At 66.9% G+C, this 56,944-nt stretch carries 52 protein-coding genes and 2 tRNA genes (2 of these 54 running past the window's edge); 23 read left to right on the top strand and 31 right to left on the bottom strand.

Annotated features, from left to right (window positions below):
- The 7 genes from folE2 to efp all read right to left on the bottom strand — a co-directional run.
- Positions 1–933, bottom strand: partial view of a GTP cyclohydrolase FolE2 gene (gene folE2, locus IB223_RS07145; RefSeq protein ID WP_192200903.1) — the 5' portion only. 6 nt of this gene lie to the left of the window's left edge; only the first 933 of its 939 coding nucleotides appear in the window; its start codon is at positions 931–933; its stop codon lies beyond the left edge, outside the window.
- A 107-nt stretch (positions 934–1,040) separates the two neighbouring features.
- On the bottom strand, positions 1,041–1,748 hold the full coding sequence (locus IB223_RS19020) for a phytoene/squalene synthase family protein (protein ID WP_192200902.1): 708 nt from the start codon (positions 1,746–1,748) through the stop codon (positions 1,041–1,043).
- 125 nt (positions 1,749–1,873) lie between these two features.
- On the bottom strand, positions 1,874–2,569 hold the full coding sequence (locus tag IB223_RS07135; RefSeq protein WP_343227151.1) for a phosphoglycolate phosphatase: 696 nt from the start codon (positions 2,567–2,569) through the stop codon (positions 1,874–1,876).
- Complete coding sequence (gene ubiG, locus IB223_RS07130; RefSeq protein ID WP_192200900.1) at positions 2,566–3,285, bottom strand: bifunctional 2-polyprenyl-6-hydroxyphenol methylase/3-demethylubiquinol 3-O-methyltransferase UbiG; 720 nt, start codon at positions 3,283–3,285, stop codon at positions 2,566–2,568. Before ubiG ends, IB223_RS07135 begins: the two co-directional genes overlap by 4 nt.
- 149 nt (positions 3,286–3,434) lie before the next feature.
- Complete coding sequence (locus tag IB223_RS07125; protein ID WP_192200899.1) at positions 3,435–4,775, bottom strand: TRZ/ATZ family hydrolase; 1,341 nt, start codon at positions 4,773–4,775, stop codon at positions 3,435–3,437.
- A gap of 11 nt (positions 4,776–4,786) precedes the next feature.
- Positions 4,787–4,996, bottom strand: a complete 210-nt coding sequence (locus tag IB223_RS07120; protein WP_142125174.1) for a hypothetical protein — start codon at positions 4,994–4,996, stop codon at positions 4,787–4,789.
- Positions 4,996–5,562 carry an elongation factor P gene (efp, locus tag IB223_RS07115; protein WP_192200898.1) on the bottom strand — a complete coding sequence of 189 codons (567 nt, stop codon included), beginning with the start codon at positions 5,560–5,562 and terminating at the stop codon, positions 4,996–4,998. Before efp ends, IB223_RS07120 begins: the two co-directional genes overlap by 1 nt.
- 101 nt (positions 5,563–5,663) lie before the next feature.
- On the opposite strand from efp, the gene epmB reads away from it, so the two are divergent.
- Both epmB and IB223_RS07105 read left to right on the top strand, forming a co-directional pair.
- The gene (epmB, locus tag IB223_RS07110) at positions 5,664–6,683 is read left to right on the top strand and encodes an EF-P beta-lysylation protein EpmB (RefSeq protein ID WP_192200897.1); all 1,020 of its coding nucleotides are present in this window, start codon (positions 5,664–5,666) and stop codon (positions 6,681–6,683) included.
- A 97-nt stretch (positions 6,684–6,780) separates the two neighbouring features.
- Positions 6,781–8,856 carry an EAL domain-containing protein gene (locus tag IB223_RS07105; RefSeq protein WP_192200896.1) on the top strand — a complete coding sequence of 692 codons (2,076 nt, stop codon included), beginning with the start codon at positions 6,781–6,783 and terminating at the stop codon, positions 8,854–8,856.
- Positions 8,857–9,175: 319 nt separating this feature from the next.
- Here IB223_RS07105 and htpX read toward each other — a convergent pair whose 3' ends face one another.
- On the bottom strand, positions 9,176–10,057 hold the full coding sequence (gene htpX / locus IB223_RS07100) for a protease HtpX (RefSeq protein WP_192200895.1): 882 nt from the start codon (positions 10,055–10,057) through the stop codon (positions 9,176–9,178).
- Between the two features lie 121 nt (positions 10,058–10,178).
- On the opposite strand from htpX, the gene gluQRS reads away from it, so the two are divergent.
- The 6 genes from gluQRS to IB223_RS07070 all read left to right on the top strand — a co-directional run bounded on the left by gluQRS (position 10,179) and on the right by IB223_RS07070 (position 13,886).
- Positions 10,179–11,099 (top strand): tRNA glutamyl-Q(34) synthetase GluQRS, encoded by a 921-nt coding sequence (gluQRS, locus tag IB223_RS07095; protein WP_192200894.1) that lies wholly within the window; start codon positions 10,179–10,181, stop codon positions 11,097–11,099.
- A gap of 45 nt (positions 11,100–11,144) precedes the next feature.
- A complete protein-coding gene (phbB, locus tag IB223_RS07090; protein WP_192200893.1) occupies positions 11,145–11,885 on the top strand; it encodes an acetoacetyl-CoA reductase in 741 nt (246 codons plus the stop codon).
- 183 nt (positions 11,886–12,068) lie between these two features.
- A complete protein-coding gene (gene phaR, locus IB223_RS07085; RefSeq protein ID WP_142125167.1) occupies positions 12,069–12,572 on the top strand; it encodes a polyhydroxyalkanoate synthesis repressor PhaR in 504 nt (167 codons plus the stop codon).
- 75 nt (positions 12,573–12,647) lie between these two features.
- Positions 12,648–13,388, top strand: a complete 741-nt coding sequence (gene phbB, locus IB223_RS07080; protein ID WP_192200892.1) for an acetoacetyl-CoA reductase — start codon at positions 12,648–12,650, stop codon at positions 13,386–13,388.
- A gap of 68 nt (positions 13,389–13,456) precedes the next feature.
- Complete coding sequence (locus IB223_RS07075; protein ID WP_192200891.1) at positions 13,457–13,627, top strand: hypothetical protein; 171 nt, start codon at positions 13,457–13,459, stop codon at positions 13,625–13,627.
- 43 nt (positions 13,628–13,670) lie between these two features.
- On the top strand, positions 13,671–13,886 hold the full coding sequence (locus IB223_RS07070) for a hypothetical protein (protein WP_192200890.1): 216 nt from the start codon (positions 13,671–13,673) through the stop codon (positions 13,884–13,886).
- Between the two features lie 3 nt (positions 13,887–13,889).
- Here the strand turns inward: IB223_RS07070 and IB223_RS07065 are convergent, their stop codons facing one another.
- The 8 genes from IB223_RS07065 to IB223_RS07030 all read right to left on the bottom strand — a co-directional run bounded on the left by IB223_RS07065 (position 13,890) and on the right by IB223_RS07030 (position 19,729).
- Complete coding sequence (locus tag IB223_RS07065) at positions 13,890–14,333, bottom strand: phage tail protein (RefSeq protein ID WP_192200889.1); 444 nt, start codon at positions 14,331–14,333, stop codon at positions 13,890–13,892.
- A 589-nt stretch (positions 14,334–14,922) separates the two neighbouring features.
- Entirely contained in the window at positions 14,923–15,120 is a 198-nt protein-coding gene (locus IB223_RS07060) for a VOC family protein (protein ID WP_192200888.1), read from the bottom strand.
- Between the two features lie 251 nt (positions 15,121–15,371).
- Positions 15,372–15,803, bottom strand: a complete 432-nt coding sequence (locus tag IB223_RS07055) for a hypothetical protein (RefSeq protein WP_192200887.1) — start codon at positions 15,801–15,803, stop codon at positions 15,372–15,374.
- 60 nt (positions 15,804–15,863) lie between these two features.
- Positions 15,864–16,235, bottom strand: a complete 372-nt coding sequence (locus tag IB223_RS07050) for a hypothetical protein (RefSeq protein ID WP_192200886.1) — start codon at positions 16,233–16,235, stop codon at positions 15,864–15,866.
- A gap of 21 nt (positions 16,236–16,256) precedes the next feature.
- Positions 16,257–16,496, bottom strand: coding sequence for a hypothetical protein (locus IB223_RS07045; RefSeq protein WP_192200885.1), 240 nt, complete (start codon positions 16,494–16,496; stop codon positions 16,257–16,259).
- A gap of 34 nt (positions 16,497–16,530) precedes the next feature.
- Positions 16,531–17,073 carry an SRPBCC domain-containing protein gene (locus tag IB223_RS07040; RefSeq protein ID WP_192200884.1) on the bottom strand — a complete coding sequence of 181 codons (543 nt, stop codon included), beginning with the start codon at positions 17,071–17,073 and terminating at the stop codon, positions 16,531–16,533.
- Complete coding sequence (locus IB223_RS07035; RefSeq protein WP_192200883.1) at positions 17,070–17,981, bottom strand: M48 family metallopeptidase; 912 nt, start codon at positions 17,979–17,981, stop codon at positions 17,070–17,072. The genes IB223_RS07040 and IB223_RS07035 overlap by 4 nt, the downstream gene beginning before the upstream one ends.
- Before the next feature lie 17 nt (positions 17,982–17,998).
- A complete protein-coding gene (locus tag IB223_RS07030; RefSeq protein WP_192201284.1) occupies positions 17,999–19,729 on the bottom strand; it encodes a formylglycine-generating enzyme family protein in 1,731 nt (576 codons plus the stop codon).
- Between the two features lie 243 nt (positions 19,730–19,972).
- Between IB223_RS07030 and rnd the strand changes: the two genes are divergently transcribed.
- The 3 genes from rnd (at position 19,973) to mauJ (ending at position 22,909) form a co-directional block, all read left to right on the top strand.
- Entirely contained in the window at positions 19,973–21,082 is a 1,110-nt protein-coding gene (gene rnd, locus IB223_RS07025; protein WP_192200882.1) for a ribonuclease D, read from the top strand.
- Positions 21,083–21,099: 17 nt separating this feature from the next.
- A tRNA-Ala gene (locus IB223_RS07020) sits at positions 21,100–21,175 on the top strand.
- 468 nt (positions 21,176–21,643) lie between these two features.
- Positions 21,644–22,909 carry a methylamine utilization protein MauJ gene (gene mauJ, locus IB223_RS07015; RefSeq protein WP_192200881.1) on the top strand — a complete coding sequence of 422 codons (1,266 nt, stop codon included), beginning with the start codon at positions 21,644–21,646 and terminating at the stop codon, positions 22,907–22,909.
- A gap of 600 nt (positions 22,910–23,509) precedes the next feature.
- Here mauJ and IB223_RS07010 read toward each other — a convergent pair.
- From IB223_RS07010 to IB223_RS07000, 3 genes are all read right to left on the bottom strand, one after another.
- On the bottom strand, positions 23,510–26,272 hold the full coding sequence (locus IB223_RS07010; protein ID WP_192200880.1) for a TonB-dependent receptor: 2,763 nt from the start codon (positions 26,270–26,272) through the stop codon (positions 23,510–23,512).
- Positions 26,273–26,590: 318 nt separating this feature from the next.
- The gene (locus IB223_RS07005; protein WP_225590831.1) at positions 26,591–27,517 is read right to left on the bottom strand and encodes an alpha/beta hydrolase-fold protein; all 927 of its coding nucleotides are present in this window, start codon (positions 27,515–27,517) and stop codon (positions 26,591–26,593) included.
- A gap of 17 nt (positions 27,518–27,534) precedes the next feature.
- Positions 27,535–29,151, bottom strand: coding sequence for an alpha-glucosidase family protein (locus IB223_RS07000; RefSeq protein ID WP_192200879.1), 1,617 nt, complete (start codon positions 29,149–29,151; stop codon positions 27,535–27,537).
- Between the two features lie 374 nt (positions 29,152–29,525).
- Here IB223_RS07000 and IB223_RS06995 point away from each other — a divergent pair, with 374 nt between their 5' ends.
- Positions 29,526–30,911, top strand: a complete 1,386-nt coding sequence (locus IB223_RS06995) for an MFS transporter (protein ID WP_192200878.1) — start codon at positions 29,526–29,528, stop codon at positions 30,909–30,911.
- Entirely contained in the window at positions 30,911–32,587 is a 1,677-nt protein-coding gene (locus tag IB223_RS06990; RefSeq protein WP_192200877.1) for an alpha-amylase family glycosyl hydrolase, read from the top strand. The genes IB223_RS06995 and IB223_RS06990 overlap by 1 nt, the downstream gene beginning before the upstream one ends.
- 171 nt (positions 32,588–32,758) lie before the next feature.
- Here IB223_RS06990 and IB223_RS06985 read toward each other — a convergent pair whose 3' ends face one another.
- From IB223_RS06985 to IB223_RS06970, 4 genes are all read right to left on the bottom strand, one after another.
- Positions 32,759–33,796, bottom strand: coding sequence for a LacI family DNA-binding transcriptional regulator (locus IB223_RS06985; RefSeq protein ID WP_343227150.1), 1,038 nt, complete (start codon positions 33,794–33,796; stop codon positions 32,759–32,761).
- 187 nt (positions 33,797–33,983) lie between these two features.
- Positions 33,984–34,466 (bottom strand): OsmC family protein, encoded by a 483-nt coding sequence (locus IB223_RS06980; protein WP_192200876.1) that lies wholly within the window; start codon positions 34,464–34,466, stop codon positions 33,984–33,986.
- A gap of 40 nt (positions 34,467–34,506) precedes the next feature.
- Positions 34,507–35,028 (bottom strand): rhodanese family protein, encoded by a 522-nt coding sequence (locus IB223_RS06975; protein ID WP_192200875.1) that lies wholly within the window; start codon positions 35,026–35,028, stop codon positions 34,507–34,509.
- A 10-nt stretch (positions 35,029–35,038) separates the two neighbouring features.
- A complete protein-coding gene (locus tag IB223_RS06970; protein WP_192200874.1) occupies positions 35,039–35,350 on the bottom strand; it encodes a metalloregulator ArsR/SmtB family transcription factor in 312 nt (103 codons plus the stop codon).
- Between the two features lie 75 nt (positions 35,351–35,425).
- On the opposite strand from IB223_RS06970, the gene IB223_RS06965 reads away from it, so the two are divergent.
- Complete coding sequence (locus IB223_RS06965; RefSeq protein ID WP_192200873.1) at positions 35,426–36,286, top strand: MBL fold metallo-hydrolase; 861 nt, start codon at positions 35,426–35,428, stop codon at positions 36,284–36,286.
- Positions 36,287–36,292: 6 nt separating this feature from the next.
- Here IB223_RS06965 and IB223_RS06960 read toward each other — a convergent pair whose 3' ends face one another.
- From IB223_RS06960 to thrA, 5 genes are all read right to left on the bottom strand, one after another.
- Positions 36,293–37,030: a murein L,D-transpeptidase catalytic domain family protein gene (locus IB223_RS06960; RefSeq protein WP_192200872.1), complete on the bottom strand. Its 738-nt coding sequence runs from the start codon at positions 37,028–37,030 to the stop codon at positions 36,293–36,295.
- 55 nt (positions 37,031–37,085) lie between these two features.
- Entirely contained in the window at positions 37,086–38,126 is a 1,041-nt protein-coding gene (locus IB223_RS06955; protein ID WP_192200871.1) for a L,D-transpeptidase, read from the bottom strand.
- A gap of 199 nt (positions 38,127–38,325) precedes the next feature.
- Entirely contained in the window at positions 38,326–39,615 is a 1,290-nt protein-coding gene (gene thrC / locus IB223_RS06950) for a threonine synthase (RefSeq protein ID WP_192201281.1), read from the bottom strand.
- 61 nt (positions 39,616–39,676) lie between these two features.
- Positions 39,677–40,606 carry a homoserine kinase gene (locus IB223_RS06945; RefSeq protein ID WP_192200870.1) on the bottom strand — a complete coding sequence of 310 codons (930 nt, stop codon included), beginning with the start codon at positions 40,604–40,606 and terminating at the stop codon, positions 39,677–39,679.
- A gap of 37 nt (positions 40,607–40,643) precedes the next feature.
- Positions 40,644–43,136: a bifunctional aspartate kinase/homoserine dehydrogenase I gene (gene thrA / locus IB223_RS06940; RefSeq protein ID WP_192200869.1), complete on the bottom strand. Its 2,493-nt coding sequence runs from the start codon at positions 43,134–43,136 to the stop codon at positions 40,644–40,646.
- Between the two features lie 519 nt (positions 43,137–43,655).
- Between thrA and IB223_RS06935 the strand changes: the two genes are divergently transcribed.
- The 6 genes from IB223_RS06935 (at position 43,656) to IB223_RS06910 (ending at position 49,356) form a co-directional block, all read left to right on the top strand.
- A tRNA-Arg gene (locus IB223_RS06935) sits at positions 43,656–43,732 on the top strand.
- A gap of 257 nt (positions 43,733–43,989) precedes the next feature.
- Complete coding sequence (locus tag IB223_RS06930; protein WP_192200868.1) at positions 43,990–45,522, top strand: aldehyde dehydrogenase family protein; 1,533 nt, start codon at positions 43,990–43,992, stop codon at positions 45,520–45,522.
- A gap of 308 nt (positions 45,523–45,830) precedes the next feature.
- On the top strand, positions 45,831–46,109 hold the full coding sequence (locus tag IB223_RS06925; RefSeq protein WP_192200867.1) for a DUF4190 domain-containing protein: 279 nt from the start codon (positions 45,831–45,833) through the stop codon (positions 46,107–46,109).
- Positions 46,110–46,123: 14 nt separating this feature from the next.
- Positions 46,124–47,179: a quinone-dependent dihydroorotate dehydrogenase gene (locus tag IB223_RS06920; RefSeq protein ID WP_192200866.1), complete on the top strand. Its 1,056-nt coding sequence runs from the start codon at positions 46,124–46,126 to the stop codon at positions 47,177–47,179.
- Complete coding sequence (murB, locus tag IB223_RS06915; RefSeq protein ID WP_192200865.1) at positions 47,176–48,216, top strand: UDP-N-acetylmuramate dehydrogenase; 1,041 nt, start codon at positions 47,176–47,178, stop codon at positions 48,214–48,216. The genes IB223_RS06920 and murB overlap by 4 nt, the downstream gene beginning before the upstream one ends.
- Positions 48,217–48,447: 231 nt before the next feature.
- Positions 48,448–49,356, top strand: coding sequence for a DMT family transporter (locus IB223_RS06910; protein ID WP_192200864.1), 909 nt, complete (start codon positions 48,448–48,450; stop codon positions 49,354–49,356).
- A 12-nt stretch (positions 49,357–49,368) separates the two neighbouring features.
- On the opposite strand, the gene IB223_RS06905 is transcribed toward IB223_RS06910, so the two are convergent.
- On the bottom strand, positions 49,369–52,089 hold the full coding sequence (locus IB223_RS06905; protein ID WP_192200863.1) for a serine/threonine-protein kinase: 2,721 nt from the start codon (positions 52,087–52,089) through the stop codon (positions 49,369–49,371).
- A gap of 95 nt (positions 52,090–52,184) precedes the next feature.
- Between IB223_RS06905 and IB223_RS06900 the strand changes: the two genes are divergently transcribed.
- Positions 52,185–53,081, top strand: coding sequence for a GGDEF domain-containing protein (locus tag IB223_RS06900; protein WP_192200862.1), 897 nt, complete (start codon positions 52,185–52,187; stop codon positions 53,079–53,081).
- Positions 53,082–53,091: 10 nt separating this feature from the next.
- Here IB223_RS06900 and IB223_RS06895 read toward each other — a convergent pair whose 3' ends face one another.
- A complete protein-coding gene (locus IB223_RS06895) occupies positions 53,092–54,033 on the bottom strand; it encodes a DedA family protein/thiosulfate sulfurtransferase GlpE (RefSeq protein WP_192201280.1) in 942 nt (313 codons plus the stop codon).
- 379 nt (positions 54,034–54,412) lie between these two features.
- Between IB223_RS06895 and IB223_RS06890 the strand changes: the two genes are divergently transcribed.
- Both IB223_RS06890 and IB223_RS06885 read left to right on the top strand, forming a co-directional pair.
- A complete protein-coding gene (locus IB223_RS06890; RefSeq protein ID WP_192200861.1) occupies positions 54,413–55,828 on the top strand; it encodes a pectin acetylesterase-family hydrolase in 1,416 nt (471 codons plus the stop codon).
- A 55-nt stretch (positions 55,829–55,883) separates the two neighbouring features.
- Positions 55,884–56,495 (top strand): hypothetical protein, encoded by a 612-nt coding sequence (locus IB223_RS06885; RefSeq protein WP_192200860.1) that lies wholly within the window; start codon positions 55,884–55,886, stop codon positions 56,493–56,495.
- Positions 56,496–56,665: 170 nt separating this feature from the next.
- On the opposite strand, the gene IB223_RS06880 is transcribed toward IB223_RS06885, so the two are convergent.
- A protein-coding gene (locus IB223_RS06880; RefSeq protein ID WP_192201279.1) for a phosphatase PAP2 family protein crosses the window boundary here: on the bottom strand, positions 56,666–56,944 show its end. 393 nt of this gene lie beyond the right edge of the window; only the last 279 of its 672 coding nucleotides appear in the window; its start codon lies beyond the right edge, outside the window; it ends in the stop codon at positions 56,666–56,668.

Raw genomic sequence — 56,944 nt, 5'->3', positions numbered from 1 at the left:
GTTGCTGCCGCTCACGCGGGCCACCGCATCGTGCGGGTGCAGACTCTCGTAGTGCGCCACGGTGGCATCGTAGCGGGCAATGCGGGCGTCACCCGACAGCACCGACGCCACGCGACGCGCGGCGTCTTCGCAGAACATGAGGTTCTCGGCATTGAGGCGTGCAAAGGCCTGCTCGTCCACGCGCTTGACTGCGGTCTGCACCGGGGTGCCGAGCGCGGCTTCGATGGCGTCGATCAGGGCGACAAGGGGCAGCTCGTCGAACTGCGGGCGCAATTCCACCCGCATGCTGGCCCGGCTGCGCTGTGCATGCGGCGTGGCGGCCAGGCCGCGCTCGGAGGCCAGCCAGTCGTGCACCACATTGACCGACAACGGATGCGCAGCGGCGAAATCTCCCGCGAAACGCTCCGCGTTGGCCTGCCGCGACAGCGCCGCCGAAGCCGGACAGGTGCTGGAATACTCGACGGCAAACGACAACGCCAGCACCAGATGGTCGTCGGCCAGCGTGGCTTCGATTTCGACCGGGTAGCGCTTCCAGCCGGCATAGTCGCTTTCCAGCGCCTTCCGCTGCAGCAGTGCTTCGTAACGGATCTTCAGGCGGGCGCTGGTTGCCAGGCCGGCCTGCGACGCCACGCTGTCCTGCAGCAGATGCCGCAGGCCCGCAGGCGTGATCGCTTCACGCGCCAGTCCGTCCTGCAGCTGCAGGTAGAGGCGCGACATGTGGATACCGCGCGCATCCGCGTTGGCCAGGTTCACCGACAGGTCGATGCTGGCGGCCACCTGCAGCTGTCCACCCTGACCGTCCGCGATGCGGACCGGCAATGCGATGTTCTCCATGCCCACCCAGTCCAGCGGACGGCCCAGTGGCACGCGCTGGTGAGCAACATCGGGAAGGTCGGCGCGGGGCGCCTGGGGAAGCGAGGAAGACATCGTCATGCACGGGGGGAGTGGATGCCGCGCATTGTACCCCTTGCCCTGAATCCCTAGATGAAACAGTCCGTTACGACCGTTTCCTGCCCCTATCGCAACGATATGCGTGCTCTTCAGTCGCCGCGCGCGGCGCGCCAGCCTGTGAACAGGAGCGAGGCGCGCGATGGCAGCGCGCCAGGTTCGCTCCGCTGTGCAAGCCGGCGCAGGCGTCCGTGCGCGAAGGCCGATACCAGGCGGCGTTCGCGCGCGCCCTCGCGCAGGGCCCATTGCCCCAGCAGCCAGTCCGCCCAAGCGCGCGCCGCATGAGCGTCGTTTCCGCCCTGCCTGAGCTCCATGGGAATGCCCGCCGTGCCCGCCTCCGCCAATCGCATCGCGAGCGCCTGCGCGACGATGCTGCGTGAAGTGGGCGCGCGGCCCAGCACCCTGGCTTCCACGGCCGAAACCGCATCGCCGTAGCGCGACAGCGCGGCAAGACCCGCATTCCGGTCCAGCGGTTGCGCGCGCGCCTCCGCCAACGTGGGCAGCGCCTCCGCGAGCCTTGCCCAGTCGGCGCGCACGGGTTCGAGGCGCCGGCCGAGCGGATGGCGTGAGCGCCGTCCTGCCCAGCCACGCAGTTCCTCGCCCCACCACGCCAGCTTGGCATCTGCCGGCAGCGGATCGCCGGTGATGTTCAGGGCGTCCTCGAACTCCTGCAGCAGCGCGAACCATGCCACCGCGATGTCGCGTCGCGCGGGCGCGACGAACACCTCGGCCACCGACCACTCGGGCCAACGTGCACGCCATTTGTCGAGAAAGCTGTCGAGGGCGGCGGAGTCGGACATGCGATCAAACCTTGTAGAAGCGACGTAAGTCGCGACCGTCATGCCGGTACCCGCTGGCGACTGAACGCAACACGTTTCTTGTATGCCGGTGAAGTTACCGAGAACGGCAGCCGTGCGGTCGCGACTTACGTCGCTCCTGCAACAAGCCGCTCAGTGGGCCATGCCGACGGTTCGACCAGCGCCACAGGCCATTCGACCATCACGTCCGCCAGCCACAGCGCAGGCTCTTCGTGCGCCTGCCGGTAACCCCACAACGCCGCGATGGACGGCATGCCGGCGGCACGCGCCGACTGGATGTCGCGCTCGTCGTCGCCCACGTACACGCAGTCGGCGATGGCGATGCCGATGCGCTCGGTGGCTACCTGCAAAGGCAGGGGATGCGGCTTCTTTTCCGCCAGCGTGTCGCCTCCGATCAGCACGGCACACCGCGTCTCCCAGCCCAGCTGCGGCAGGATGTCGCGGGCCAGGTATTCGGGTTTGTTGGTCACGATGCCCCACACGCTGCCGGCCTGCTCCAGCGCTCCAAGCATGTCGGCGACACCATCGAAGAGGAGACTGTGGCGACCGAGCTCTTCCTGGTAGATCGCCAGGAATTCAGGCACCAGCGCCTCGCGCGGACCCTGCTCCATGGCGGGGAAGGCAGCGGCCAACATCGCGCGCGCACCCTTGGATACGTGCGGCCGCAGGGTATCCAGTGTCATCGCATCGACACCGCGCGATGCGCGCATCCGGTTCGCGGTGGCCAGCATGTCCGGCGCGCTGTCCAGCAGCGTGCCGTCCAGGTCGAACAGCGCGGCGCGCGGGAATCCCCGCGCCGTCACGGCTTCACCGCACTGGCGAGGTAGTTCACGTCGGTGCGCGAGGTCAGCCGTGCGCGCTGTCTCCATGGTTCATAGGCCAGGCCGGTGACGTCCTGCAGCTGGAAGCCCGCATCGCGCAACCAGCGTGCCAGTTCTGCCGGGCGGATGAATTCCTTGTAGTGATGCGTGCCCTTCGGCAGCAGCCGTGCGATGTACTCGGCGCCGACGATCGCCAATGCGAAGGCGGCCGGCGTGCGGTTCAGCGTGGACAGGAACAGGTGTCCGCCGGGCTTCAGCAGCGTGTTGCAGGCGCGGATGATGGAAGCCGGATCCGGCACGTGCTCCAGCATTTCCATACAGGTGATCACGTCGAAACTGCCGGGACGCTCTTCGGCCAGCGATTCGACGGAACGCAGCTGATAGTCCACCTGCACGCCCGATTCCAGCTTGTGCAGGCGTCCCACCTTCACCAGCTCGGGTGCCAGGTCGATCGCGGTGACATGCGCGCCCTCGCGCGCCAGCGCTTCGCTCAGCAATCCCCCGCCACAGCCGACATCCAGTGCGGTGGCGCCCGGCAGGCGCGCACGGTCACGCACGTACTGCAGGCGGACCGGGTTCAGGGCGTGCAGCGCCTTCTGCGGACCATCGGGGTCCCACCAGCGGTTGGCCAGCGCGCCGAACTTGTCGAGTTCGGCCTGGCTGAAATTGTCGTCGAGGGGCGAAGTCGTGGTTGTCATGCCGCCATTGTAGAGCGGGCTGACCCCGCGAGGCGCCAATTCCGTCGTCCCAGCGAACGCTGGGACCCATCTTGCTCTTGCCTGGAGCAGCATCGGGAACGGCAAACACAACGTCCACATGGATCCCAGCGTTCGCTGGGATGACGCTGTCAAGACAGCCGGATACCGGCGATCCGTTCGCGCCACTGGCGCGCATTGGCGATGACGCCGTCGATGCCCATCTCGACCAGCACGCGCTGCCGCAGCTTCGCCTTGCCGGCGATCCACACATCGCTGACCTGCTGGCGGCCGGTGGCATAGATCAGCTGCGACACCACGTGGTGCAGCGGCTGCGTCTCCAGCGCGGACAGATCCACGCAGACCAGGTCGGCCTCCTTGCCCGGTTCGATCGAGCCGATGCGGTCGTCGAACCCGATCGCCTTCGCTCCCCCCAGCGTGGCCGCGCGCAATGCACTGAACGCGTCCAGTGCCGCGGCATCCTGCGCCACCGCCTTGGCCAGCAGGGCCGCCGTGCGGGTCTCACTGAACATGTCCAGATCGTTGTTGCTGGCGCAACCGTCGGTGCCGACCGCCAAGGTCACGCCTGCACGCTCCAAGGCGCAGGCCGGGCAGAAACCGGAGGCGAGCTTGAGATTGGATTCCGGGCAGTGCACGACACTGACGCCACGCTCGGCACAGAGGTGGATCTCCGCCTCGGTGAGCTGGGTCATGTGAATGGCGATCAGGCGGTCGTTGACCAGCCCCAGCCGGTCCAGCCGCGCGATCGGGCGCTGTCCGTGCTTCTCCAGCGACTGCTCCACTTCCTGTGCGGTCTCGTGCAGGTGCAGGTGCACGGGCACGTCGAGCTGGTCGGACAGCATCCGCACGCGCTCGAAGTTGGCGTCGTTCACGGTGTACGGCGCATGCGGGGCGAACGCGGTCGCGATCAGCGCATCGTCCCGCCACTGGTCGTGCACTTCGCCGGCCTTCTCGAAGTACTCGTCGTCGGATGCCGCCCATGCCGTGGGGAAATCGATCACCGGCAATCCGACGCGGGCGCGGAAGCCATGGCGCTTGTACGTCGCGGCCTGGACATCGGGGAAGAAGTAGTTCTCGTTGACGCAGGTCGTGCCGCCGCGGAGCATCTCGGCGATCGCCAGGGTGATGCCGTCGGCAACGAAGTCCGGACCGATCACTGCAGCCTCGATGGGCCAGATGTGCTGCTGCAGCCAGACCTTCAGCGGCAGGTCGTCGGCGACGCCGCGCAACAGCGTCATCGGGTTGTGCGTGTGCGCATTGACCATGCCCGGGATCAACGCAGCGTCAGGGCGCGCTACCGTCTCGCGCGGCGCGAAGCGCGTGCGCGCTTCGGCGAGCGGGAGGATCGCGACGATGCGGCCGGCGGTGACGGCGACCGCGTGGTCTTCCAGCACGACCCCGTGCGGGACGACCGGCACCACGAAGCCGGCTTCGATCAACAGGTCGCAGGCTTCGGGGGTGCGGTCGCTCATGGGGCCTCGGCTCAGAATCCCAGCGTGTAGGTCAAGCCGATGGCGCCGGCGCCGAACAGCAGCCAGCACAGCAGCATCAACGCCAACGCGCGCCCGTAGTTCAGCCGCGGCACGCTGGGGAACAGCCGCGGCAGGGTCACATTCCAGCAGAGCATCACGCCCAGCGCGGCGATCAGCACGCCGACGGCCCAGACGCCCAGGTAAAGCGCCAGCTGTTCCATCACTTCACGCGGCTGACGTATTCACCGGTACGGGTATCGACCTTGATGATCTCTTCCTGTCCGACGAACAGCGGCACGCGCACGACGGCACCGGTTTCCAGCGTGGCCGGCTTGCCGCCCGTACCGGCGGTATCGCCCTTCACGCCCGGGTCGGTCTCGGTGATCTGCAGTTCGACGAAATTCGGCGGGGTCACCTGGATCGGGTTGCCGTTCCACAGGGTCACCACGCAGTCTTCCTCACCCTTCAGCCACTTTTCGGCGCCGCCCATGCCGGCCTTGTCGGCCTGCACCTGCTCGAAGGTTTCCTGCTGCATGAAGTGCCAGTACTCGCCGTCGGAGTACAGGTACTGCATGTCGGTATCCACCACGTCGGCCGCTTCCACCGAGTCGGTGCTCTTCATGGTGATTTCCTGCACGCGGCCGCTCTTGATCAGGCGGTACTTCACACGGGTGAACGCCTGGCCCTTGCCCGGCTTGACGTACTCCGTGTCGTTGATGATCGCCGGTTCGTTGTTGATCAGGATCTTCATCCCGTTCTTGACGTCGTTCATGCCGTAACTGGCCATGCATGTGCTCCTGGAGTAAGGCGTACCCGCCGCGCAAGGCGGCCGGCCGGATAGAATGGGAGACCCGCCGGACCCGGCGGGTGCTTGTTTTCTGACCCGACATGATAACCGCAGCCCCCGAACCCCGACAGCCCGTCCCGAGGCCCGCACCCCGCTGGCAACAGGCCTGGCGCGATGCCGTGCGCGACCCGCGCGAGCTGCTGTCGTCGCTGGGGTTGGACGCGCTGGCCGGACGCGTCTCGGACGAGGCGGCCGCGCAGTTCCCGCTGCGCGTGCCGCGCGGTTTCGTGGCCCGCATGCGCCATGGCGATCCGCACGACCCGCTGCTGCGCCAAGTGCTGCCGCTGGACGCCGAAATGCGTCCGGCCACCGGCTATGGCCTGGATGCGGTGGGCGATGGCGCGGCCAGGACGGGAACCGGCGTGATCCAGAAGTACCGCGGAAGGGCGCTGCTCGTGGCGACCGGCAGTTGTGCGATCAATTGCCGGTACTGCTTCCGCCGCCACTTCCCTTATTCGGACGAGACCGCGGCACGCGAAGGGTGGCGGGAAGCCGTGGCGCTGATCCGCGCCGACACGGGCGTGGAAGAAGTACTGCTGTCCGGCGGCGACCCGTTGTCGCTGTCGAACGCCAAGCTGGCCGAGCTCACGGACGTGCTGGCGGAGATTCCCCACCTGCGCCGCCTGCGCATCCACAGCCGTCTGCCGGTGGTGCTGCCCGAACGCATCGAAGATGGCCTGCTGGCTTGGCTGGCCGGCCTGCCGTGGCCAGTGACCCTGGTCATCCATGCCAACCATGCCAACGAGTTCGACGACAGCGTCGACGCGGCACTCGGGCGCCTGCGCGGCGCCGGTGTGCACTTGCTGAACCAGGCGGTTCTGCTGCGTGGCGTGAATGACGATGTCGAGGCGTTGGCGGACCTCAGCGAGCGCGGCTTCGCGGCGGGCGTGCTGCCCTACTACCTGCACCAGCTGGACCGGGTGGCCGGCGCGGCGCATTTCGAGGTCGACGACGCGCGGGCAAAGACGCTGCATGCGGCACTGGCCGCCCGGCTGTCCGGGTACCTGGTGCCGAGGCTGGTACGGGAAGTCGCTGGCGATACCGGCAAGCGCCCGCTGTGACCCACCGACGGCAGGCCATGTCCGCATCTGCGACGCCTGCATTGGACTCACCTGCCGCGTTCAGGTATTAAACGCGCACCCCTCGCGGACACGCTGCATGCAGATCGGCAAAGACACCACGCTACGACTGACCCTGGTGGACGACAGCGCGGAGGACGCGGAAGCCATCGTCTCCACGCTGCGCAACGGCGGCATCGCCGTGCGCCCCCTGCGACCGCTCGACGCAGCGGAACTGGGCCAGATGGTGACGGCACAACCCATGGACCTGCTGCTGGCCTCGCGCACGGCCAAGGGCATCCCGCTGGCCACCGTGCTGGGCCAGGTGGATGCCAGCGGCAAGGACATCCCGGTCATCGTGCTGGCCGACGCGATCAGCGAAGCCGAGTTGCTGGCCGACCAGGCCGCCGGCGCGCGCGCGATCGCGCTGCGCGGGCGCCCGGAACACGTGCTGACAGTGCTGCGCCGCGAATGGGCCGACCTGGACGCACGCCGTTCGCAGCGCCGGCTCGAAGGCCAGATGCGCGAGACCGAGCGCCGCTGCGACGCACTGATCTCGTCCTCGCGCGACCCGATCGCCTACATCCACGAAGGGATGCACATCCGGGCCAACGACGCCTACCTTGAAATGTTCGGCTTCGAGTCCTTCGAGGATGTCGAAGGCCTGTCGCTGCTGGACCTGGTGGCCCCGCAGTACGTCAACGACTTCAAGGCCCTGCTGAAGAAACTCAGCAAGGGCGAACCGCCGCCGGCCCGCTTCGAACTGGAGGCGCGCAGCATCGATGGCGACAGTTTCCCGGCCACGCTGGAGTTCGCCACCGCCACCTACGAGAGCGAGCCCTGCGTGCAGGTGGTGTTCCGCCGTCGCGAGGAGTTCGACCCGGAACTGGCGCGTGAAGTCGAAGACCTGCGCCAGCGCGACATGGTCACCGGCCTGATGAACCGCCCCACCTTCCTGCGCGAGCTGGAGAATGCCGTGGCCCAGGTGGCCCGCGGCGAAGACCAGTACGCGCTGCTGCTGATCGAACCGGACCATTACCAGCGCCTGCTGCAGGACATCGGCATCGATTCGGCCGACGACCTCGCAGCCGCGCTCGCGGCGCGCCTGGCGGAAAAGCTCGACGACCAGTGCACCGCCGCACGCTTCGGCGAGCGCACCTTCGCCGTGCTGCTGCGGGGCAACCACGCCCACTCCGCCGCGCTGGCCGACAAGCTGCGTGCTTCGTACGCCTCGCACGTGTTCAACGTGGGCGAGCGTTCGGCCTCGGTCACCGCCAGCATCGGCGGCGTGCAGATCGGCGAGAAGATCGCCAGCATCGGCCAGGTGCTCACGCGTGCCACCGACTGCCTGCAGACCGCCACCAACCTGGGCGGCAACCGCTTCGAGATCTTCGACCCCGGCGCCGTGGACCGTGCCGAGGAAGAGCGCGTGCAGAACTGGATCAAGCGCCTGCAGGAAGCCCTGCAAGACGGCAGTTTCCGCCTGCACTTCCAACCGGTGGTGAGCCTGCAGGGCGAACCCGGCGAAGTCTACGAGGCGCTGCTGCGCCTGGAGTCCAATGGCGAAACCGTGCTCCCGCAATCCTTCATCGGGATCGCCGAGGACAACGGCCTGCTCGATGCCATCGACCGCTGGGTGGTGCACCGTGCCATCGAGGTGCTGGCCGAGCGCAAGCGTGCCGGCCACGACACCCGCCTGGTGGTGAAGGTCAGCCCGGCCTCCTTCGCCGACAACCGCCTGCTCGACCTCATCGCCCGGGAACTAGCCGCACATGACGTGCCCGGCAGCCGGCTGTGGCTGCAGACGCCCGAGGCCAAGGTCTTCACCCACCTCCGCCAGGCGCAGGCGTTCCAGTCGGCGGCGGCCAAGCTGGGCTGCCAGGTGGGCCTGGAACATTTCGGCGCGGGCCTGGATTCGTTCCAGTTGCTGTCGCACTTCCAGCCGACCTTCCTCAAGATCGACCGCGTCTTCAGCGAAGACCTGGGCAAGAACACCGAGCACCAGCAGAAGATCCGCGAGATCGCCGAGCGCGCACAGGCGCTGGGCATCCTGACGGTGGCGGAACACGTGCAGGACGCCGCCACCATGGCCTTCCTGTTCACCGCCAGCCTGGACTACGTGGAAGGCAACTTCCTCGCAGCACCCGGCCCCGCGATGAATTACGACTTCAACTGACATGGCGACTCCCTCTCCCCGCAAGTGGGGAGAGGGGGACTGCCTCGCCGTGCGTGTGCCTTGAAGAAACCGACGCGCTTGTATCCTTCTCCCCGCCTGCGGGGAGAAGGTGCCCGAAGGGCGGATGAGGGGCGCACTTGGCGCCGATCTTTCCGAAGCGCAGCGACCGCAGGTTGATCGAATACTGGATGTCCGCGGAAAACTTCCTCCTCCTGCTGCGCCTGAATCAAGTCAGTTGCTCTCCCTACCGTGCAGGAAGAAGCAAGCAAAAAAAACCCGCCAGAAGGCGGGTTTTTTTTAAGGTTCACTCCCTGGTCGCTCAGGCCATCGTGCCCTGCTGCGCGCGCAGGGCGGCGATGCGCTGCTCCAGCGGCGGGTGGCTGAGGAACAGCTTCTTCATGCCCTGGCCGATGCCACCGGCGATGCCGAAGGCCTCCACCTGCGCCGGCAGCGTGCTGGGACTGTGCTGCCGACCCAGGCGCTCCAGCGCAGCGATCATCTTCTGGCGGCCGGCCAGCGTGGCGCCACCATGGTCCGCACGGAATTCGCGGCGGCGCGAGAACCACATCGCGATCATCGTCGCGAACAGGCCGAACACCACTTCCAGCACCATCACGATGATGTAGTAGCCGAAGCCGCGTCCACCGCCCTCGCGGTTGCCCGACAGGAAGCCATCGACGATGCCCCCCACCACGCGGGCCAGCACGATGACGAAGGTGTTCAACACGCCCTGCAGCAGCGCCATGGTCACCATGTCGCCGTTGGCGACGTGGGAGATCTCGTGGCCCAGCACCGCTTCGGCTTCGTCCTGGTTCATCGAACGCAGCAGCCCCGTGGACACCGCCACCAGCGCATTGTTGCGGTTGGCACCGGTGGCGAAGGCGTTGATTTCCGGTGCGTCATAGACCGCGACTTCCGGCATCCCGATGCCGGCGGCCTGCGCCTGGCGCTTCACGGTGGCCACCAGCCAGCGCTCCAGGTCGTTGCGCGGCTGTTCGATCACCTGCGCGCCGGTCGCGCGCTTGGCCATCCACTTCGAGGTGAGCAGCGAGATCAGCGAACCACCGAAGCCGAACACGGCCGCCATCACCAGCAGGCCGCCCATCTGGTTGGGATTGACGCCCAGCAGGGACATCACGAAGCCCGCCAGCACCAGCACGGCCAGGTTGGTGGCCAGGAACAATGCAACACGCGTGAACAAGGTTTGTATCTCCGGGGGACGTGCACAGACAGACGCTAACGTCGCAGAATTGTGGCTGCCGCCCCGCGAATTCAAGCGGCTTGCTGACTGTGCGGTTCAGTTTTCCTCCCTCTTCCGACGAATGACCACGACCGATCCCTCCCCCGTGTACCGCGGGCGCTTCGCGCCTTCGCCCACCGGCCGCCTCCACTTCGGTTCGCTGGTGGCTGCGCTGGGCAGCTGGCTGCTGGCCCGCCACCATGGCGGCGAGTGGCTGGTACGCGTGGAAGACCTCGATCCGCCGCGTGAAGTGGCCGGTGCCGCGCAGGCGCAACTGGACACGCTGGCCGCGTTCGGCATGGCATCCGATGCGCCCGTGGTCTGGCAAAGCACGCGTCACGACCTGTATGCCCAGGCCCTGTCGCGCCTGGTCGCAGAGGGCCTGGCCTTCGAATGCCACTGCAGCCGGAGCGCGCTGGCCGACGCGGGTGGCATCCATCGCGCCTGCATGGCGAACGACGCCCATCGCATGCCGGCCGTGAGGTTGCGGGTGCCCGATGGCGCCCATGTCGCGTTCGAAGACGGCTTGCAGGGCACGGTGCAGCAGGCGGTCGACCGCGAGGTCGGCGATGTCGTCCTGCGCCGCGCCGATGGCTTCTGGGCCTATCAGTTGGCCGTGGTCGTGGATGACGCCGACCAGGGCATCACCGACATCGTGCGCGGGGCGGACCTGCTGGACTCCACCCCGCGCCAGATCCTGTTGCAACGCGCGCTGGGTCTGCCCACGCCGCACTACCTGCACCTGCCGCTGATCGTCGATGCGCAGGGACAGAAGCTGTCCAAGTCGATGGCGTCGTTGCCCATCGACGATGACGACCCGCTGCCCGCGTTGCTGGCCGCCTGGCAGGCGCTGGGCCAGCCGGTGGAGACGCTGGCGGGCATCGGCAACATCACCGGCGCGATGCAGGCCGCCAGCCGCGGATTCCGCCCCGAACGCCTGCCGAAAGTGACCTGCATGACCTTCGCTGCATCGCACAACAAGCCTGTCGCGGGCGCTGTCTAGAATCGGGTGGCCGTCGGCTTGCGGCGGTACAAGGAGATTCCCCACATGACATCGCGCGTCGTCCTGGTCACCGGCGGCACCGGAGGTATCGGTACCGCCATCTGCAAGAAGCTGGCGGACATGGGCCACAAGGTCGCCACCAATTACCGCAATGAAGAAAAGGCCCTCGCCTGGCAGGCGCAGATGAAGGCCGATGGCTACGAGATGACGCTGGTCAAGGGCGACGTGACCTCGCCCGACGAAGCACAGGCGATGGTGAAGGAGCTCGAACAGACGCTCGGCCCGGTCGAAGTGCTGATCAACAACGCCGGCATCACCCGCGACGGCACCTTCCACAAGATGTCCTCGTCGCAGTGGGGCGATGTCATCAACACCAACCTCAACTCGGTGTTCAACGTCACCCGCCCGGTGATCGAGGGCATGCGCGACCGCAAGTGGGGCCGCATCATCCAGATCAGCTCGATCAACGGCCTGAAGGGCCAGTACGGCCAGGCCAATTACGCCGCCGCCAAGGCCGGCATGCACGGCTTCACCATTTCGCTGGCGCGCGAGAACGCCAAGCTCGGCATCACCGTCAACACGGTGTCGCCCGGCTACGTGGCCACCGACATGGTGATGGCCGTACCGGAGGAAGTCCGCGCGAAGATCGCCGCCGACATTCCCACCGGCCGCCTCGGTAAGCCCGAGGAAATCGCCTACGCGGTGGCCTTCCTGGTGGACGAACAGGCCAGCTGGATCACCGGCTCCAACCTGGACATCAACGGCGGCCACCACATGGGCTGGTGAGGTTTGGGCGGTGCCATCGGCGCCGCCCTGCCCGCTCCACGCGGCCTGCGCCGCGCATCCCATCCACCGCATGCTGCGCAGCATTTTTTCCTTGGCTGAACAGGGGCTCCCTGCCTTGTGGCCTGTTGCAAGGGCTGCTGCGCTGCGTCATGCTGACTCATACGCGTTTAGAGTGAATGCTCAATGGCTGCGATCCGCATCATCAAGAAGTACCCCAACCGCCGTCTGTACGACACCGAGATCTCCAGCTACATCACCATCGAGGACGTGCGCCAGCTGATCGTCGATGGCGAGGATTTCGAAGTCCGCGACGCCAAGAGCGGCGACGACCTGACCCGCACCGTGCTGCTGCAGATCATCAGCGAGCAGGAACAGGACGGCGAACCGGTACTGTCCACCCAGCTGCTCAGCCAGATCATCCGGTTCTACGGCGATTCGCTGCAGGGCTTCATGGGTAACTACCTGGAGCGCAGCATGCAGTTGTTCATGGAACAGCAGCAGCAGTTCCGAAGCCAGATGGGCAGCATGCTGGGCCAGACGCCGTGGACCATGATGAACCAGCTGACCGAGCGCAACATGGAGTTGTGGCAGGAGTTCCAGCGCAACCTCAGCGGCGGCATGGGCCGCCCGACCACGGTCAAGCCGAAGGATCCGCCGCGCGAAACGCCGAAGACGCGCGCGCGCTGAACCACTCCGTAGTGAAACCCGGCCCGCGCCCCGTTGCGCGGGCCTTTTTTTGACCTCGCGACACAGGGATTCCGCATGACGCAACGCATCGCCGTGGTAACCGGCGGCCTGGGGGGACTGGGCCTGGCGATCTGCCAGGCATTGGCGCGCACCGGCCGCAGAGTGGTCGCCGCCGACCTGCCCGCCTCCGGCGAACAGCTCGACCGTTTCCACGCGCAGACCGCCGGGCTCGATGTCGAAACCGCCACCGTCGACGTGGCCGACTTCGATGCCTGCGCCGCACTCGTGCGCGATGTCGAAGCCCGCCACGGTGCACTCGACATCCTGGTCAACAATGCCGGCATCACCCGCGACGCCACCTTGCGCAAGATGGACAAGGCGCAGTGGGACGCCGTGATCGGGGTGAACCTGGACAGCGTGTTCAACCTCTGCCGCCATGCCGTGGACGGCATGCAGGCGCGTGGGTTCGGACGCATCGTCAACATCAGTTCGGTCAGCGGCCAGACCGGCAACTTTGGCCAGGTGAACTACGCGGCGGCGAAGGCCGGCCTGCACGGCTTCTCGATGTCGCTCGCGCGCGAAGTGGCGCGCAAGGGCGTCACCGTCAACAGCGTCTCGCCCGGTTACGTGGAAACGCCGATGACCAGGGCGATGCCCGATGACGTCCGCGACCGCACCGTCGCCGCGGTGCCGGTGGGCCGCATCGGCCAGCCGGACGACATCGCGCGCGCGGTCGCCTTCCTCACCGCCGACGATGCCGGCTACATCACCGGCGCCAACCTGCCCGTCAACGGCGGCCTGTTCATGAGCTTCTGAACAGGAAGCCGCGTCCCCGTCTTCCCGCTCCCTGCGAATCAACACGCACTTTCGACAAGGAATCCCGCATGAAACTGACCCCTCCCACCTTCGGCGTCTGGCTGATCGCCCTGCTGCTGGGCACCGGCGGCATCGCCGCGAAGTTCGGCTACGTGCCGGTGCTGGCCCCGCATGCGTTCTGGCTGGTAGTCGCCGGGTTCGCGCTGCTGGTGGTCTCCACGTTGTTTGCCAAGCTCTGAGCAACCGGGCCATGCTCCCGGCGTCGCTCGTCGGGAGCCGTCCGTGGAACTGATCGCGTGGTTGCTGGGTGAGGCGTGGGCAAAGCCCCGCCTGCTGGTTCCCCTCCTGCTCGGGATCGGCGCCGGCGCGGGCCTGTACCACCTGACCGGCAAGCAGCCTTCGTCCGCCGCGATGGCCGCGGGCTGTGCGCTGCTGGGCCTGCTCATCGGCTTCGTGCTGGAATACCTGCGCGAGCCTCCACGCGATACGACGGACTGACCGCTACTCCATCTCGAAGCGGTCGAACGCGATCTCCAGCGTCTCGAACAACGTATCCGCCACGGTCGCATCCATCGGCGAGGTACGGTAGGCCGCAGGGCGCGCACGCAGGAAGCGCCAGCGCAGCACCGGGTTGCCCTGCTCGTCCAGCAGCGTCACGCTGATATCGCGCCGCGCGTCGCCGCCGTTGCGCGCTTCGTCCCACCACTGATACCACGACAACGAACCGGTCACGCCACGACGCAGCACGAGATCGTCGTAGCGCGTCAGCGTGGACAGCTTCATCGATTCGCCGGTCTTGTCGTTCCCGCTGCGGTACTCGTTGAGCTGCAGCCGCGCATCGGGGAACACCACCTCGGCCACGCCACTGCCGGGACCGTCGTCACCGGTGCCGAGGTCGACGAGGAAGTTCATTCCGGGATAGGGGCGATCACGTACGTTGGGCATGGCGGGGGTTCCCAGGGTGAGAGGAATGCCGGCCACCGGACAGGAACCGGCGCCGCTCCCTTGGGCAACGTGCGGACGTGCCGCCAGCGGTCAGCGGCAGGCCGCCGGAGACCGCTTGCCGATGCCGGTATCCGGACGTTCACCGCTCGAAGCCCACCCCAGGCCATTCCCCCACGCAGGCAGGCATCGCCCGCCGCCGCGCACGGCCCGGCGGCTTGCGCGCACGCGTGCGAACGTGACGCATGAACCCGGAACGTTCATCCGCGACACCCGGAGGCTTGCGCGCCAGGCGCCGGGACTCGGCACCCAAGCCTCGGGAGGCCGTGGACAAGGCTAAATGTGAGACCCGTGGGGCGAACGACCCCGGCGTGCGACCCGGACCGTCCCGCGCGCGAGCCTCGGCGCCTTGCGGCGGCGATCGGAAATGCGATTTCGCAAGGCATCGAGACCTGCACGCGAGGTGCGGGTGGCGTGCGCACGAACGTGGCGCGTTCATGCGTGGCATCGGCACGCCTGCGCGCAAGCCTCGAGGGGTTGCGCGCAGGTTTCGGGGCCTCGCGTGCCACCTCCGCGCGCTCGCGCTCCGGGCTCAGGCGCCGTCGGCCGCGCCCACCTGCCCGATCCACAGCCGGTTGCCGTCCGGATCGTCGATGCGGAACTCGCGCGTGCCGTAGAACGGGGTGCCCCGGTCGGGGATGTCCAAGCCGTTCGCACGCGCCTGCGCATGGAAGGCGTCGATGTCGCCGGAGTAGAGAAGCACCGCGTTGGGCGGCGTATCCGGGTTCACGTCGATATCGACTGGTCCAACATCACCCGGCAATCACCTCAGCACAGGCTCGCCCAGCCCCAGTCGTCGCGGCGGCCTTCGACGGCGAAGCTCAGCTTCTCGTAGAACGCGATCGCCTGCGGCAGATGGCGGACGGGTTGCATGGAGATGATGCGAGGCATGGAGCCCGCTCTGAGTAGGATGGGTTGAGCCGAAGGCGATACCCATCATGGTGAACCATGATTCCGCAAGCGATGGGTATCGCCTTCGGCTCAACCCATCCTACGACGCTGGTGTTCGTCGCCGTTCAGAGCATGTCCGAGGCCTTCGGCGAACAAGGCAAGACACGAGGGGTCGGTGACGATGTGGAACTTGCCCGATAGTGCGCCGATGGAAAACCCGATGCTGACCACAGGCTTGCCGCACTCGGCGATCACCTCTTGGATGGGCCCGAACCGGAAACCAAGCATCTGCCCGGGTCCCGCAAGCTCGAACGATGCGTCCAGGCATGATGAAACGAGTTCATCCAAGGAGCCACCGAGCCAGGACTCCAGATGGCGATGCAATGCCTCAAGTGCCGTTGTGATCAGGATGAAGCCGTCCACGGTCCCCGTGAAAGGGGAGCCATGGCCGCCGTTCCAATCCTCGCCCACGAACATCAGCGCACATTCCCACTCGGCGGTGCCGCGCGGGGTCAATCGCATCGTCAATTCCGATACCCCGCGATTCGACCTGAGAACTGTTTCCAAATCCCGTTCTCCTGCTCAACCCACACTGCGCGGCTTCCGCGCGATGGGTGGCCAGCATGCGATCCCGATCAATGCCGCCCCGCACACGAGTAGGAAAGCGCCCAAGCCCATGCCCACCAGCACGCCCTCGGTTTGCCGGTCAAACAGCCACTGCAACTTCCAGCGCAGCCCCTTCAGCATGGTCAGCGTCGCGTCATCGCGAGGGAGCATCTGACGGAGGTCGTGGTACTCCTTGACCAACCCCTGCGCGAGGAACGGTGGGTCCGCAAACAGAGGCCAAGCCCACGCCAACACGAGGATGCCGACCAATATCTGAAGAGCACCGACGCAGAGCGCAATGAATACTGCAGGCCCGGCTGCGACTGGAGACTTCGTCACGGTCAGCATGTGAGCGGCCAAACGTACGCTCTATTCTTCAGCCCACACCACATCGATGCCGTCCGACTCGCCCACCGCCGTACGCAACAACGCGACGAACCCGGCGCTGGCACCGAGGCTTTCCAGTGCATCGATGGCGGTGTGTTCCACGTAGTAGTCCTGGTCCTTGGATGACTCTTCTTCCATGTGGTCGACCAGCAGCTGGAAATCTTCCTGCGAGATGCTGCCCAGCGTGCGGCCACTGTCCTTTTCCGACAAACGAATGCTCATGCGGTCTTCCCTTCCTCGAACGTTGGAGTGAATGTCAGCGTGGGGCGCCGTCGGTGCCCTTGCGCAGGAAGGTGGCCAAGCCACCCAGTTGCAGGCCCTGCACCTTGTCCACGACGGGTGCGAACTTGCTCATGTCATCCGGCGTGTAGCCGCCGACGCGATACCACAGGGTGATGCGGGTGCCGCCGTTCTCTTCGACGAAGCGCCATTCCAGTGCGCCGTGCAGGCCCATGCCCTGCAACGGACCGAGGCCGCCGGTCATGCGCAGCAGCTTGCCGGGATCGGTGAAGGTGACCGTCATGTGCCACGCCTGCTGCGCGCCGTTGATCTCGCAGAAGCAGCCGCCGGCCTTGTCGGTGATGACGAGCTTCGAGGCATCGCCCCACCACGTATGGTCGGCCGGCCACCAGCGGCCCACCTCCTTCACCAGCGCGGTGTAGGCCGCCTGCGGGGCGACAGGCACCCACTCCGAGTTTTCGAGGGTGAAGCCGTCCGGCTGCGCGTCCTTGATCGCGGCCTGCGCGGGCGCGGCAACGCACAGCACCGCCAGCAACAGCGTTGCCGGGAGCGACGTCATGGCGCGGCGCCTTCCTTGCAGAAGCGCTGGCGGTATTCCATCGCCTTGGGCATCAGCGCGGTGAGGTTCTGGATGCGCGTGCCGGGATTGGGATGGGTGGAGGAAAACTCCGGCGGTGCCTGCCCGCCGCTGGCCTCGCTCATGCGCTGCCACAGCGGCACGGCTTCCTGGGGATTGAAGCAGGCGGCGGCAGCCAGCATCAGGCCCACTTCGTCGGCCTGCGTCTCGTGCTCGCGTGCATACGGCAGCAGGTAGCCGTACCCCATCGCCGCCATCACCATCTGCTGCTGTTGCGGGTCCATGCCACTCATCGCGCCGGCCATCTGGCCGATCTGGGTGAGCTTCTGCTGAGACATGCGCTGCGCGCCGTGGCGCAGCAGCGCGTGGGCGATCTCGTGGCCCATCACCACCGCCACCGCGTCGGCGTTCTTCGCCACCGGGATCAGGCCGGTGTAGACGGCCATCTTGCCGCCCGGCAGGCAGAAGGCGTTCGCCTGGTCGGACTGGATGACGTTGACGTCCCACTCGAAGGTCTTCCAGTTGCCGCTGGCCTGGGTGCCCTTCTCCTGCGCGATGGCGGCTTCGACTTCCGGGATCTTCGCGATCAGGCGTTGCGCGATGGTGCGTACCTGTTGCGCGATCTGCGAATTCGGATCGACCGGCTGCTCCTGCGACAGGATCTCCTGGTAGGCCTGCAGGCCGAGCGCCTTCTCTTCTTCCACGCCGATGGAACCGTCGATCAGCACCTTCTCGCCGGTGTAGGGATCGACCACGCGATTGTTGAGGTAGTAGCACCCGCCATAGACCAGGAAGCCCAGCAGGATCAGCCAGCGGATGTTGCCCAGTCCGCCGCCGCGCCGCCCGCCGCCCTGCCCGTACTGCGAGCGTCCGTTTGGATCTTGCCTCATCACCCTCTCCCTGGCGGCTAGATGCCGCGAACGACGCGGAAGCCCACCCGCGCATTAGTCATATCCGAATCCGACGACGAGCGCCACGCGGCACGTGCCTGCGCCGGCGAACTGGCCCAGGACCCGCCGCGCACCACCCGTGACCGGCAGCCGGGATTGAACCACGCCGCTCCATCCGCCGGGGCGCGCCGGTAGCTGGCATGCCAGCAGTCCGCGACCCATTCGCTGGTGTTGCCATCCAGGTCCTTCAGGCCGAAGGCGTTGGTACGGAAGCGCCCGACCGGCGCCGGGCCCCAGTAACCGTCGCCGTAACCGACGAAGGCGTTGTTCCAGGTGCGCCCGCTGGGCGAGCGGTCGTTGCCCCCGGTCAGGTTGGCCACGCCGCGCGGGGGCTGTCCGTTGCCCCAGGGATAGCGGCCCTGCCGGCCGGCACGCAGGGCGTATTCGTACTCGGCCTCGCTGGGCAGCCGGTAGCCGTGCCCGGTCTGCCCGGCCAGCCATTCGGCGTAGGCCTCGGCGTCGTACACGCTGACGTGCAGCACCGGCATGTCGTCGCTGGCGGGCTGCCCGGTGTAGTCCGAGCGCCAGTCCACGCCGCTGCGGCGCACGAAATTGCCGCTGCGTTCGTCGTAGACGATGGAATGGCCACGGCGCGTGGCGCGTGGACGGTACTGGGTGGCTTCCACGAAGCGGCGGAACTCGCCCACCGTCACCGGGTGCCGCGCCATCGCGAACCCGCGGTCGAAACGCACGTAGTGGGCGGGCTTCTCGGCATCGGCGGCATCCTTTTCGTCCTCGCCCGCGCCCATGCTGAAGCCACCGTGCGGCACCACCACCATCGCCGGCCCGCGGCCACCATGGTGCAGCGCGTCGGTGAACGCCTGACCCGGACGGAACAGGCCGTAGTGCGTGGCCAGGTCGATGCGCTGGCGGAAATCGGCCGCCACGCGGTTGCCGGGCTCGGCGATGCGCAACACCTCGGCCAGCTTCACGCGTGCCTCCTTCAGCCCGAGCGGCGTCGCCATGTCGCGCACGCCGGCATCGCGCAGTTCGGCGATGCGCGCCATGCGGATGGCTTCCACGCGCACGCGCGCATCGGCCACGGTCTGCGCGTCCTCGCGGACCTTGGCGGCATGGTCCAGCCACAGGCGCGTGGTGTCGAAGTCGCTGGCCAGTGCGGCTTCTTCCGCGCGGCGGATCATGGCGCTCTCCACGGCGGCCAGCCCCTGCATGGCGCGCGGCTGGCCCGGCTTCCACTTCAGCACTTCGCGGAAACCCGCCAGTGCGCCGCCGCCGTTCTCGCCCAGCGTGCCTTCGCGCAGGGCGCGTTCGCTGGCCACGTTCAGGCGGGTGAGCTGATCGGCCTCGTCCACCCGCGCGAGATAGGCGACGACCGCCGGATCGGCCGGGGCCACGGTACGCGCCACGGCGGCGATCTGCCGTGCACGGCGGAGGGCCTCGGTGCGGTCCTCGGCATGGCGCATCACCTGCGCGCCCTGGTCCAGCAGGCGATCCAGGCTGCGGCCGAGGCCGGTCTTCGCGCGCGCATCGCCGGCATCGAGCCGTTGCAGCGCGAGGTAAAGCGGGATCGCGTCATCCGGCCCATCGAACAGGCGACCTTCGGACAACGCACGCGCCGCACGCCGGTGGGCATTGGCCACATCGCCGGGCACCAGGGCCACGGCGGGCGGACGCCAGTTCAGTTCGTCCACGCCGCTGTCATCGCCCGTCACCGTCACGCTGGGCATGCGTACGGCATCGGCGGCGGCGCTCGCTTCGTCCGGCGTCGCCGCATCGCGCGAACACGCGGCGAGCCACGGCAGCGAGATCAACAAGGCGGCAAGAATCGCGCGCAAACACCCTCCGTGATGGGAGCCAGCAGCCCCCGTGAGAGAATGCCGGCAGACACTACCGGCAGACGATACGGGCTGAGCCCGGACCTTAGGTTATTGTCCCCTGACTGAGCAAACCACGCATCACGCGGAGATTTCGTGCCCCACTGGATCGACACCCCCACCGCGCTGGACGCGCAGCTGCAACGCCGGCCCACGCGGATCGGCCTGGATACCGAGTTCGTGCGTGAACGTACCTATTGGCCGCAGCTGGCGCTGGTGCAGATCGCCATCGACGACGACGTGCTGCTCGTCGACCCCCTGGTGCCGGGCATGACCGATGCGCTGAGGCCGTGGCTGCTGGACACCACGATCACCAAGGTCATGCACAGCGCGAGTGAAGACCTGGTCGCGTTCAAGTTCGCCTGCAATGCGCTGCCCACGCCGTTGTTCGATACGCAGATCGCCGCCGCCATCGGCGGGGTGGCCGCCGGCCTGGGCTATCAGAAGCTGGTGGAACGCATCACCGGCGTCGTGCTGCCCAAGGGCGAGACCCGTTCGGACTGGCTGCGCCGCCCGTTGAGCGAGTCGCAGCTGCACTATGCCGCCGACGATGTGCGCTATCTGTTCGCGGTGCACGATGCGCTCCGGACCGGACTGGCAGCCAGTGGCCGCCTTGCGTGGCTGGAAGAAGACTGTGCCCGTTTCGTGGAGAACGCGGCGCACGACGAGGGCGAACGCTGGCCGCACCTGTCCATGCGCAGCGCGCAGTTCCTCGATGCCGACGCGCAGCAGCGGCTGGTGCGCCTGCTGCGCTGGCGCGAAACGCAGGCCCGCGCCAGCGACAAGCCGCGTAGCTGGATCCTGGACAACGAGCTCGCGGTGGGCCTCGCCCGCACGCCGCCGATGGACAAGGCGGCGCTGCTGCGCCTGTTCGACACCCAGCCCAAGGCGCCCCGCAAACTGGCCGACGCCATCTGGCAGACGCTGTCCACGCCGCTGGACGACGAAGCCGGCATGCCGCTGGCGCGCAACGCCACCGATGGCGACAAGGCGCAGGTCAAGCGCCTGCAGGATGCGGTGTCCGCCCGCAGCGCCGAACTCGGCCTGCCGGACGGCGTGCTGGCCTCGCGCCGGTATCTGGAGGCGCTGCAGGAATCGGGCCAGTGGCCCGCCGCCCTGTCGGGCTGGCGGCGCGGCGAACTGGAGCCCACGCTGGCGCCCATCCTGGCCCGCGCGGGCTTGGCACAGGAAGCGGCCGCGGGCTAGAATGGCGCCGCTCTTGTGGGGCCATAGCTCAGCTGGGAGAGCGCGTCGTTCGCAATGACGAGGTCGGGAGTTCGATCCTCCCTGGCTCCACCACTTTCAAGAAGCCCCGCTCCGGCGGGGCTTTCTGTTTCAGGCACTTGCGAAATCCAGCGCCCATACGCAGATAGCCGTCGTCGAGGCACGGATGCGTGGTCTGTTCCTGGCAGCCCGACTTATACGGAACTTACAAACGAATCACCCTCGGGACTTCTTCGCGAAACGAATCGGTCGCCTCCGCACTCGTAGTGACAGGGTCGGACGCCAAGCCAAATGCGGATGATCCTCGCCCACAGCAATGGAAGTCCTAGAACCGATGCTGGAACCACAATCCGACTGGCTCGAAGTAGACCACCTTCCGAACTAACTCCATACAGGGGCTTGATACCTCCGGGTCTGGTAGCTTCTGCATCAGGAAAACTAAGTGGACGAGGGGCGGCCATGGACCAATCGGATCCCTTGTGGCCATATTTCAGCCAGACCACACAACGTGCTCTGGATTGTTGCAGCGAAACAGGGCCTTGGATGTCGGCCCATATCAACACGCGCGCGTCTTGGCCGAATCAGTTTCAAGTGATGTGGTTTCAGGGGTCTGAATTCCTCCTGCTGCCTGCAACAGATGATCTGGCAGCGGGCATCGCCGTGAACATGCGCACGAATTCACTGTCCTCGCCCGAAGAGGCTAGAACGGCGATTTCCCGGTTCGCGTCTGTGATCGCGTGGACGGAGCAATCGTCACTGGCGATCACTGACTTCACGTACAGCCCCACTAGGCCCGTCCATAGCCGAATCAGAAGATTTACGGCCATGTCCAGCTACATGGACATTGGCCTTCAGGCGATCGAGCGTGTTTCTGATCCGCGAGCCTTGCGGGGTCTTGCTCTATTCCGTGAGGGCTTGTCATCAAGCAATGACTTCTACGCCGCACTTAGCTTCTTCAAGGTGATCGAAAACTTCGTTAATGGCGACGTGCGTGGCGCTTGGTTCAAATCTGCTGTGCCCAAACTCGTGACGCCAGAAGCCATGGCTCGTATTCACGCCATTGAGACGTCGACTAGGGAATCAATCGGCGACTACCTTCGCAAGCAAGGGCGTCACGCGGTTGCCCACGCGAAAGAGGACGATGCGGTTGATCCGGATGTAGACCAGGAGCGATATCGGTTTTCGTTAGATCGTGTCGTGTACAAGGAATTGGCGCGGCTCGCAATCGAGGAGTTCGTCGACGCTCCGCATTCTGGGACGCACCCAAAAGTTCAGCAGAATCGGATTCAAGGCTTTTGCGACGCACAGGACGGTCAAGTCCTCGCTTGGATCAGATATCAGGATCGTCCTATCCCTGCTGCCCAGCTCATGCTCCCATCGCCAGCAACGCTGGTCGTGAAACGGATGGGCGACACACTAGCCATTCGAGGAATGGAAGTGGAGGACTGGGCCGTTGGTGCTACGGCAATCGACCTAACGTTTGTCGGCAAAGAGCATGCCGGAGCAATCAAGTTCCGCTTTGACCTTGAGCGCCGTGATGTTCACCCAATCGGGCCGCCGATGTTTCGGAAGCTGGACAGCAGTCTGTCCCGCGCCCAGCTCGATGAGATCGCATCCTTCTTTCAGTTCGACAGCTTACTTTGGGGAAACGGGTGTGCATGGATCATTGATGAAGCCGACAATAAGGTCTGGGGCGTTACCGGAATGGTGATGCCAGTGAATGCACTCCATGACCCCGGGCAAGCGATTCCTTTCATAGAGCAGCTAGGGTCATTAATTCATGAAAGGACGCGATCGGACCATGCCTAGCATCAAAGAAATCTTGACTGTCCTACTGCTGAGGCTGTTGCCGGTGTTGGTTGTACTTGTATTGGCCTGCAGGTGGCTGGGGAGCCTTCTATCCGTGCCAGCAAGCTACCTGTACTGGATCAATCTACTTGGCGTCCTGCTAGTTTCGAAGGTGATTGCAGGCCCCCTTTTCCTTCGCATGTATCGTGCTGACCGAGCAGGCCGTACCCGACGCTAGTAGTGCTGAAACAAAGGTAGAAGTCCTAGAGCGGGACTGAAATCACTGCCGAGTAGGCTGCGAGCGACAGTTCCCACCGTGCCGCTGCCCCTGTTGCGCCTCAATCGCCCCGCCCGCCCTGTGGTGGCTTCCCGGCAACTTAAAGCCGGACAGGATCGCTCATCCTGATGATCCGAAAGGGCTTAACCATAGGCGACCCAATGGGCTAGGCATCGTTCGCAATGACGAGGTCAGAAGTTGGATCCTCACCGGCCCAAACACCCGAAAGGCCAGGCGCATGCCTGGCCTTTTCTGTTGTCGGTCCTGCAGCGCCGGCCTTGCCCCCAAAGAAAAAGCCCGCCGGCACGGGGCCGACGGGCTGGGAGAGCAAAGTATCGCGTGGATCAGAACTTGTAGCTGACGCCCAGCAGGTAGCTGCGGCCCCACTCGACGTATTCCAGCGGACGGTCCTTGGTGCCGGCGTAGGTCTGGTAGGCCTCGTCGGTCAGGTTGCTGGCCTGGAACAGCACACTCAGGCCACCGAGCGCATGCCCGTCCGGGAACGAGTAGCTGACCTGTGCGTCGGTGATGTTCTCGCCGACCACGTAGCGCAGCGTGCGGTTGCCGTTGAAGTTGCCGATCTCACCGATGAAGTCCGAACGCCGACGCTGGTTGATGCGCGCCTCGAAGCCGTTCTTCTCGAAGTACACCGTCAGGTTGTAGACCCGCTTGGACAGGCCCGGCAGATCGATGTCGCCTGCACCCACGCTGGACGCACTCTCCGGGTCGCGGATCTGGATGTTGCTGTCGTTGAACGTGGCACTGGCCACCGCACCGAAGCCCTCCAGCGCATCGCTGAACATGTCGAACGGCAGCGATGCCGACAGCTCCAGGCCCTGCAGCGTGCCACCCTCGCCGTTCACCGGCCGCGAGTAACTGCCCGTCGGGTTGACACCGACGCCCGGGAAATTCGGGTGCGGCGGGATGTCGGACGTATAAGCGGACAGGTCGTAGAACGGGTCGGTCTGCGTGTAGATGTAGGTCTGCAGATCCTTGTAGAAATACGCCGCGGCCACGTACGCCTTGGTGCCGAAGTACTTCTCGTACGACACGTCGAACGCATACGCCCGCCACGGATCCAGCATCGGATTGCCGCCGCTGGCGAAGCTGTTGCGCAGGCCGGTGCCGTTGTTCTGGTCCGGGCCGTCGGACGCCGTCACTTCCAGCGAGGCGCGCAGCTGGTCCACGCGCGGGCGCGCCACCTGCTTGGCCAGCGCGACACGCAGTGTCTGGTCGTTATCGAAACCGAATGCCAGGTTCATGCTCGGCAGCACGTCGGTGAAGGTCTTGCCCATGTGGATGGGCTGCGGGTTGCTGCCGCCACTGAGCCTGATCGCGTCGGAAGCCTGGTCGACGTGCTGGACCTGCACGCCGGCATTGCCGCGTACGCTGACGCCGCCCCACTCGGTGTCGATGTTGCCGCGGATGTAAGCGGAGCTGGTCTTCTCCCTGACATCCCACGACTTCGCGACGAGATACGGAGCGATCGCGTTCGGGCTGAAGATCATGTAGCGGGCAACTGCTTCCGGAACGTTCCAGGAGGGGATATAGCCGATACCGGCGAAGCCGAGGTCGACCGGACGGTACTGCAGGTCCGACGCAATGGTCGTGTCGCCCTGCGGGCCGCGGTCAATGTTGCCTTCGGGCTGACGCTTGTTCTTCTCGCGGTCGGCATAGTTCAGACCGACATCAATGTCCGTGAAGAAGGCTGGCGCGGGAAATGAGGCCGCCAGCTTCGCCGTCCGAAGCTCGTCGACCACATTGGGCGCCTTGCCGTAACCAGATCCGTAAATCGTGTTGGTCAGGTAAAGCGAATTCGGATCGGAGTAGTCGCGGCCCGGATTGATCTGCGAGAAGCCGTTGTTGCGGATCTGCAGCTGCAGCGTGTCGAACTGCGGGAACGGCAGCATCTGCGTGTTGTTCTCGAGGTTGAGCTCGTCACGCTTGGCGCGGGACCAGCCCACGTCGGCGATGATGCGCACCTGGCCGGTCGTGAACTCGTTGTTCCATCCGAAGGCGTTGATCTCGTCTTCGCGACGGTTGTACATGCCGCGCACCAGCGGATACACGTTGCCGACGGTGCCGCCGGTAAAGGTGTTGTCGCCGTTGATGACCGGATTGGTGACGTCCAGCCGGGTCGCGCCATTCGTCCCGTTGTAGTCGCCGATATGGACTTCGAACTGGTTGGCCGTATCGATCTGCTCGGCTTCCGAATGGAACAGGTCCAGCGTGCTCGTCCACGCATTCGACGGACGGAACTGCACCGTGGCCATCACGCCATCACGCTTGGTTTCGCCGGTGCGGCGCAGCGCCTTGATGCCGTCGGAATAAAACGTGCCGGCCGGGACGCCCGGGCGCCAGTTGTCGCCGATGGCCTGCCACGGCTCATACAGGCCCACCTGGTTTTCCTGGATCGGCGTGGTGGTATGCGAATAGCCAATCGAGAAGCCGAACGTGCGCGCATCATTCTGGGTGATGTAGCTGGCGTTGATGCGCTCGCCGTAGGCGGACGCATCGGCCGCCGCGCCGAGTGAATTGCGCTGGCCGCGCACGCCGACGGTGCCCACCGGCGCATCGAAGCTCAACGGGCGCACGGTCTGCATGTCGATGGTGCCCGACAGGCCCTGGCCGATGAGGCCGGCATCGGGCGTCTTGTAGACCGTCACGCCGCCGACCAGCTCGGACGGATACTGGTCGAACTCGACGCTGCGGTTGTCACCGGTGCTGACCATCTCGCGGCCGTTGAGCAGCGTGGTGGAGAAGTCGGGCGACAGGCCGCGCACGCTGATCACCTGCGCGCGACCCGCGACGCGTTGCGCGGCCAGGCCGGGCAGACGGCCGATGGATTCGCCGATGCTGACATCCGGCAGCTTGCCGATGTCTTCGGCGGATACCGCCTCGACGATGGAGGTGGAGTCACGCTTGACCGAAATCGCGCTCTCGATGCCGCGGCGGATGCCCGTCACCACCACCGTTTCCAGCTCGGTGGCATCGGTCGATTGCGTCTGTTCGTCGGCGGTTTCGGCGGTCTGGGCCTGTACGCCCGTCGCGGTGAGCGCGATGGCGGACGCCAACGCCGCGCTCAGCAGGTTGCGCTTGAGTTGCATGTTCCCCTCTCCAAGGACGTTGTATGCGATGAACCGGGTGCGTCGCACGATGCGATCGCCCGGGTCTGCCACGCCAGGGGCAAGTGCCCCGAAACGTGCGGCAATGGTAGTGGCGTGCGCAGCTGCACAATCCGCGCTGCATACGTATTCATGCATATTCCACGCCGTGATGTAACACGCGTTCCGCGCGCACGGATGACCGCGCGCATGCACGATGCAAGGCATCGCCGCGGTTGTTCAGGCAACAGGTCTCAGCATGCGCAGCGCAGTCATGCGGGCGCGCGTGAAAGGCATGAAGGGCGTGGATGTCAGCTGCCGTCAGGGCCGCAGCAGGAAACCCAGCGGCACTTCGATGCGGCCGCGCCAGGCGGCCTCGTTGTGGGTGGCGCCCAGATAACGGTGGCTCAGCAGATCCGCGCCGGGACGATATCCACGCGCCCGCATCACACTGTCGACACGCTGCTGGTAGGGCTCGTACATCGCGTCGATGGCCTCGGTGCCATAGTCGAAGTAGAAGCGGTTGCCCCCGGGCGCAGGCAGGTGCTGCGCCAGATAGCCTTCGACGATGCCGCCGGCGATCGGCCAGTGCGTGGATACGCACCCTGCCCCGCCGAACACCTGCGGATATTCCAGCACCGCGTACGCCGAAATCAGGCCGCCCATGCTGGACCCCATCACGAACGTGTCCGCCCGGCCGGTGAGCGTGCGGTACTGCGCATCGATGAACGGCTTCAGCTCGGTGACGAGGAAGGCGAGATAGTCGTCCGCGACGATCTCGGCCGTCGGAAACGGCGGATCGCCTGGCGTGGGAATGAACGTCTCGCCGTGGATGGCCTTGCGCGGCATGTATTCCTGCAGGCGCTTGGGCGTGTTCCACACAGCGACAACGATGGCCGCGCGCGCATGTCCGTTGGCGATCAGGCGCGTCATCGCCTCGTCCACGCCCCAGTCCACGCGGGTGTAGGACGTCGACGGGTCGAACACGTTCTGGCCATCGTGCATGTAGAGCACGGGATAGCGTGCGCCGTCCGCTTCCATGTAGCCCGGTGGCAACCAGACGTCCACGTTCCTCGCCGCGACGTGGCGGGAAGGGAACTGCGCGTGACGCAGCAGCGTGCCGGTGACGCCTTCGCCCGTCACCGCCTGCGCGGCGGCGATGGAGGCTGCGCGGTCTTGCGCCTGCGCGATGAACGACGCGGCCACCAGCAACAGCGCGATCCCGATCCTGCCCAGACACATGCCCATCGTCGCGTCCCGTTGCTTCAGTCGATGAGGGCGTAGTACACGCCGCGGGGCGGGAGCATCAGCCCGCCATCCTGCAGGGTGCCGGACGGCAGGCCGTGGCTGTCGACCGCGCTCGGCACGATGCCTTCCGGCAACGCCCACGAGACCTCCTGCGACGACAGGTTGAACACCACCAGCATCGCCGCGCCCCCGGTCTCGCGCACGAACGCGAGCACCGGCTCGGGGGCATCCAGGAAGCGGATGCTGCCCACGCGCAATGCAGGCTGGCTGCGTCGCCACGCGAGGAAGCGCCGCACCTGGTTGAGGATGGAGCCGGCATCGGCTTCCTGCGCGGCGACGTTGATCGCGCGGTGTTCCGCCGGGATCGGCAACCACGGATTGCCGTGGCTGAAGCCGGCCTGCTCGCCATCGTTCCACGGCATCGGCGTACGGCAACCATCGCGGCCCTTGAAGTTCGGCCAGAACGTCTTGCCGTAGGGATCCTGCAACGCTTCGTAGGGCACATCGGCTTCGGGAAGCCCGAGTTCTTCGCCCTGGTACAGGCAGACCGAGCCCCGCAGCGAACACACCAGGGCGACCAGCTGCGCCGCCAGGGCCGGCGACGCGTCACCGTTGCCCCAGCGCGTGACCGCACGCTGGACGTCGTGGTTGGAGACGGCCCAGCAGGGCCAGCCTTCGAGCATCGCGGCTTCCAGCCGCTCGACCGTGTCGCGGATGTAGCCGGCGCTGCCGTCATCGGTCAGCAGTTCGAAGCTGTAGCCCATGTGCAGGCGTTGGTCGCTGACGTACTCGGCGGTGGTGGCGAGCGAGTCCTCCGACGAGATTTCACCCAGCGCGGCCGCGTCGGGATACTTGTCCAGCAACCCACGCAGGCGCTCCAGGAACGGGATGTTCTCCCGCTGCGTGTTGTTGAAATAGTGGTACTGGTACGCGTACGGATTGTCGGGACTGAAGCCGCGCCCCACCCGCTTTTCCTTCGGCTTGGGCGGGTTGTCGCGCAACTGCGCGTCGTGGAAGCAGAAGTTGATCGCGTCCAGCCGCAGGCCGTCCACGCCCTTGTCGAGCCAGAACTGCACATTGTCCAGCGTGGCCTGCTGCACCGCCGGGTTGTGGAAGTTCAGATCGGGCTGGCTGGCGAGGAAGTTATGCAGGTAGTACTGCTCGCGGCGTGGCTCCCAGCGCCAGGCCACGCCACCGAACAGCGACATCCAGTTGTTGGGTGGTGTGCCGTCTTCCTTCGGATCGGCCCACACGTACCAGTCGGCCTTGGGGTTGGTGCGGTTCTCGCGGCTCTCCTTGAACCACGCATGGTCCACCGAACAGTGGCTCAGCACCTGGTCGATCATCACCTTGACGCCCAGCGAGTGCGCCTTGGCGAGCAGGCGATCGAAATCGGCCAGCGTGCCGAACAGCGGGTCCACGTCTCGGTAGTCGGCGATGTCGTAGCCGAAGTCCGCCATCGGCGACTTGAAGAACGGCGAGATCCAGATCGCGTCCACGCCCAGGCCGGCGATGTAGTCGAGCTTCTCGACGATGCCCGGCAGGTCGCCCACGCCATCCCCGTTGGTGTCCAGGAAGCTGCGGGGGTAGATCTGGTAGATCACCGCGCCACGCCACCAGTTGTTCTTCGTCATCGATGCACCCGTCCGCAATGCGCGGCGCACCCCTCCGGTGCGCTCGGCGGGCGCCACTATTCCACGAGCCACCCGCATGCGTGAGAGGAGGTCGTCATGGGCGTGCATGAATACGTATGCAGATGGCATGACGCGTGCGCCATGCAGTGCGCGCGCCCGATCACCGACGAAGGTTGCGTGATGCCCTGAAAGCCATGTGGCACAAGGACTTTTGCGTTGGGCACGTGCGAAGGAACGGAGCAGACGTTCGCTGTCGCGCATGCACGCGTTGTTTGCGGTGCAGCATGGAATCGTCCGCGCTTGCCTGCAAGATGCCGCCACGCCCGCCACCACGCGTGCCCACTTCCGACCGCATCGCACTGCCAGGGACCCCGATGACCGCCAAGCCCCGCCTGTCCTTCTGGCAGATATGGAACATGTCGTTCGGCTTCCTCGGCATCCAGTTCGGTTTCGCGCTGCAGGGTGGCTTCATGTCGCGGATCTTCCAGACCCTGGGCGCGGAGAAGGACGCGTTGCCGCTGCTGTGGATCGCCGCGCCGCTCACGGGCCTGCTGGTGCAGCCGGTCATCGGCTATTTCAGCGACCGCACCTGGCATCCCCGACTGGGACGGCGGCGCCCCTACTTCCTCGCGGGCGCGATCCTCAGTTCGATCGCGCTGGTCTTCATGCCGCACTCGCCCACGTTGTGGATCGCGGCCGGCCTGTTGTGGGTCCTGGACGCGAGCATCAACATCAGCATGGAACCCTTCCGTGCGCTCGTGGCCGACAAGCTACCGGAGAGCCAGCGCTCCTACGGTTTCGTGCTGCAGACCCTGATCATCGGCATCGGCACGTGGGTCGCCAGCAACCTGCCGTGGTTCATCACGCAACTCGGGGTGTCCAACGAGGCGGGCCCGGGCGTAGTGCCGCCGTCGGTGAAGATCGCCTTCGCGATCGGCGCCTTCGTCTTCATGGCCAGCATCCTGGTCACCATCCTGACCACGCGCGAGTATCCGCCGGACGATCTGGAGCGCTTCCGCGCCGACAAGCGTGCGCAGGGCAACGTGGCCAGCGAGATCGCCCGGCATGTCGCGCACATGCCGGCGCAGATGCGGCGCCTGGGCATGGTGCAGTTCTTCAGCTGGCTGGCGTTCTTCGCGATGTGGAGCATGGCCACGCCGGGCCTGACGGAACATGTCTTCAACGCGCCGGCACCGGATCCAGCGGCATTCGACATGGCGGTGCCTGCACAGGCGGCGGCCTTCCAGTCGGCCAATGCGGCGTTCCAGGATGCTGCCGACCTCGTGGGGTCGTACATGGGCTACTACGGCCTGTCGTCGATGCTGGTGGCGCTGCTGCTCAGCTTCTATGCCGCCCGCTTCCCGCTCAATCGCAAAGCGGTGCATACAGGCTCGCTGGTCCTCGGCGGCGCGGGCTTCCTGTCGATGTGGTGGGTGCCGCACCCGGCCTGGCTGATCGCCTCGTTCGCGCTGGTGGGCGTGGCGTGGGCCAGCATCCTGTCGATGCCGTACGCGCTGCTGTCCAGCCATGTACCGGCGGAGAAGATGGGCATCTACATGGGCATCTTCAACATGTTCATCGTGGTCCCGCAGATCGTCGCGGCCACGCTGCTGGGCCCGGCACTGCGCGCATTCTTCGCCAATGAAGCGATCTTCGCGCTGGTCATCAGCGGCGTCAGCCTGCTGCTGGCCGCCCTGGCCCTGGCCCGCGTGCACGAAACGCCGGACGCCCCCGCCCCCATTTCCTCGCAGGCCCACTGATGAAGTACACCCATCGTTCCCTCGCTGCCGCACTGGCGGTCCTGCTGTCCGCGCCATGCACCGTGCTGGCCGCCGACGCGTTCTACGGCACCACCGAGCCCTTCGCGAAAGAAGCCGTGTACTTCGTGCTGACCGACCGCTTCGTCAACGGTGATCCGTCGAACGACCATCGTGACCAGGGCGGCAAGAACCCGACCTTCGACCGCGCCACCCCCGGTGCGCCCGAAGGCCAGACCGACAACGTCGGTTACCTGGGCGGCGACTTCAAGGGCGTGCTCGACAACGCCGGCTACATCCGCGACCTGGGCTTCACCTCGGTGTGGATCACCCCGATCATCGACAATCCGGACGAAGCCTTCACCGGCGGCGAGGAAGTGAAGTGGGCCGGCATGTTCACCGACCGCGGCAAGACCGGCTACCACGGCTACTGGGGCATCAACTTCTACAGGCTGGACGAGCATCTGCCCAGCGAAGGACTCGATTTCGCCGGCTTCACGAAAGCGATGAAGGAGCAGAAGCTCGACGTGGTACTCGACATCGTCGGCAACCACGGCTCGCCCGCGTATTCGATGCCGAAGATGCAGCCGCAGTACGGCAAGATCTGGGACAAGAACGGCAAACTGGTCGCCGATCACCAGAACCTCGACCCCGACAGGCTGGACCCGCGCCGCAAGCCGATGCACGCGTTCTACAACACCGGCGGCGGACTGGCGCAGCTCTCGGACTTCAACGAGAACAACCCGGCGGTGATGGAGTACCTGGTCGGCGCCTACGAGCAGTGGATCGACCAGGGCGCGGCCGCGTTCCGCGTGGACACCATCGCCTGGATGCCGCATGCGTTCTGGAAGGAATTCGCCGACCGCATGCGTGCGAAGAAGCCGGGCTTCTTCATGTTCGGCGAGAACTTCAACTACGACGCCGCCAGCATCGCCGGCCACACCTGGGCCCGCAACGGCAGCTACAGCGTGCTGGATTTCCCGCTGAAGGGAAAACTGGCCGAAACCTTCGAGAAGCCGGGCACCAGCTACGAGGAGATCGGCAAGGCGCTGTACCTGGAAGACGGTCCGTACGCGAACCCGTACGACCTGATGACCTTCTACGACAACCACGACATGGCGCGCATGAACGCCGCCGACACCGGCTTCATCGATGCGCACAACTGGCTGTTCACCGCGCGTGGCATCCCGGTTGTCTACTACGGGTCTGAGGTCGGCTTCGAGCGTGGCCGCGCGGAACATGCCGGCAACCGCAACTACTTCGGCCAGGACCGCATCGACGCTGCGCCGCAGAGCCCGATCTTCGCCCCCCTGAAGCGCATCGCCCAACTGCGCCGCGACACACCCGCACTGCAACGCGGCCTCCAGCTCAACGTGCGCATGAAGGGCGACCAGGCGATCTTCTACCGCGTACTGCAGCACGAAGGCGTCAACCAGACCGCGCTGGTGCTGCTTAACAAGGCGGATGCACCGGCGAAGCTGTCGGTATCCGACCACCTGCAGGCCGGTACCTGGCGCGATGCGTTCACCGGCAAGACCCAACGCGTGCGCAACCGCCTGCAAGTGGAGGTGCCGGCGCATGGCGTGCGCGTGTTCCTGCTGGACGCGCCGATCACGCGCGCCGATACGCGCGCGCGCCTGGCCGAGCTGATGGCACGCAAGGCGCCCAAGGCGGATTGAAGTCAGCGCCTTCTGTACTGTAGGAGCGACGTAAGTCGCGACCACCCACCCTGGGTCCGCATCGGCGCAGGATCGCGCGAGAACCTGCAGGTGCCGAAAGCTGGCGTTATCGGGATTTCCTGACGCGTGTGGGCCGCGGTCGCGACTTACATCGCTCCTACAACGGCGCCCTCACTTTGCAGCCGTCGACCCGCGCAGCGCCAGCCTGACCGGGATGGTCTGGCTCTCCGCCGGTTCTCCGTTGATCAGGGCCAGCAGGGTTTCCACCAGCAGGGCGCCGGCGCGTTTGGTGTCCTGCTGCACCGTGGACAGGCCGGGGTTGACGAAGCTGGCCAGCGGAATGTCATCGAAACCCGCCACGGCGACGTCCTCCGGCACCCGCAGGCCGCGCTCGAGCAAGGCCTTCATCGCCCCCGCCGCGATCAGGTCGCTGGCCGCGAAGATCGCATCGAAAGGCACCCCACGCGCGAGCAGTTCGCAGGCGGCTTCATGACCGGACTGCTCGGTGGTGATGGCATCCACCTGCAGGGCGGTGTCCGTCTCGACGCCTGCGGCGTCCAATGCCTGCCGGTGCCCGAGGTAGCGCTCGAAGAACTCCGGATAGTGGTTCGATGCATGTCCGAGGAAAGCGATGCGGCGACGCCCCTGTTCGATGAGGTGCGCGGTGATGTCGTGCCCGCCCTGGGTGTTGTCGCAGCCGATCGACACACCCGGCGTATCCGGCTGCACCGCGCCCCAGCGCACGAAATGGGTGCCCTGCTCCACCAGCCGCTCCAGCCGGCCGCGTGACTCCAGGTAGTCTCCGTAACCGAGCAGGATGATGCCGTCGGCCTTCTTGCTGTCTTCGTAATCGGCCTGCCAGTCGTTGGACAGCTGCTGGAACGAGATCAGCAGGTCGTAACCGCGCAGCGCGCAGGCACGGGTGATGCTGCCCAGCATGGACAGGAAGAACGGGTTGATGGACGACTCATCCGGGGTGGGATCTTCGAAGAACAGCAGCGCCAGCGTGCCGGAATGCTGGCGGCGCAGGTTGGAGGCGTTCTTGTCGACCTTGTAGTTCAGTTGCTCGGCGATGGCCAGGATGCGCTTGCGCGTCTCCTCGTTGACCATCGGGCTGCCGCGCAGCGCGCGCGACACGGTGGGCTGGGACACGCCGGCCAGGTGGGCGATGTCCAGCGATGTGGCTTTCCCCTTGATGGGCGCGATCACGGACGGCTTCGGATACGGACTGCGGAGGACCGGATCATGCCACGCCCGACGGCCGGCGGCGATCCGGGAGCGCGAGGCTTACCCGGCCTTTCCGCACCCCTGTGGGAGCGAGGTGAGTCGCGAAAGGCCTGCGGTAACGCCTCATCGCGACTTATGTGGCTCCCACAAGAGCAGCCTCCCCCACAGCTCAGGAATTGGCCTGACCCGCCCGCGCGGTGCCATGCAGTTGGACGCCGTCGGCGTCGGTGATGCTGACGGACACATCGATGCCGTGACGCACGCTTTCGGTCACCACGCAGAAGTTCTCGAACTGGGCCAGGATGCGCTCCAGCGACGCATGCGCCGCGCCCGCTTCTGCAAGCCGGATGTCGGCATGGATGTGTCCCACGCGCAGCCTGCCCTGCTCGTTGCGCACCAGCTCCGCGGTGGCGCGGGTCACCAGCTTGCCCGGCGTGTTCTTGAACTTGCGCAGCGCGAACAGGAGGCTGGCCGACAGGCAGTTGGCCACGGCCGACACCAGCAGCCGCGTCGGGTTCGGCCCCTCGCCCTTGCCCAGCGGCTCGGGTTCGTCGGTCATCAGCTCGGCGATGGTGGTGTCGTCGAAGCGGATGCGGAAGGCGTAGTCGTCTTCCTGCTCGAGGGTGATGCTGACCGTCTGGGATTCGCTCATGGGAGACTCCGTTGGAAAGGGGAATGGGCGATGGCCCGGATCATGCAGTCGCGCGGCGATTCCAGGGCATCCATGCCAGCACGCGTGCCATGCCGCAGAATCCGCTGACACCCGCGAACACCAGCCCCGCCCCCACGAATCCGGACAGCAGCAGCCAGTACGGCGATGCCAACACAGAAAGCAGAACGCCCGCCAGCACCAGCGCCCCGGCCGCGATCTGCACCTGGCGCATCAGTTCGATCGGCTGGGTGCGATCCGCGCGCACGGGCAAGCCTGCCTGCTTCCACGCTTCCAGCCCGCCCTCCAGCAGGAAGGCATCGCCTCCGGCGGCCGCCGCGAGTTGCGCCGCATTGGCCTGTGTGCGCGCACCGGAGCGGCAGTGGAACACGACCGCTGCCGCCGTGCCCTTCTGCAAGGGTATGCCCGTGCGCGAGACCGGCCAGAGGATGGCGCCGGGAATATGTTCGCGCGCGTGTTCGTCGGGATTGCGGATATCCACCAGCACGGCACCCATGGCGCGCATCTCATGCGCTTGCTGCGGAGAAATCGAAGGAATCGTCATCGTGTTGCCCTCAGGGACAGTAGAGATCTTTCAGCACCGTGATCAGGCGCACCAGGCGCGGATCGGCGATGCGGTAGTACACCGTCTGCGCTTCGCGCCGGCTGTCCACCAGCCGGTCGTCGCGCAGCCGCGCCAGGTGTTGCGAAAGCGCCGACGGGCTGAGCCCGACCTCCTGCGCCAGCGCGCCCGCACTGCACTCGCCCCGCGCGACCAGCGTGCACAGGACCAGCAAACGGCCGTCGTGGCCCAGCGCACGCATCAGCGCGGCGGCTTCTGCGGCGCTGGCACGCATCTGGTCCAGTTCACGTTGTCTGAAAGGCATCGGGCACGCTTTACTTTAGTGTTTTCTTAATTTAGTCTAGTCTAAATTAAAAAACAACCCCTCCCGGGAGGACACATGCAGATTCCCGTCACGCACGCCCAGTTCGATGAAGCCACCAACACCATCAGCTACGTGGTGTGGGACCCCGCCACCCGGCAGGCGGCCATCATCGACCCGGTGCTGGACTACGACCACCGTTCGGGCCACGCCTCGCACCGTTCCGCCGACGCCCTGCTCGCCTTTGTTGCGGAACAGGGATTGACGGTTGCGTGGATCCTGGAAACGCACGCGCACGCCGACCACCTCAGTGCGGCGCCCTGGCTGAAAGAGAAGACCGGGGCACCGATCGGCATCGGCGAACACATCCGCGATGTGCAGCGCACATTCGCACCCGTGTTCGGGCTGGCCGACGTCAGCGGCGATGGACGGGAATTCGACCGGCTGTTCCGCGATGGCGAGACGTTCGCGCTCGGCGGGCTGGAGGTCCGCGTCATGCATACCCCAGGCCATACGCCGGCCTGCGTGTCCTATCGGATCGGCGACGCGGTGTTTGTCGGTGACACGCTGTTCATGCCCGACTACGGCACCGCGCGCGCCGACTTTCCCGGCGGCGATGCCCGCACCCTGTACCGTTCGATCCACGCACTGCTGTCGCTGCCGGACGACACGCGCCTGTTCCTGTGCCACGACTACAAGGCACCGGGTCGCGACCACTACGCGTGGGAAACCACCGTCGCCGACGAGAAGGCACGCAACGTGCACATTGGCGGGGGCGTGACCGAAGAGGATTACGTGAAGATGCGCGAAGCGCGCGACGCAACGCTGGCGGCGCCTGTGTTGCTGCTGCCATCGCTGCAGGTCAACATCCGGGCCGGACAATTGCCCGAGCCCGAAGCCAGCGGGCGGCGTTACCTGAAGATCCCGCTGGATATCTGAGGCGCGTCAGCCGCCCGCGCCCGACGGCGCGGGATGCGCGGCCACGCCCTGGCCGCAGTCCGCGCCCAGCAGGCGCGACTGCTTCAGCCAGGCGGGATCGGGGTAGTACGCGAACACGAACGAGCCGCCGCGGATGCTGTCGATCAGCGGCCGCGCCACTGCCGCACGCACGGCCGGACAGCCGAGGCTGCGTCCCAGGCGCCCCTGTGTGCGGATCAGGGCATCGCTGACATAGGGTGCGCCATGGATGACGATGGCGCGTTCGCGCGCGTTGTCGTTGAAACCGGGCTCCAGCCCCTGCAGCCGCAGCGAGTAGCCGTTGGCACCGCTGTAGGACTCCTGGGTGACGAACGAGCCGAGGCTCGACATGTAGCTGCCGTTCGCGTTGGAGAACCGGGTGGCCAGGTTCTCGCCGGTATTGCGCCCATGCGCCACCCACTCTTCGAACAGCAGGCGCTGGCGCTCGAGATCGAACACCCACATGCGCGGCTGGGTGGAAGGACGCGAATAGTCGATCACGCTGAGCCGGTGCGCGGGGACAGGTTCACCGCGCCGGATCGAACACGTCATCGCCCGGGCTGCCATCGAGAGCACCTTCCGGTCGAGCGCCGGTGCGGCGCGGTGCAGCGCGTCGACCAGGTGTTCGGCAGACCCCGGCGACGGTGGCCCGGCGGTGGCTGTGCCCGCCAGCGAGAGACCCGGTACGACAATGCAGCAGGACAGAAGGCGACGGAACGGGGTCATGACGGACATCCGGCGGGGGAAGAAAACGCCGGCATCCCGATTCCGTCCGCAAGGCTCAGCGTACGACCGGTGTGGGGCCGGCTTCATCGGATTCCAAGACCGGCACCGTCCCCTGTTCGGCTGGCGTTGCGCGCACGCCCGGCAGGTCCGACAGCAACACCGTCGTGCCCGGTGTCAGGATGCCGTACAGCCGGCGTGCGAAAGCCTGGGGAATCCAGAACGCATCGCCCAACGAGCGCAGCGGCGGCATCGGCGCACCTTCTTCGCCCAGCACGCGGTGGGCGACCCAGCGGTACTCCTTCTGCCGGGGATCCAGCAGGCTGGGAATGTCTTCCTTCTCCGTGGTCATCACCAGCAGGACCGCGCCGTTGAGGGCGAAATCGGCCACCTTCTGCAACGGCGCCGCACCGATCAGCACGCCGTTGCGCAGCACGGACACGCGCTGGTCGTGCAGGCTGACCAGGATGCTGACAGGGCCTTCCGGCGATGCCGCTTCGTTCCAGTAGACCTCGTAGTCCGACAGTTCCGGATGCGCCGCCTCGCCACCCGAGGTGACCGGTGCAAGCACCGCCGGGTGCACCACGCTGGCCGGTGATGCCTTCGCGTTCGCCACCACCACCGAGTCGCCGAAGTGCGTGATGCCGAACAGCTTCTCGGCGAAGGCCTGCGGCAAGCGCACGCACCCATGCGAAGCGGGATAGCCGGGCAGATGGCCTCCGTGCAGCGCGATGCCGTCCCACGTCAGCCGCTGCATGTACGGCATCGGTGCGTTGTTGTAGAGGTTGGAACGGTGGTCCTTGTTCTTCTGCAGGATGGTGAACACGCCGGTCGGCGTGTCCTTGCCCGCCTTGCCCGAACTGATCGTCGACACCCCGATCGCGATGCCGTTGCGATACACGTAGGCACGCTGTTCGTCCAGGCTGACCACCAGCACCACGGGGCCCTCGGGCGCGATCTGCGGATACCAGAGGAACTCGCCCGGCTTCAGCGCGCGGACATCGGGCGGCGAGACGGCGGATTGCGCGTGGGCGGCGAATGGGGCGGCGCCAGCCAGCAACGCGGCCAGCAGGAGGGAGGACGAAAGGGTGCATTTCATGGGCGCGAGCTTATCGCAGGTGGATCGTGCATCGAGGATCGCGACGCCATCCTGTAGGAGCGACGTCAGTCGCAGACCGTGCGCCCGTGACCGTTCGGAAGCCTTGTCCACATCGTTTCCCCCACCCACGAGAAAGATCACTCCATCAGGCCGTGCGGTCGCGACTGACGTCGCTCCTACAAGGCGTTCTGCAGCCGGGTTATGCCAGCAGGCGCTCGCGCAAGGCGTCGTATTCGGCGGGAATCGGGGCTGCCTGTGCAGGACGCGCTAGCAGGTCCGCCAGCGCGGGCGGCACCTCGATCTCGCGGCCGATCAGCGGCTCCACCACGCTCTCGAACTTGGCCGGATGCGCCGTGGCCGCCACCGCCCAGTCGCCTTGCTCGCCCTGCGCACGCAGGTCTTCCAGCACCTTGATCGCCGTGGCGGTGTGCGGGCAATGCACCTCACCGTGGTCGCGGTAGCGCCGCGCGATCACTTCGCGGATGGTGGCGTCGTCGACATGGGCCGCCGTGAAGGCGGCGCGCAATGCAGCATCGTCGTCGCCGAACAGCCAGCGCAACCGCTCGAAATTGCTGGGCGCGCCCACGTCCATCGCATTGGCCAGGGTCGCAACGCTCGAGGCCGGCGCGTAGTCGCCGCCGCCGAAGAAATCCGGCAGCACGCGATTGGCGTTGGTCGCCAATGCAATGCGCCCCAGCGGCACGCCCAGCGCACGCGCCAGGATCGCGGCCAGGGCATTGCCCAGGTTGCCGGTGGGAATCACGAGGTTCAGTACCCGCCCGGTCGCCGCACGATGCGTCAACGCCGCATGCGCGTAGTAGCTCATCTGCGGCAGCAGGCGCCCCAGGCTGATGCTGTTGGCGGAACTGAGCGGCGCTTGCGCCTGCAGGTCGGCATCGCTGAGGGCGCGCTTCACCAGGGCCTGGCAGTCGTCGAACGAACCGGCCACCCGCAGCGCCGTGATGTTGTCGCCGAAGCATCCCAACTGGTGCGCCTGCCGTGGCGACACCCGACCGTCGGGATACAGCACCACCACGCGCAACCCGGGCTGGCGATGGAAGGCAGCGGCCACGGCCGCGCCGGTATCGCCCGAGGTGGCCACCAGGATGGTCAGCGGCTTGGCTTCATGCCGGCGCAGGCGTGCCATCGCGGCGGCAAGGAAGCGTGCACCGAAATCCTTGAACGCCGCCGTGGGTCCGTGGAACAGCTCCAGCACGTAATCGTCCCGCGTCCCGAGCGAGACCAGTGGCGCGGGGAAATCGAATGCCTCCCCGCAGATCGCCGGCAATTCAGCGGCCAGCGCATCTCCTTGGAAGAAGGGCGCGAGCAGGGCGGTAGCCGTATCCGCGACATCGCTTCCCGGCGACAGGTCGCGGGGTGGCGGCAGGGCTTCTGGCACGTACAGCCCGCCATCGGGCGCCAACCCGGCGGCGATGGCCTGGCTGAGCGTGGCAACGGGCGCGGCGTGTCGAGTGGAAACAAAGTTCATCTGGAAGGTGACCTGTAGGGGAGCCGCCATGACAGGCGCCTCGACCAGAAATGGGGAAGGCTCAGTGCACGGACAGCAGTTCGGCACCGGTCGCGTTGATCGGCGACACCCAGGCCTGGCTGTCGAAGCCGGCCGCCGCGAACGCGGCCTGCACGAGAGGCACTGCCGCTTCCGCCTCGCCGCGCGACTCGAACCACGCGAACACGCTGGGACCGGCGCCTGAAATGCTGGCGCCCATCGCACCGGCTTCCAGCGCGGCGCTTTTCGCCGCATCGAAGCCGACGATCAGCGGTGCACGGCGGGGTTCGACCAGCACGTCGCGCAACCCTGCACGCACGAGCGCTGCATCGCCTGCATGGCAACCCGCGAGCACCAGCGCCAGGTTCGCGCTCTGCGCCACGAAGTCCTTCAGTTCGTAGCTTCCCTGCAGGGCAGCGCGCGCGCGCCGGGTTTCCAGGATGGCGTCCGGATGCACCAGCACACTGTGCCAATGCTCCGGCACGGGAACGCGTACCAGGTGTTCGGATGTCGACAGCACCAGGCCGCCCAGCAGCATCGGACCGAGGTTGTCGCCGTGCTTGCCGCCGCTGGCCACCGCCTCGCCTACCAGCGCATGCGGATACAGCTGCTCCCGGCTCAGCGGCGTTTCCAGCAGGGCATTGGCTGCCACCAGTGCCGCGACGCAGGAGGCTGCAGACCCGCCCATGCCCGAGCCAAGCGGAATGCCCTTCTCGATCTCCACCTCGAAGCCGAACGGCAGCGCCAGCGCCTCGCGCAGCGAGATGAGCGCCGCGCCTGCGGTATTGCCCGGCGCATCCAGCGGCAGGTCCACCGTGGCGCCGCGGATGGCGGCGATACGCACCTCCGGCACATCGATGCGGCGCACGCCCACCGTATCGCCGACCCCCTCGATCACGTGACCGAGGATGTCGAATCCGACGCCCACGTTGCCCACCGACGCCGGCGAAAACGCACTTGCCTGCTCCCTCATGCCCTCGGCTCTCCTGCTTGCATCCTCGAATCCGGCATCACAGCTTCGCCCCCTGCCCGGCCGCCACCCGCAACACGTCGGCGAACACGCCGGCCGCCGTCACTTCCGGACCTGCGCCCGGGCCCTGCACGATCAGCGGATTGTCGCAGTAACGGCGCGTGGTGAACTGCACGATGTTGTCGGTCAGGCGCAGATTGCCGAACGCATGCGCAGCAGGCAGTTCCACCAGGCCCACGCTGGCACGGCCTTCGGCATCCAGTTTGGCCACGTAGCGCAGCACGTTGCCCGCGGCCCGCGCCTTCGCGAGTTGAGCGTCGAAACCGGCATCCACTTCGCCCAGCCGTGCCATGAAGTCATCGACGCTGGCCTGCCGCAGCGATGCCGGCACCAGGCTTTCCACCTGCACGTCTTCCAGCGCCAGCTCGCGCCCCGCTTCACGCGCCAGGATCACCAGCTTGCGCGCCACGTCGGTGCCGGACAGGTCATCGCGCGGATCGGGTTCGGTATAGCCCAGGCCACGCGCTTCCGTGACCAGTTGCGAGAACGGCACGCTGCCGTCGTACTTGTTGAACAGCCAGGCCAGGGTGCCGGAGAAGATGCCCTCCACCGACACCACCGCGTCGCCGGTGTCCAGCAGGTCGCGCAGGGTGGAGATCACCGGCAGGCCGGCGCCCACCGTGGCCTCGTAGCGGAAACGTGCGCCGCTGGCGGACGCCGCCTCGCGGATCGCGTGATAGCGCGGCAGCGGGCCGGCGCCAGCCTGCTTGTTCGGCGTGACCACGTGGATGCCGGCCGCCAGCCACTCGGCATACCGGTCCGCGACCAACGGGCTGGCACTGCAATCCACGATCACCGCATGCGGCATGTGCGCCGAGAGCAGGTGCTGGGTGAAGCGATCCAGGTCGGCCGGTTGCGGGCTTGCTTCGAAGCGTGCGCGCCAGTCGGCGCCGATGCTGCGCTCGTCCAGCAGCATGCGCTTGCTGGAGGCGATGGCGCGCAGGCGCAGGTCGAGGTTGGCCTTGCCCAGCAGTTGCGGCTGTGCGGCGCGCAGTTGCTCGATCAGCGTGGCGCCCACGTTGCCCGGCCCGATCACGCCCACGGCGAACGTCTGCGGCGACAGCCAGAAACCCGCGTGCGCGGCACGCAGCGCCTTGGTGGCGTCCGCACTGTCGATGGCGACCGAGATGTTGCGTTCGGACGAGCCCTGCGCGATCGCCAGGATGTTCACCTGGGCGCGGCCCAGCGCGCCGAACAGGCGCGCCGACACGCCGGGCGTGCCGGCCATGCCGTCACCGACGGCGGCCAGCACGCTGACACCGTCGCGGCGCTGCACACGCTGGATCTGGCGGGTGTCGAGTTCATGCGCGAATGCGTCCAGCAATGCCGCCTGGCCCTTGCCCGCCTCGCTGGCCTTGACCACGCAGCAGATCGAATGCTCCGACGAGCCCTGCGAGATCATCACCACCGACACGTGCGCGTTACGCAACGCCGCAAACACGCGCTCCGCCGTGCCGGGCACGCCGATCAGGCCGGTGCCTTCCAGGTTCAGCAGGGCCAGGTCGGCGGCAAGCGTCAATCCCTTCACCGGACCCACGGCATCGCGTTCCGCGGTGATGCGCGTGCCCGGATGCTCAGGATGGAACGTGTTGCGGATGATGATCGGCAATCCGCGCTCCATCGCCGGCGACATGGTCTGCGGATGCACGACCTTGGCACCGAAATAGGCCAGCTCGCAGGCTTCGTCGTAGCTCAGCGCGCCCAGCTGCACCGCTTCCGGCACCAACCGCGGGTCGGCGGACAGCACGCCGTCGACATCGGTCCAGATGTGCAACTCGTCCGCGTCGTACAGTGCGGCGAAGATCGCCCCGGAGTAATCGCTGCCGTTGCGCCCCAACGTCGTGAAGCGGCCCTCGCGATCGCGCGCCACGAAGCCGGTGGCCACCACGCGGCGCTGCGGGTGCGCTGCGCGCCAGGCCGCCAGCCGTTGCGCGCTGGCCTCCCAGTCGACCACCACTCCGAGCTCGCCGTGATCGACCCGCAGCACCTCGCGCGCATCCAGCACAGCGCATTCCTCGCCCTGCAAAGTCAGGTATTCACCCAGCAGTCGCGCCGAGCAGACCTCTCCCAGGCCCTGCACGCGTTGCAGCACCTGCTCCGGCAGACCACCGATGACGATCAGCGCGTTGAGGATCTCCTCCAGCTTCTGGAAGCGTTCGTCCACCCACTCGATCACCGGCCCCGCCGCCTCGCCCAGCAGCGCCACCGCCGCGCCACGATGACGGGCCCGCAGCGCATGCCAGCTCTCGCGCCATTCCGGACGATTGGTGGCAGCCAGTTCGCAAAGTTCGATCAACGCGTCGGTCACGCCCTTCATCGCCGAGACCACGGTGATCTGGAGGTCTTCTTCGCGCGCCAGCAGCAGTTGCGCCACGTGGCGGTAACGTTCGGCATCGGCAACGGACGTGCCGCCGAACTTGTGGACGACGACGCGCGGTTTGGATTGTTCGACTTCGGCGGTGCGGGACGACATGGGTCAGGAACCTCGGGTAGGAGGCCCGGCACGCATCAGGAATCGGGGTTGCCCTGCATCCTGATCCGGGTGCGGGGCCGTGGTCTGCGAATTACGCGAACACAACCAACCGCACCCGACGAGTCAGGGTGGTAATGGTGGTGGTAATGCCGGTACGCCCGGCACAGGCACGCGACGGCGCCGGCTGCGTGGCCGGTGTCGGATTCGTCGCGTGGAGTGCATGGAAGCGCATGCCGGAAGAAAAGCACGGCACCCCGGGGGGCTGTCAAGCGCTGCGTCGCAACAAAGCCAATGATTTCAGTTGGATGCAACTGAAACCAATGCGCCCCGCTACGTCTTCCGCTGCACGCAGCGCATCCGCGCATGCATGCGCCATGTCGCGCGATGGGCATGCATGCGACCCGGCCGATCTGCATTGCATGCCGGATTCGCGTGCGGCCCGCGCGCCATCGCAGCGCGGTCGCGCGGCCGGCGCGCGCGTTCAACCCGTCATCCGTTCGTGCGAGAATCGCCGCCGATGGCCCCGTAGCTCAGCTGGATAGAGCGGTCCCCTCCTAAGGGACAGGTCGTGCGTTCGAATCGCGCCGGGGTCACCATCTTCCATCGCACGCCGCCGCTTCAGCCTCACTCCCGCCCGTTCGGCGAATCGCCGAATGCCATCATCCGGAGTCGGCGAACCGAACAAACCCCGGCAGCGGATCAACGCCCGCGCACGCAAGCGGTTGTTGCGCAAGAACCTCTGGAAAAACACGGAGTTACGCGAGGCCGACACACGTCGCTCTGATAGAATCGTGCCCCCTGCGACGCTGCGGTTTCCGCTGGCGTCCTCCGCATTCGATCCCCTGGAGCTTCCATGCCTGCTGACCTTCTCAAGGCCCTTGGCCTCGCCAACACCAACTCGGGTACCTACCTCGGCAGCGGCGAATGGTCCACGACCACCGATGCCGGCCTGCTGCAGTCGATCAACCCGACCACCAACGAAGTGATCGCCGAAGTCCACGCCAGCAGCCAGGCCGATTACGAGAAGATCGTCGAACGTGCCCAGGCCGCCTTCAAGGTGTGGCGCACCACCCCCGCGCCGCGCCGCGGCGAAGCCGTTCGCCTGTGCGGTGATGCGCTGCGCAAGCACAAGGATGCGCTGGGGTCGCTGGTCGCGCTGGAAATGGGCAAGAGCAAGCCCGAGGGCGATGGTGAAGTGCAGGAGATGATCGACATCGCCGACTTCGCCGTGGGCCAGAGCCGCATGCTGTACGGCTACACCATGCACTCCGAGCGCCCGGGCCACCGCATGTACGAGCAGTACCAGCCGCTGGGCCTGGTCGGCATCATCAGCGCGTTCAACTTCCCGGTCGCGGTGTGGGCGTGGAATTCGTTCCTGGCCGCCATCTGCGGTGACATCTGCATCTGGAAGCCGTCCAACAAGACGCCGCTCACCGCGATCGCCAGCATGAAGATCTGCAACGACGCGCTGAAGGCCGGCGGCTTCCCGGACATCTTCTTCCTGATCAACGATGCCGGCGTCGAGCTGGCGCAGCAGTTCGTCGACGACAAGCGCATTCCGCTGATCAGCTTCACCGGCTCCACCCAGGTCGGCCGCACCGTTGGCGAGCGCGTCGCACGCCGAATGGGCCGCAGCCTGCTGGAACTGGGCGGCAACAACGCCATCATCCTGGACGAAACCGCCGACCTGAAGCTGGCCGTGCCGGGCATCGTGTTCGGCGCCGTCGGCACCGCCGGCCAGCGCTGCACCACCACGCGCCGTCTGATCGTGCACGAATCCATCTACGACACCGTGCTGGCCACGCTGATCAAGGCGTACAAGCAGGTGGAAGGCAAGATCGGCGATCCGCTGGACCCGGCCAACCTGATGGGCCCGTTGAACAGCCAGGCCGCCGTGCAGCAGTTCCTGGCCTCCATCGAGAAGGCCAAGGCCAGCGGCGGCACCGTCGAGACCGGCGGCACCGCCATCGACCGCCCGGGCAACTTCGTGTTGCCGGCCATCGTCACCGGCCTGAAGAATGCCGATGAAGTCGTGCAGCACGAGACCTTCGCCCCGATCCTGTACGTGATGAAGTACAAGACGCTGGACGAAGCCATCGACATGCAGAACGCCGTGCCGCAGGGCCTGTCGTCGTCGATCTTCACGCAGAACCTGAAGGCGGCGGAGCAGTTCCTGTCGGCGGCCGGCAGCGACTGCGGCATCGCCAACGTCAACATCGGCACCAGCGGCGCGGAGATCGGCGGCGCGTTCGGTGGCGAGAAGGAAACCGGTGGCGGGCGCGAGTCCGGTTCGGATGCATGGAAGGTCTACATGCGCCGCCAGACCAACACCATCAACTACTCCGACTCGCTGCCGCTGGCGCAGGGCATCAAGTTCGATCTGTAAGGAATGCCTGAATAACCGGCTCCGTTCGTGGTGAACCTGTCGACCCACGCTTTGCGGTGGGTCGACAGATCAGGACAGTGCTGCTTCGCCGTGAGAAGCGTGGTTCGACAAGCCCACCACGAACGGCCGTGAAGGCACAGCGCCTGTCTTGATGGAATTGTCCAGGCTTTCCCAAGCCCGAGCCAGGCTGGCATGCCCTGAACGGGCCAGCATCTGGGATAATCGCGCCACTCCATCGGGTGGCGCGATTTTTTTGTGCGCCCGATCCTGCGCCATCGCACCTCCCTGACCCCTGCACGGAGATCCTGATGAACCAAGCCCGCACCACCAGCAGCCTCGCCATCGCCAGCCTCGTCTCCGGCATCCTGGGCTGGACCCTGTTGCCCGTCATCGGCACGATCGTGGCCATCATCACCGGTCACATGGCGCGTGCGGAGATCCGTCGCAGCGCGAGTACGCTGGAGGGTGACGGCCTGGCGATCGGCGGCCTGGTGCTGGGCTGGGTGTCGGCACTGATGTGGATCGTCGGCATCGCGGTGCTCTTCCTGTTCCTGGGCGGCCTGGCCTGGCTGGCGACGCTGAACTGAGCCCGCCCGCCTCCATGTATTCCCTCGCCCGACCTTTCCTCTTCGGCCTTGATGCCGAAACCGCCCACGGCATGGGCCTGAAGGCACTGGACCTGGCCTACCGCACCGGCACCACGCCGCTGGTGGCGCGCCCGATCACGCCGATGCCCACCAAGGTGATGGGCCTGACGTTTCCCAACCCCGTCGGCCTGGCCGCGGGCATGGACAAGAACGGCGCGTACATCGATGCCCTGTTCGCACTGGGCTTCGGTTTCGTCGAGATCGGCACGGTCACCCCCAAACCGCAACCCGGCAATCCGAAGCCCCGCATGTTCCGCCTGCCGCAGCACCAGGCCGTGATCAACCGCCTGGGCTTCAACAACGAAGGCGTGGACGCACTGGTGCGCAATGTCGAAGCCGCGCGCCGCGACCGGGGCCTGCTGGGCATCAACATCGGCAAGAACAAGGACACGTCCAACGAGCGTGCGGCGTCGGACTATCTCTACTGCCTGGAACGCGTCTATCCGCTGGCGGACTACATCACCGTCAACATCTCCTCACCCAATACCGCCGGCCTGCGCGAACTGCAGGAAGAGCAGACGCTGCGCCAGCTCATCGGCACCCTGCGCGAGGCGCAGGAGGACCTTGCCGCCCAGCACGGCAAGCGCGTGCCGATGCTGGTGAAGATCGCGCCGGACCTCTCCGACAGCGACATCGACGCGGTCGCGCGCGTGCTGGGCGACATGCAGGTGGACGGCGTCATCGCCACCAACACCACGGTCTCCCGCTTGAGCGTGCAGGACCACCCGCATGCCCGGGAAACCGGCGGCCTGTCCGGCGCACCGCTGATGGGCCAGGCCACGCTGGTCCTGCGCCGCCTGCGCACGCGGTTGCCGCACAGCATTCCGCTGATCGGCGTGGGCGGCATCCTGTCCGGTGCCGATGCGGTGGCGAAGATGTCGGCAGGCGCCTCGCTGGTGCAATGCTATACGGGCCTGGTCTATCGCGGACCGGAGCTGGTCCGTGAGTGCGTGGAAGCGATCCGCCGCCGCCGCGAAGCACCCAGCCGTGGTCCGGTAGCCCCGGAATGACCCCCGGTTATCGCCTCACCGCGAACGCGGCATTGCGCGACCGCAACACCTTCGGCGTGCCCGCCACCGCGCCGTGGCTGGTGGAGGTGGACGATGTCGCCGCGCTGGAGGAAGTGCTTGCCCTGCCGCAGGTCACCGATGCGGAAACGCTGGTGATCGGTGGCGGCAGCAACCTGTTGTTCGCAGGCGATGCACCGGGCGCGGTGATCAGCCTCGCCACCCGTTCGACCGGCATCGTGTCCGACGATGGCGAGCGCGCACGCGTGCGCGCCGACGCCGGGGTACCGTGGCATCCGCTGGTGATGTGGACGCTGGAACAGGGCCTGTGCGGGCTGGAGAACCTGGCGCTGATCCCGGGCACCGCGGGCGCGTCGCCCATCCAGAACATCGGCGCCTACGGCACCGAAGTCGGCGAGTTCATCAATATCGTCGAGGCCTTCGATCGCCACCATGGCGTGCGCGTGCAGCTGGACCGCGAAGCCTGCGCCTTTGCCTACCGCGACAGCGTGTTCAAGCACGCGCCTGATCGCTACCTGGTGACGGCGGTCGAATTCCTGCTGCCGCGCGCGCCGTCCCTGCGCCTGGACTACGCCGGCATCCGTGAGGAACTCGGCGCGATGGGCATCGCCGCACCGAGCGCACGCGATGTGGGGGAAGCCGTCATCCGCATCCGCCAGCGCAAGCTGCCCGATCCGGCCGTGGTCGGCAATGCCGGCAGCTTCTTCAAGAACCCCATCGTGTCGCAGGCACGGGCGGAAGCGCTGCTGGTCGACTACCCCACCCTGCCCGTGTTCCGTGGCGATGCCTTGCACAACCGCAAGCTGTCGGCGGCCTGGATGATCGAAGCCTGTGGCTGGAAGGGACACCGCGATGGCGATGCCGGCGTGTCCGCCGCGCACGCACTGGTGCTGGTCAACCATGGCGCGGCGACCGGTGCGCAGTTGCTGGCGCTGGCAAGGAAGATCGCCGCATCGGTGCAGGCGCGCTTCGGCGTGGCCATCGAGCCGGAACCGAAGCTCATCGGGGCCACCTGGTAGTCCCGGGATGACGCGCATCAACGGCCCGGGTACTGCCCCCTCCCCCGTTCACGCGGGAGGGCCAGGGTGGGGGCCGACCGGAGCCCGTCTCCTCCAGCTCGCGCGACGGACTCGACCGCCGCGCCTTGTCGTATCGCCACCGATCAACGGTGGGTTCGACGTCCGTGACTTCGTTCGCCCCCATCCCCTCCTTCCCCCGCGTGCGGGGGAAGGGGCCGGTCCCTGCGGCTGATGCCCACCCTGCCCGCCCACTACCGCGCCGCCGTGCTGATGCTGGGCAGCACGGTGTTCTTCGCGCTGATGGTGGTGGCGATCCGCCTGGCCTCGGCCACGCTGCACACCTTCGAGATCGCGTTCTTCCGCAACTTCTTCGGCCTGCTGGCAGCGGCGCCGCTGATCCTGCGCCACGGCCCCGGCTTCCTGAAGACCACCCAGTTCCCGCGCTACCTGTTCCGCTGCGTGATCGGCATCTGCTCGATGCTGGCCGGCTTCTGGGCCATCGGCCACCTGCCGCTCGCGCAGGCGGTGTCGCTGTCCTATTCCACCCCGCTGTTCGTCACCATCGCCGCCGCCGCGATGCTCAACGAGCAGGTGCGCGCGCGTCGCTGGACGGCGGTGGTGCTCGGCTTCATCGGCGTGCTGGTGATCGTGCGGCCGGGCACCTCGGCATTCACGGCGGATGCGCTGATCGCCGTCCTGGCGGCCGTGATGAGCGCGCTGGTGGCGATCCAGATCAAGCAGCTCTCGCACACCGAACCGGCCGACCGCATCGTCATCTACACCACGCTGCTATGGGTGCCGATGTCGTTGCTGCCTGCGCTGGCGGTGTGGGAATGGCCGCAGGGCATCACCTGGGTATGGGTGGTCGCAGCGGGTGTACTCGGCACCGGCGGCCACATGTTGTGGACGCGCGCGTTGAAACTGGGCGAAGTCTCCGCGCTGACGCCGATCAGCTTCATGCAGCTGCCGGTCGTCGCGGTGTTCGGCTGGCTGTTGTTCGACGAGACGCTGGACACCTGGACGCTGCTCGGCGCCGGCATCATCTTCGGCGCCAACGCCTACATCGCCCATCGCGAAGCCGTGCTGTCGCGCCGCGCGGCATCGGAAGCCTCCAGTTCGGCGGCCAAGCCCGGCGAGTGAGGCCGGGCGTTCTCAGGTCTGCTTGCCGGGCCGCTTTCCTTCGTGATAACGGCTGACGAACTCGGCGTCGGCGTCGTCCAGCGTGCCCGGGTCCGCCGCCAGCAACGGGGCGATGTACTGCCGGTGCAGCGCGTCGGCCTCGCCGCCGCGCCCCAGTTCACGGTAGGTGTCGATCAGGTTCCAGGCCGCCGTGCGTGTTTCCACGTGCCGCTCGCCCAGCACTGCGCGGCGCAGGTCGAACAGCTTCTGGTACTCCGCCAGCGCGTCACGCGCGCGCCCGGTCGTGCGCAGCGCCTCGGCGCGGATGACCATCGTCAGCTGCGCCTGCGGGTGCTTGTCGCCCAGCACCTTCAGCGCCAGGGGCTGGACATCGGTGAGCAGGCGCAGCGAGGCCTCGGGTTGCTTCGCGTTGAGCAGCGTGCCGGCGTGGTTGACCAGGATCGACAGCGTGTCCGGGTGCGATGGCCCCAGCACGCGGCTGCGTACGGTGATCACCTGCTCCTCGAGCGGCAACGCGGCGGCGTAGTCCTTCAGGCGCGCATGCGCGGTCGCCAGGTTGAGGCGCGTGCGGACGGTCTGCGGATGATCGCGGCCCAGCACGCGTTCGCGCGCGGCCAGCGCATCCTTCAGCAGTGGCAGCGCCTCATCGGCCTGGCCTGCGTCGACCATCATCGTGGCCAGCGTGCTGCGCGCCTGCAGGGTGACCGGGTGTTCGCTGCCCAGCTTGCGCGTGTAGCGTCCGGTCAGGTCCCGCTGCATCGCGATGGCGGCATCCTTTTCGCGATTCATGATGCGCAGGACCGCGAGGTTGCCCATCGCCGAAAGTGTTTCCTCGTGGTCCGCGCCCAGCGTGGCCGTGCGCAACCGGAACACTTTCTCCATGTTGGCGCGCGCCTCGGGCAGTTCGCCCAGGTTGCGCTGCACGGCCGCCAGATCGTTGGTGGCTTCCAGCGTCGCAGGGTCGCCCTCGCCCACGCTGGACAGCAGGCGCTCCTGCACCGCCTGTACCACGTCCTTCGCGCGCGGCCGGTCGCCCCGCGCCGAGATCACCTGCGCCTGCGCGAGCTCCAGCTTCACCCGCACGCGGTCGTTGACCGGCAGTGCGAACGCACGCGGCAGCGCCTTCTGCAGCACGGCCTCCGCCTGGTCGATGTGGGCGCCTTCCAGCAACGCCTGCACCTGGTCCCGGCGCGCACGCAGGGTTTCCTGCGCACCTTCGCCCAGCACCGTGCTGCGGTAATCCGCCACATGCGCGAAGTGCGTCGCCGCCTTGTCATGACGGCCGATGGCGGCGTACACGTGCCCCACCGACTCGCGCAGGCTGGCCGCCACGTCGGGCTGGTCGGCGAAATCCCGGGCGATCGCGTCCTCGGCGTTCGCCAGCAACTGCCGGTCCACCAGGTCGCGCGCCAGATCGCCGGTACTGGTCTTCGCCAGCGTCGCACCGAAGGCATCGGCCGCCGACGGGTCGAGGCTGCCGACCTGTCGGACCAGACCCTCCGACAGACCCACGCCCATGGTCTCGATATCGATCCCTTCCAGCATCGACTGCTGGAACGCCGCCACCTTCTCCAGTTCCGCGCTGCGGGCTTCCGCGACGCTGCGCTGCGTCTGCGCCTGCTGCAGGCCATACAGCGACAGCCCCAGCCCGCCCAGCAGCGCCACCAGCGCGACGCCGGCCGCGACGGCCGCAGCGCGGTGGCGGCGCAGGAACTTGCGCCACACATAGCCACGACTGGCGGGCACCGCGGAGACCACCCTGTCATCCAGGTAGCGCTGCAGATCGTCGGCCAGGGCCGCAGCCGAATCGTAGCGGGCGTCGCGCTCGTGCTGCATGGCCTTCAGCACGATCCAGTCCAAGTCGCCGCGCAGCCGATCGCGCATCCGCGCGAGCGAAAGACCGCGCTCCTGCGCCATCTCGCGTGCCTGCTCCGTCGGCAATCCCGCCAGCCGCGACGACGGCGCGACGGCCGTGGGGGTCTCCGCGAACCAGGTCTCGCCCACGGCTTCCGGCCGCACGCCGGTCACCAGTTCGCACAGCACCACGCCGAGCGAATACACATCGCTGCGCGTATCCACTTCGCGTGGATCGCCCTGCGCCTGCTCGGGGCTCATGTACTCCGGGGTGCCCGCGCGCTCCAGCACGGCATCGCCGGCCAGCGACGCGGTGGTCGCGATGCCGAAGTCGATGATCTTCGGGACGGGCCTGCCATCCAGCGTATCCACCAGCAGGTTGCCGGGCTTGAGGTCGCGATGCACCACGCCCTTGTGGTGCGCGTGCTGCACGCCCTCGCATACGCGGATCAGCAGCGCGACGCGGGCGTCCAGCGACAGGCGCTGGTCGCGGCAGTAGCGCGTGATGGGGGTGCCTTCGATCAGCTCCATCGCGAAGAACGGGAAGCCTTCTTCGGTCGCACCGGCGTCGTAGATCTGCGCGATCGCCGGATGGCGCATCTGCGCGAGCACCTGCCGCTCCACCTCGAAATACGCCAGGTGGCGCGCCTGCAGCCGTTGCGCGCGCATCAGCTTCAACGCCACCTCGCGGCGGACCGGTTCCAGCTGCGCGGCACGGTAGACCTCGCCCATGCCGCCCCGGCCCAGCAGGCCTTCGATGCGGTAACGCCCCAGCCGTGCGCCCGGCGCAAGCGTCCCGTCGGGCGCGGTAGGTGCGTCCTGCAGGCGCGTGGCCAGGCTCTCGGTGGGTGCGAGGTCGTCGTAAGGTTGCGATGTCATGCCACTGTCCCCGGTGCGCCCGGCCATGGTAGCGGAAGCGTGAGTTGACCGACCGATCCGTTACACTCGGACCCGCACCTGCCAGCAGCACACGCATGTCCCGGGATTTCCACGATCCGCCCACCACGCAACGGACCATCCTGAGCGACGGTCCGCGTCCGCACGCGCCGCGTTCGGCGTGCGTGGTGGTGATCCATGGCGAAGGCCTGGGCCGGCGCGCGGACATCGATGTCCAGCCGGTGCGCGTGGGGCGTTCGCAGGAAACCGACCTGCATATCCCGCACAACAGCGTCTCGCGCGTGCACTGCGAGATCTGGCGCGATGGCGATACCTACTGGGTGCGCGATCTCGGCGCCACCAACACCACCCGGCTGAACGACATGCCGGTGACCGAAGCCGCATTGGTGGACGGCGACCACATCACGCTGGGCGAGAGCATCCTCAAGTTCATCAGCCACAGCAGTGTGGAAGCGCGCTACCACGAGGAGATCTACCAGCTCGCCACCCACGACGCCCTGACGGAGATGTACAACCGCCGCCACTTCATCGAGACGGTGGAGAAGGAGATCGCGCGCGCCATGCGGCACCAGCGCGCGTTGACGATGTGCATCATCGACGTGGACCTGTTCAAGCCGATCAACGACCGCTACGGCCACATCTCCGGCGACCTCGTGCTGAAGCAGATCGCGGCACTGGTGCGCCGGCACGTGCGCAACGACGATGCCGCGGCGCGGATCGGCGGCGAGGAGTTCGCCGTGCTGCTGCCCGAATGCGGGCCCGAGGCCGCCTACGGCTTCGCCGAGCGTCTGCGCGAGGCGGTGGAGGCGGTGGTGTTCCGTCCCGGCGGCGAAGCGCAGCGCATCACCGTGAGTATCGGCATCGCCGCGCTGACGCCCGAGCGCGATACCGTCAGCCGCATGATGGCCGCCGCCGACGCGGCGCTGTACCGCGCCAAGAGCGAAGGCCGCAACCGGGTCTGCATCGAGCACTGATCCGGGAAGGTCAGCCGCCCAGCCGGTCCACGCCGTAGCCCGCCGCGCGCCAGGCATCGATGCCGCCCTTCAGCGGCAGCACGTCGCGGAAGCCCGCCTCGCGCAGCCTCGCCGCCATCCACGCGGCCGACACCTCATCGGGACAGGCGCAGTAGATGACGATCTTCGCCTCGCGTGGATACGTGGCCAGGATGCCATCGAGATGGCGTTCGTCCGCGAACATCGCACCCGGTATGACGTAGGGGTCCACGTCGCGGAAACCGGGTGCGCGGATGTCGAACACTACCGGCGGCTGGCCCGCGCGGACCAGCGCATCCAGTTCCGGTGGATCGATCCGCGCCGCCTCCAGCGACTTCAACAGCGATCGGCGACGCCACCAGCGCCAGCCCACGTATGCAGCAAGCAGCGTGCCGACGACCACGCCGGCACCGGTGCCCAGCTGCGAGAGCGTATCGATGACGGTTTCGACCTGCCTGGCGAACACCACGCCCAGCCCCAGTCCCAATGTTGCCCACAGTGCCGCGCCGAGCCCGTCGTAGCGCAGGAACGGCGGCAGCCGCACCTGCATGGCGCCCGCCAGCGGCACGGACACCATCGACAGTCCGGGAATGAACTTCGCCACCGACAGGATGCGGATGCCGAAACGGCCGTAGAAGCGCTCGGTGCGCTTCATGCAGGTGTCGCGCGACAACGACAGCCGGCACAGCGACTGCAGCGTGCGGTTGCCGTAGCGGCGGCCCGCGTAGAACCAGACGCTGTCGCCGATCAGGCTGGCCAACACCGACACGCCCAGCACGCCGGCCAACGGCAGCCACAGCGGATCAGCCTGCATGGCCACGCCGGCGCCCACCAGGATCAGCGTGGGCATCGCGGGCACGGGCAGGCCCAGCGACAACGCCAGCACGTTGACGAACACCAGCAGCACGCCGTATCGGTCGACCAGTTCCTGCATTGCCATCCCCGGAGTCCACGCCGCGTTCCGCGACGGGTATCGGCATGTTCGATCCACGGGCGGCCTGCGGCAAGGCGCCTGCCCGCAACGATCCGTTGTCCGGCCGCGATAGCGCACGCCGGTACAACGCCGCACGTGCGTGCTGCGACGCGGGATCGCTCCGTTTACCTGGCCGGCCGCGCGGCATGCGAAGGGGGGTATCGCGGCCAATGTCGGGGGCCACGGCAGCCAAAGCCGACGCCATCACATGGACTTAATCCCGTCACGGGACGGGCGTCCCACCATCCGCCCCTGTACGGTCGCCGCCCCCACGCGTGCCGCACGCCAAGGCAGTCCATCCCGTTGAACGTCCACCTGACTCTCGCCGGAGGATCCGATCATGGTTGCACCCGTACGACCCGCACGCCTGCCCCTCGTCCTGGCAGCCGCCAGCTTCACCCTGCTGGTGGCCGCGCCACTGAAAGCCGAGGAGGGCGATTACAGCTTCTGGCAGACCCTAGTGAACCTGGTCTCGCCGCCCAAGGCGGACAACAAGGTCACCGCCGCCCAGCGCACCGGCACCTACCCGTTGCTGGCCAATCCGTCGGGTTTCAACGACGGCTTCCAGCCCGGGCGCTATGACGCCTGGCAGACCATCCAGCTCGCGCCGCAGACCGGCGCGGTGTGTGGCGACGGTTCGCCATTCAAGTTCTTCGTCAACCGCGTGGCCGATACGCGCAACACCATCATCTACATGGAAGGCGGTGGCGCCTGTTGGGACTACGCCAGTTGCAGCGGCCAGAGCGGCATCCGCGGTGCGCGCAATCCGAACGGCATCCCCGACGATTACATGGGCCTGCTGAATCCCGGCGCCAGCCTGGTCAGCCCGTTCGTTACCCGCGTCAGCCCGTTCGATGCGGTGAAGACGCAGGGCTGGAACATGGTCTACGTACCCTACTGCACCGGCGACATCTACAGCGGCGACCGCGTGGCGGTCTACAACGACCCGAGCGGCCAGAACACGCCACTGGTCTGGCACCACAACGGGGTGCGCAATGTGCGCGCGGTGGTCGGCTGGTTGAAGGACAACCTGCCGCGGCCCACGCAGATGCTGTCTACCGGCTGCAGCGCAGGCGGTGCGGGCAGCCTGACCAGCTACCATCCGTTGCGTCGCGACATGGCACCCACGCGCAGCTTCCTGATCAACGACTCCGGCCCGATCTTCCCCACGCTGAAGAACGGCAATCCGGTGGACTATCCCTCGCAACCGCTGATGGCGCTGATCCGCAGCGCCTGGGGCCTGGACCAGCCCAACGGGCCCCTGCCCTACCTCGCCAGCGGCCTGCCGCAGTTCGATCTCAACGAACTCGGCACCCTGTACCCGGCCCTCTCCAGCAAGTACGCGAACGACCGCCTGGGCCACACGCACTTCTGGAAAGACCTCAACTACTCGTCCTATTCCTACGAACGGTTCTATCCCGACATCGCCAACGCGCCGGACCAGGCGACCAAGGAGGCGCGCATCCATGCGCGCTGGGACGTCGATACCGCACGCCTGCGTGACCGCCTGAACACGTTGAACAACGTCGGTGGCTACTTCCCGCAGTACCGCGCGCTCAACGAGAGCCACTGCACCACCATCGTCGACTTCAAGAACGCCGACGTGCAGGCGCAGAACCTGGAGCTGAAGCACTTCATCGACAGCGTGCTCGATGGCCAGGGCAAGGTGATCGACGCCAGCGAGCAGGACGACAAGGCCGACAAGGCCAAGCCGTTCAACCTGCTGTACTGGCTGGTGGACCAATTGATGGGATGAGGCCGATGTCCGGGGCCGCCGTGCGGCGGCGGTCCCGGCGTGCGAGGGACACTGCATGAAGAAACTGCTTACGCTGCTGGTGCCGTGCCTGGTCTTCGTGGCGGCCGTGCTGTGGTGGAAGCGCGATGACGCCGGCATGCCGTCGAACGCACGACGCCCGCAGGCCGAAGCGCCCGATGCCTCTTCATCGGCGCTGTCGTCGTTGCAAGCTACGCCACAGGCGCAGGCGCACCGCGAACGCCAGCGCTTCGAGGCCGATGCGAAGGATTTCTTCGCGCGCGCCCCTTCGCTGCGTGCAGTGGAACGCAGCGAACGTGCCGGCAGGCTGTCGCGACAGATCGACCGCTACGAGGCCGAGGACGGCCTGTCCGCGGGAGAAGCGCTGCTGTTGCGCACCGCGCTTGTGAAAGCGACCGTCGACGATCCGGTGCGCCAGGCGGAAGAAGTCGCGGCCATCGCCGACCGTTATCGCGCCCACGCCGACCAGCGCATGGCCGCCTTCGCCGCGCAGCAGCGCAACGACCCCCGCTTCCAGTCCTACAAGGCGCGCGAAGCGCAGGTGGTGGCCGAGGTCATGGCCGCCACCACGATTCCCGCCGGACTCACCCGCGACCAGTACCTGCGGCAGCGGTTGCAGGAAGAACGCGAGCGTGCCTACGCGCCGTAGACGCGGCTTTTTGTAGGAGCGACGTAAGTCGCGACCGCACGCCGTCACTCACAACAGTGCCATCGCCTGCTCCGGCGACAGGCCAACGGACAGGGCGCTATCGGTTACGTACCGGAATGTTCGATTCGTGCGGTCGCGACTTACGTCGCTCCTACAGAAGAGCTGACGCCTCATCTGACCTGCCACGGCCGCTCGCGGATGCGGTACAGCACCAGGTAGACGCCCGAGACCCAGGCGACGCCGGCAGCCCAGCCGCCGAGGATGTCAGACGGGTAGTGCACGCCCAGGTAGATGCGTGAGGCCCCGACGGTCAACGTGAACAGCACGGCCAGCCCGGCCACCAGCCAGCGGAAACGGGTGTGCCAGCACAGCAGCACCACCACCATCGCCAGCGTGGCCGAGCCCATTGCGTGGCCGCTGGGGAAACTGAAGGTGTGCTCCGGCGCGAT

It is taken from the genome of Pseudoxanthomonas sp. PXM03, from assembly GCF_014852005.1.
Lineage (GTDB): Bacteria > Pseudomonadota > Gammaproteobacteria > Xanthomonadales > Xanthomonadaceae > Pseudoxanthomonas_A.
Note: the sequence above shows the minus strand (reverse complement) of the source record. Positions and strands in the feature narration are given on the sequence as shown.

Excerpts from the sequence above, each read along its gene's own strand:
- murB (WP_192200865.1), top strand. The coding sequence starts at position 47,176 with ATGACCCCCGGTTATCGCCTCACCGCGAACGCGGCATTGCGCGACCGC.
- IB223_RS06995 (WP_192200878.1), top strand. The coding sequence starts at position 29,526 with ATGACCGCCAAGCCCCGCCTGTCCTTCTGGCAGATATGGAACATGTCG.
- IB223_RS07030 (WP_192201284.1), bottom strand. The coding sequence starts at position 19,729 with ATGCCCAGCGTGACGGTGACGGGCGATGACAGCGGCGTGGACGAACTG.
- IB223_RS06905 (WP_192200863.1), bottom strand. The coding sequence starts at position 52,089 with ATGACATCGCAACCTTACGACGACCTCGCACCCACCGAGAGCCTGGCC.
- mauJ (WP_192200881.1), top strand. The coding sequence starts at position 21,644 with ATGTCGGCCCATATCAACACGCGCGCGTCTTGGCCGAATCAGTTTCAA.
- ubiG (WP_192200900.1), bottom strand. The coding sequence starts at position 3,285 with ATGACAACCACGACTTCGCCCCTCGACGACAATTTCAGCCAGGCCGAA.
- IB223_RS07040 (WP_192200884.1), bottom strand. The coding sequence starts at position 17,073 with ATGACGTCGCTCCCGGCAACGCTGTTGCTGGCGGTGCTGTGCGTTGCC.
- IB223_RS06955 (WP_192200871.1), bottom strand. The coding sequence starts at position 38,126 with ATGAAATGCACCCTTTCGTCCTCCCTCCTGCTGGCCGCGTTGCTGGCT.
- thrA (WP_192200869.1), bottom strand. The coding sequence starts at position 43,136 with ATGTCGTCCCGCACCGCCGAAGTCGAACAATCCAAACCGCGCGTCGTC.
- IB223_RS06910 (WP_192200864.1), top strand. The coding sequence starts at position 48,448 with ATGCCCACCCTGCCCGCCCACTACCGCGCCGCCGTGCTGATGCTGGGC.
- IB223_RS06975 (WP_192200875.1), bottom strand. The coding sequence starts at position 35,028 with ATGACGATTCCTTCGATTTCTCCGCAGCAAGCGCATGAGATGCGCGCC.
- efp (WP_192200898.1), bottom strand. The coding sequence starts at position 5,562 with ATGGCCAGTTACGGCATGAACGACGTCAAGAACGGGATGAAGATCCTG.
- IB223_RS06960 (WP_192200872.1), bottom strand. The coding sequence starts at position 37,030 with ATGACCCCGTTCCGTCGCCTTCTGTCCTGCTGCATTGTCGTACCGGGT.
- IB223_RS07045 (WP_192200885.1), bottom strand. The coding sequence starts at position 16,496 with ATGAGCATTCGTTTGTCGGAAAAGGACAGTGGCCGCACGCTGGGCAGC.
- IB223_RS07105 (WP_192200896.1), top strand. The coding sequence starts at position 6,781 with ATGCAGATCGGCAAAGACACCACGCTACGACTGACCCTGGTGGACGAC.
- IB223_RS07075 (WP_192200891.1), top strand. The coding sequence starts at position 13,457 with ATGAAACTGACCCCTCCCACCTTCGGCGTCTGGCTGATCGCCCTGCTG.
- IB223_RS07035 (WP_192200883.1), bottom strand. The coding sequence starts at position 17,981 with ATGAGGCAAGATCCAAACGGACGCTCGCAGTACGGGCAGGGCGGCGGG.
- IB223_RS07010 (WP_192200880.1), bottom strand. The coding sequence starts at position 26,272 with ATGCAACTCAAGCGCAACCTGCTGAGCGCGGCGTTGGCGTCCGCCATC.
- epmB (WP_192200897.1), top strand. The coding sequence starts at position 5,664 with ATGATAACCGCAGCCCCCGAACCCCGACAGCCCGTCCCGAGGCCCGCA.
- IB223_RS06885 (WP_192200860.1), top strand. The coding sequence starts at position 55,884 with ATGAAGAAACTGCTTACGCTGCTGGTGCCGTGCCTGGTCTTCGTGGCG.
- IB223_RS07055 (WP_192200887.1), bottom strand. The coding sequence starts at position 15,803 with ATGCGATTGACCCCGCGCGGCACCGCCGAGTGGGAATGTGCGCTGATG.
- IB223_RS06970 (WP_192200874.1), bottom strand. The coding sequence starts at position 35,350 with ATGCCTTTCAGACAACGTGAACTGGACCAGATGCGTGCCAGCGCCGCA.
- IB223_RS06900 (WP_192200862.1), top strand. The coding sequence starts at position 52,185 with ATGTCCCGGGATTTCCACGATCCGCCCACCACGCAACGGACCATCCTG.
- IB223_RS07005 (WP_225590831.1), bottom strand. The coding sequence starts at position 27,517 with ATGGGCATGTGTCTGGGCAGGATCGGGATCGCGCTGTTGCTGGTGGCC.
- IB223_RS06990 (WP_192200877.1), top strand. The coding sequence starts at position 30,911 with ATGAAGTACACCCATCGTTCCCTCGCTGCCGCACTGGCGGTCCTGCTG.
- phbB (WP_192200893.1), top strand. The coding sequence starts at position 11,145 with ATGACATCGCGCGTCGTCCTGGTCACCGGCGGCACCGGAGGTATCGGT.
- IB223_RS19020 (WP_192200902.1), bottom strand. The coding sequence starts at position 1,748 with ATGTCCGACTCCGCCGCCCTCGACAGCTTTCTCGACAAATGGCGTGCA.
- IB223_RS07120 (WP_142125174.1), bottom strand. The coding sequence starts at position 4,996 with ATGGAACAGCTGGCGCTTTACCTGGGCGTCTGGGCCGTCGGCGTGCTG.
- IB223_RS06965 (WP_192200873.1), top strand. The coding sequence starts at position 35,426 with ATGCAGATTCCCGTCACGCACGCCCAGTTCGATGAAGCCACCAACACC.
- IB223_RS06920 (WP_192200866.1), top strand. The coding sequence starts at position 46,124 with ATGTATTCCCTCGCCCGACCTTTCCTCTTCGGCCTTGATGCCGAAACC.
- IB223_RS06925 (WP_192200867.1), top strand. The coding sequence starts at position 45,831 with ATGAACCAAGCCCGCACCACCAGCAGCCTCGCCATCGCCAGCCTCGTC.
- IB223_RS07125 (WP_192200899.1), bottom strand. The coding sequence starts at position 4,775 with ATGAGCGACCGCACCCCCGAAGCCTGCGACCTGTTGATCGAAGCCGGC.
- IB223_RS06890 (WP_192200861.1), top strand. The coding sequence starts at position 54,413 with ATGGTTGCACCCGTACGACCCGCACGCCTGCCCCTCGTCCTGGCAGCC.
- gluQRS (WP_192200894.1), top strand. The coding sequence starts at position 10,179 with ATGACCACGACCGATCCCTCCCCCGTGTACCGCGGGCGCTTCGCGCCT.
- IB223_RS06930 (WP_192200868.1), top strand. The coding sequence starts at position 43,990 with ATGCCTGCTGACCTTCTCAAGGCCCTTGGCCTCGCCAACACCAACTCG.
- thrC (WP_192201281.1), bottom strand. The coding sequence starts at position 39,615 with ATGAACTTTGTTTCCACTCGACACGCCGCGCCCGTTGCCACGCTCAGC.
- IB223_RS07065 (WP_192200889.1), bottom strand. The coding sequence starts at position 14,333 with ATGCCCAACGTACGTGATCGCCCCTATCCCGGAATGAACTTCCTCGTC.
- IB223_RS06895 (WP_192201280.1), bottom strand. The coding sequence starts at position 54,033 with ATGCAGGAACTGGTCGACCGATACGGCGTGCTGCTGGTGTTCGTCAAC.
- IB223_RS07000 (WP_192200879.1), bottom strand. The coding sequence starts at position 29,151 with ATGACGAAGAACAACTGGTGGCGTGGCGCGGTGATCTACCAGATCTAC.
- IB223_RS07050 (WP_192200886.1), bottom strand. The coding sequence starts at position 16,235 with ATGCTGACCGTGACGAAGTCTCCAGTCGCAGCCGGGCCTGCAGTATTC.
- IB223_RS06945 (WP_192200870.1), bottom strand. The coding sequence starts at position 40,606 with ATGAGGGAGCAGGCAAGTGCGTTTTCGCCGGCGTCGGTGGGCAACGTG.
- phbB (WP_192200892.1), top strand. The coding sequence starts at position 12,648 with ATGACGCAACGCATCGCCGTGGTAACCGGCGGCCTGGGGGGACTGGGC.
- IB223_RS06980 (WP_192200876.1), bottom strand. The coding sequence starts at position 34,466 with ATGAGCGAATCCCAGACGGTCAGCATCACCCTCGAGCAGGAAGACGAC.
- phaR (WP_142125167.1), top strand. The coding sequence starts at position 12,069 with ATGGCTGCGATCCGCATCATCAAGAAGTACCCCAACCGCCGTCTGTAC.